This is a genomic window from Pseudoalteromonas sp. SWXJ133, from assembly GCF_015864365.1.
Taxonomy (GTDB): domain Bacteria; phylum Pseudomonadota; class Gammaproteobacteria; order Enterobacterales; family Alteromonadaceae; genus Pseudoalteromonas; species Pseudoalteromonas arctica.
Window position 1 is genome coordinate 1 of record NZ_JADYXJ010000023.1, and the last position, 57671, is coordinate 57671.

The following is a 57671-nucleotide window of genomic DNA, read 5'->3' on the forward strand; positions in this document are numbered from 1 at the left end:
ATTGGTGCTGCAATGAGAAAGCTGACACATATCTGTTTTGGTGTTGTGAAGAATCAAACTGAATATCAGCCCCAAGCTATTTAAAGAAAGCTTGAGGCTGGTTAGAAGAGATGGTATCTACTTAATTATTTTGTTGGTGGTAGTTGGTAGTTACTTACTTTTTAGGGAGTAGGGTGATTTTGCCAAATACGTCAGCATCTATAAAACCACGGTTTCTGTCGCCATTTACTGGTTGTACTTCGTGTGAGCCCATAAAGTGCTCGCGCACGTCACTGCCGTCGTTATCGCAATACGCTAGCATAAATCCGATTACCTGCTTTTCGCTAAGTGTAATTGGGGTATTTTTAGCACCTTCTTTATAATCATTCGGGTAGAGTTTTATCGCTACTTCCCAGGTGATGTTAAAGGGCGCGGTGGTGTTGCGCTTCCAGTTGCTGACTAGGTGGTCGGTATACAAATGGGCTTTTTTATCAGGTCCGTAATCGGCGGCTTGGTTATCAAGGCCAATATGGTACGCCAAAGCGGTGTGATTAAATTGATGATTACCACCGGATGCATCGCTATCAATAAATACTTCAAGCGCGTCGTCATCCCAATATTTATAGGTTGGATCGGCGTGTGTATCTATTAAAACGTCATCCACAATATCGGCTTGTAGGTATAAATAGTTTTGATCCCACAGTAAGCGATAACGCCCTTTAAAGTCGGCATCGCTTGATGGCAGTGTGCCATCCATTAAATAAGGCATATCGTGCCAAGCGGCTTTATCCCACGCACTTTCTGATACGCCATCAATAGTAATTGGAGTTGATGTATGTTCAACATCAATAGCCATTGCAGGCGTGCTTAATAAAAAGCTTAAGGCGAGTGCTAATTTTTTCATTAATTTCTCAATTTTATTGTGTGCTTGTCTTAATGTAATAACAATCTTAAAACAGCTAAGTAAATAGTTACAGTGAAATACTTTCGCCTTCGTTTAAAATATACAGCGGTGTTTTAGCATCCATTTTTTTAACCATGTGTAATAAACGTAGCAAAGCAGAGTGGCTAGTATGGTCGCCCATTTTCCAACTTGAGTTACCATACCCCCACGGTATCATTACTTTACAGTTAAGCTCTTGTGCTGCGTTGAGCGCATCCTCTGGTGTAGTGTGAACGTAGCGGTAAAATTTGCCACTTTCTTTACTGTAGTAAGATGCGATTGGTATTAAGCACACATCTATATCGCCATATTTTTGCTGTATATCTTTAAAGTGTTTTGAGTAGCCCGTATCGCCTGCAAAAAATAAGGTACTGCCGTTTTGTTCAAGTAGCCAGCCATTCCATAAGTCTTTATTGTTATCTTCGTAAATAAAGGGCACCAATACTCGAGCGCTAAAATGATGAGCTGGCACGGCATTAATAACTAAGTCGTCAATGTTGGTTGTTGAGTACCATGGCATTTCGCTAATATTAAAACCGCCGGTGGGGAAGTTGTCGGCCATACCGAGTGGTGTTAAATAACGAGGTTTATTGCCAATGCTTTGTATGTCGGCTTTATTAAAGTGATCGTAATGAATATGTGAATACATTACCGCATCAATATTTTCCAGTTCTTGTTCACTAGGCCAAGCGCCTGCTTTACGATAAATACCACCGCCGAGTTTAAAGCCAAGTGCTACTGGAGAATCAAACTGATTTTTTACCGGATCAAACAGCACACTTTGACCATTTGGGGTGTTAATTACAAAACTAGCGTGGCCAAGCCAGCGTACGGTATAGCCGGTGCTAAGTTGTGGCTTAGTTTGCAGACCTTGGTACTGGCAGTTTTCGCTGCCGGTTTTGCATAGTAAGTCTGGGTGGGCTGGGTAGCAGTTTTCAGTACAGGTAGTGGGATATGTTTTTTCACCTGTGTATAAATTTTTATAACGACCGTTCTTATCATTAATAACAACAACTGAGTCGGGACTGGTAATACGATTAATATTATTAGGTGCACCGCAGGCCGTTAATATACATAAGAGCGTTGTTGCGATTAAAAAGCGTTTCATTGTAAATCCCTTTTAGCATTCCCTTTAACATAAAAAAGCCTGCAATTAAGCAGGCTTGTTAAAGTAACAAATAATTAGCCAGCGCTATTCATTTGTTCAATAAATTTGTTTGAATCGGCAATCGATTTGTTCATGTCGTTCATCAACAATTGAATATCGCGCTTAAGGTTAGTGAATTCACCTTTAATAGCCGATACCGCTTGTGCATTTAAGTTATGCTTTAGGTATAAAACGTTATCATGAAGCGAGGTTAATACTGGCTCCATTTTACTCTCTGCGCTGCGCATTGAGCGTAATAGCTGATCAAATTGACGCTTAGTCGCAGTTAGCTTTTTGCTGCTTTCACGCTTAAGTGATGCACTTTTGTACTGCTCTAACTCATCGGCCCACTCATCAAATAGCGCTTCTGCCACGTCTTCTACTTTATTGATGTTAGTTGATACTTCGTTAGCGGCATTTAAGCTCGACTCGTAATCGTCGTTTAATTGATTGTAAGTGTCTTGTAGTTCGCCACCATTAAAATCGATTAGAGTAGTTAAGCGCTCTAGTGCCGATTTAAATTCTTCTTGTGACTCTTGTTGCGAGTCTTTGGTTTCTTCTACGCGGTCAATAAGAATATCGCGTTTGTGAACACCGACTTTTTCCATTGCAGAATAATAAGCTGATTGGCAGCCAGTTAAAGTAAGTGTTACTACAAGCATTGAAACACTGAGTAATGTTTGTTTTTTCATTTGAATTCCTGTTTACGAGCGTTAGTGCTGTAAATTATGGCGCTGATTGTTATTATAATCAAAACTATATAAGCACAAGTCAATTGTATGAATGATAAGCTCTCACATTACAAACAGCAAGTTAAGTCCTTTATACGCCAGCAGCCTGGTTGGTGGATGCAGTATTTTAATCGGTGTATAGACGATCAAATAACGGTTAATGCAGGTTACCTTGCTTACGTAACCCTTCTGTCGTTAGTGCCATTAATTGCGGTGGGTGTTGCTATATTTTCAGCTTTTCCGGGCTTTGAATCTACTCGCATGGAAATTGAGAGCTTTTTGTTTACCAACTTTGTCCCTACCTCTACCGATGTTATTAGAGAGCACATTAGCTCCTTTGCGGGCAATGCCAACCAAATGACGGCGGTAGGTATTGGCTTTTTAGCTGCAATAGCCTTGCTGTTAATACGTAATGTAGATGCCACATTGAACCGAATTTGGCGCATAAAGAAAAAGCGCCCAATGATGATCTCATTTGCTGTGTACTGGATGGTTTTGAGCTTAGGGCCTATGTTGCTCGGTGCCAGTATTGGTGTTACCTCTTATATTGTATCTTTGGTGTCGTTTGCTGATCAGGGAATTCCGGGGTTTAGCGGGTTTTTGTTAAAGTTATTGCCGTATGGGATTTCGATGGTGGGCTTTATTATGCTCTACACCTTAGTGCCTAATACGCGGGTGTCGTTCAGAGCGGCAATACCTGGCGCTTTTTTTGCGGCACTTTTATTTGAGCTGACTAAAAAAGGGTTTGCACTTTATATTAGCCATTTTCCGTCATACGAAGTTATTTACGGCGCAGTAGCAACCATTCCTATTTTGTTTGTATGGGTGTATTTGTCGTGGGTCGTTGTTTTGCTTGGTGCTGAATTTACTGCGTGCATTAGCCCAAATGATATTCCAGAAACACCAGAGCTTGAACTAGAAGATGATGAACCAGCAATAAAGGACACAGTTTAAATGCAAGGTTTAATACAACGTGTAAAGCATGCCAAAGTAGAAATTAACAACCAAGTGGTAGGCGAAATTAGCCAAGGTATACTGTTGTTGCTGGGCGTTGAAAAACACGACGACAAACAAACGGCCGATAAGCTTTTACACAAGGTAAGTAATTATCGTATTTTTACTGACGAAAACGACAAAATGAACTTAAGCCTTAAAGATATTAAAGGTGAGTTACTGGTGGTTTCGCAATTTACGCTAGCGGCTGATACTAGAAAGGGTATGCGCCCTAGTTTTTCATCTGCGGCAACGCCAAGCCAAGCTAACGAGCTTTACGAATACTTTGTAGCTCAAGCTAAAGAGTTGGGGCTTACAATAGCCACAGGTGAGTTTGGTGCCGATATGCAAGTAAGCTTGTGTAACGATGGGCCCGTTACGTTTAACTTATCTGTTTAAGTTTTTGGTTACCACGACAATATGATTTACATAGCCCGTAATTTTTTGCGGGCTAACATTACAACCAAATACATCGAGTAATAGCTGCTGAAGTTGCTTTAATTGCGACTCATGCTGCGATAAAAAGTTAATAAATAGCACGCCGTTGTTATTTAAAGCCGAGTAGATTTTTTTATAAAATGCCTCTTCAAATAAAAATCGAGGTGCATCTATCTGGCTAAACAAATCTAAAATAATCCAATCAATATTTTGCACACTTTCTAAAATCTGTTGCGCATCGGCGCACAGCAGTTGCTCATTCTTATTTGACGAAAAAAACTGGGTATAGCAATCAATAATATCGGCGTTTTTTTCAACCGATGTTATTTGTGCTTTAGGGTATTTGTGTTGTAAATAGTTACGAATTGCACCGCCGCCAAGGCCGAGTTCTAACACTTTTTGTGGCGCGCTAAGAGCTTGCCAGTGCTTATCTAGGTACAATAAGTGTGGAAAAAGTAATAAATCCGGGTTATTTAAATCAATAACAGATTGAAGAGTGTCGTTAATAAGTAACCAGCGTAACTGCTCGTGCTCACGTACTTGAATGTGATCGCCACTGCATTTATGCCAATAGATTAACTGACCAATGCTGTGGCTATTTTCAATAAATTGATCGCTCAGCAAACCCGTCAGTGAATTTATATAATTGATTTTTTCAGTCATATTCTCAGCATAAACTAGCAACGTTAAAGCGCAATGGCCTTTGTCATTATTTTTTTACGTTATTTTACAGCCATCACCAAAGTCGTATTTGCAGTTTTTTTAAGATGGAGTATGGTATTTGCCATAATAATGCCAATCAATTTAATTATTTTATTTTTTTAGCTTGGTAGATAACCAATACTATTAGTATAGCGCCGTAGCCTTTTTTTTGACTTTTATTTACGGCTTATATAACAACAGGAGTATGTATGTTTCAGGTAAGCACCCCACAAAGTAGCGAAGATTGGCAAGCGTATTACCAATTGCGTTGGCAGGTATTACGCGCGCCTTGGGGCGAGCCTCGTGGCTCTGAACAAGACGATATGGAACAAGACTCTGAGCACCGCTTTATAAAAAATAAAGAAGGCGAAGTGCTAGGTGTAGCACGTTTGCACTTTAACAGTCATGAGCAAGCACAAGTGCGCTACATGGCAGTTGCAGAGGGGAACCGTAATCAGCATATTGGTAGTCGTTTGCTTCATGAGCTTGAAAAAATAGCATGGACACAAAATGCCGATGAACTGGTTTTGTTTGCACGCGAACGAGCGCTTGAGTTTTATAAACGCCACGGTTACGAATTAAAAGAAAAAGCGCACTTAGCGTATGGCGATGTACAACACTTTAAAATGGTAAAGCAAAAACCGTGTGAGCCAGGCTGGTTCCGTCATCCAAATTGGACGCAAGTACTACAAAATACGTGGCGTGAGTCTATTCCAATTAGTGACGCGATGGGTATTAAGGTAGAAAGCTATACCGATTGGCAATTTACAACCAGCGCCGACCTAGACGCTAACTTAAACCTACATAACACCATGTTTGCAGGCTCTATTTATAGCTTGGCCACGCTAACAGGTTGGGGCGCTACGTACTTAGCACTTAAAGAAGCTGGGCTTGAAGGTAATATTGTATTAGCCGATGCTAACATTAAGTACTTAAAGCCGCTTACTACCGACCCACGTGGTTGTGTTGATATACAAACCTGTAAGGGCAAGTTAAGCGATTTAGAAACCGACGGTAAAGCAAGTTACGTAGTGCCTGTAACTATTTACGATGGTGATAACGTGGTTGCAGAATTTGAAGGGCAGTTTGTAGTAAAAAAATAACTGTTTAGCTGTTCAAAACACAAAAAAGCCAAGCGATGCTTGGCTTTTTTGTGCGTAAAACTTAGAGAAGTATCACAGCAGGTCGGTTAATAATATACCTACACCAATACGTTCTACATCCGCGTTGTAATCAATTAAGCTTTCGCCATAACCGTTAAAGTATTGTGCATAACCACGAACTCGGCCCCATAAAGGAAACGACCAGTCGAGTTGAATTGCACCACGATTATCTGAATTTAAATTGTTACGTGTCATAAAGCTAAATTCATGGTCATGAAAACGATACGCGCCGCTAAATTCAAAGTAACCCATGTATTTGTATATGTCTGGGTTGTCATCGCCCTTAGCTTCTAAAATATCTTCTTTTTCGTCCTCAGCTATTCGGTACCAAGGTTTAAAGCTAAAAACAAAGCCTCTGTTTTCCCAGATAAAATCTGCATAAATACGGTTCCACGAACGTGAGTTTGGTTGGCTTCGACCATTTGACTGATGCGAAATACCTAAAGCAATTGCCATTTCGTCGCCCCATAATACGTTTTCTGGGTCGAGGTAATTTATCCAAAATATCTCTGGTTCGTAGTTGGTCTCACGAAATGGAGAAGAAATTTCTGAGTTATAAAGCTGCCAATACGATTGCAGTGTAAAGCCAAAAAATATAGCTTGGTCTTTATCCGAAAAATCATCGTAAAGAGGCACTTTTATCGATAGCTGGTATTTTGCTTCTAAGTTGTCGAGCGGTTCACCGTCGTTATCGTCTGTTAGTGCATCAAAGCCATCAAATGGGCGATCGTTTGGGTGTGATACGTACGAAAGCGGTAAAATATAGTTACGCTTATGTGGCGTAATTACATTTCTATTTTTTTTACCTACTTCTTCACGAGCTTGGCGTTTATCAAGCGCGGTAAGTTGTTTGTTTTCTTCAAGAGCTGAACACTTTTTACGAAGATCGTCTAATGTTTGTTTACCATCTCCGCCAATTACCTCATTTAAAATACACTGCTTTACAAGTTCGATGTCGTTGTCTTGCTCATTTGTAGCAACTTCTTCTTGTGCGAAGGTAGCTGTACTTATTAAGGCAGAAAGTGTGATCCAGTGGCGCCAGCTCATTGTAATTCCTTGTGGGTTCGGGTTGTGTTGTATGCGTTAATTTAATTATAACGTCTTTTTACATATGTAACGGTGAACTTTTACTGAATTTGTATTTATAACAAAGTCTATACGTATACAAAGTAAATATAGATCAAAAAAAAAGCGGCCTAAGCCGCTTTTCTAATGCAAATTAACAACATAGTTAATTTACTCTCACGCAATGAGAAGGGTGAGCTAAAGCTCAAATACGTTAGTAAAAAATTTATAAAGTTCAGTGCCTTGGTTAACACTTGCAGATGCAAAGTGCAGAATAGCTATTGCATCACAATCTAGGGTGAGCGTTTGCAGTGGTTGCTCGCTTAAGTAGCGTTCCATTCGCAAAATATTAGCAATAGGCTCACCGGCTTTAATGTGTCCGCCAAGTGGTGCTATGTATTCAACCATACCGCCAATGGGGGCGTAATAAGCAAAGTAGTCATCTAAATTACACGCATAGCGGGTTATATCAGCTGGAGTGTGCGTTGCATTTTGTAAAACACCTTTGTGATTTAAGTAACTTAAAATGCTGTTAGCATCGTTTAGTGCTTCTTTTAAATCTATTTTTTCTTGGCTGCCGAGCTCTACCGTAAATGCTTCTACAGGTATTGATAATTCACGGCCTTGCTCGCTAAGTGCATCACTTAAATACCACCATGGGCAAAAGTTAGCTTCGTCCATAGCGCCGTCAAAATCACTAGGGATAAGCAATACATGTTCAATATTAAAATAACGCGCGCTGTCGGTTGCATAGGTTGGGCAGTACAAATGCTTGCTTGAAATAGGACCTGTGTGTAAATCGAGTACTATATCAGCCTGATGAGCGAGCTTTTGTAAGTTAAGCGCAATGCGTTTACCCGTATTAAGTAAATAAGCAGGACCGTTGAGCTTGCTGTCTACTTCGTCAATAAGCGCCTGTTTGAAGTTACTTTTTAATGTAGCGTCGTCATACTGAGTATGATTTTGTGCAAACTGTGTCACTAAATTTTTATTGTAGTGATACATGCGATTCCAATTAGTACCCGTAATCGGATCGAACCTGCCAAGGGTAAACTCGCCAGATTTTTGATTACAACCAATTGGGTTAGCATAAGGTACTAATGTAATATCGCCATTAAGGTTTAAGTTTTTTAGCTGCTCAAGTAGCTGAAAAATAACCGCGTTACCTTGCACTTCAGCGCCATGCATATTGGCCTGAACATAAACACTAGGTCCTGTGCCATCACCTTTTAAACGATAGACCGGAATTGTAAGCGGTAAGCCGTTTGCAACTTCCCCTACTACAATGTTCTCTTGGCTGATGTGTGTTGTATTACTCATGCTTATTACCTTAAGTAGTGGCTGGCATTTTCGGCTTGGCGAACGCAGGTAAGTTTACCGTTTTGTAATGTGTACTCGGCGGCTAGCTCATGGCATAAAAAATACGGCATACTTTCGGTAAAGCCGTAAGCACCGCATTGGCTAAACACTAGCCAGTCGTGCTCATTTAAATCGCTTGGTAGGTTATGTTCACCTAAGCAATCAAGCGCTGTACAAAGCGGGCCGTATAAAGTGACCGCTTGAGTTTTTGCACTGGATTCACGCAGTAACGCAGCTGGAAAGTCTTGGCTGGTAACAGCAGGGCGTAATAAGTGATTTATACCGCCGCTTAAAATTACTTGCTGTTGATTATAGTTTTGTTTGCGCTCTATTACTGGGTTTGCGTAATGACCACATTCGCCCACGGCATAACGACCAAGTTCCATCCATAACTCATCTACACCCGCATCATTTTTAATTTTAGCGAGCGCAGCTATTAAGTCATCCCAATCAAGTGTTGTTTCGCTTTGTGTGTAGGGAATACCTAAACCACCACCTAAATCGAGAATTTTAAGGCTGATATTTAAATCGCCGGCAAGTTGGCTAAGTGGTGCAATCATTTGTGACCACAATTCGCTTAGCTTTTGCGTGCTAAGCATGTTGCCCCACTGAAAAATATGTAAGCCGTCAAACTTAAGTGCAGGGTAGTCGGTTACATTGAGCGCTTGCCACTCATCACAACCCAAACCAAATGGTGTGAGGCTGTCGCCGCCCAGTGGGTTTTTTTCACCTTCAGGCCAGCGTAATTGCACTCGCAGTAATACTTGTAACTGCGTATTTTGTAATTGTGCTTGTTGGTTTAACCAATGTACTTGATTGAGGCTTTCGGCTACGAATATACGCACGCCGCGCTCAATAAAGTGTTTAATTTGTTTAGGGCTTTTTGCAGGCCCTGTGTTGAGCACGCGCTGTGAGCTAATACCTTGTGCTAGTACTTGCTCAAGCTCACCTTTACTTGCTACGTCAAAATTAAAACCAGCGTTGTCTAAGCTTTGAATAATTTTAGACAATGGATTTGCTTTAACGGCGTACCATAGTTTTACGTCGGTTTGCGCAACTAAACGCGCAAGATGCGTGTTTAGTTTATCTAAGTCGTAAACAAAAAAAGGTGTATCAAGTTGTTGTGTAATTGTATTTACAGCGGCTTTGATAGGCGTGCTCAAAAAACTCATTATCGTAAAACCTCTTCAAGCAATAACGATGCATCGCTTTTCTCGTCGCGGTATTTAACAATTAACGCACACGACATACTTAAGCCTTGCTCGCGCGCCCATTCGTTTGAAGCAGGGCGAGAGCCTGGTATTACAATAGCGTACTCAGGGATTGGCTCGCCTTTATCAAGTTGGCGCTCGTTTACGCAGTCGTATACCGGAATAGTCGCTGATAAACGCACGCCAGGGGCAAGTACTGCGCCTTTTTTAATGACTACGCCTTCAACAATAATACAGCCTGCACCAATAAAAGCATCGTCTTCTACAACGACTGGGCTTGCACCAATTGGCTCAAGTACACCACCAAGCTGCACTGCAGCACTTAAATGTACGTTTTTACCTACTTGCGCACACGAACCAACTAATGCATGGCTATCAACCATTGTGCCTTCGTCGATGTATGCACCAATGTTTACATACGCTGGTGGCATAATAATGGTGCCTTTAGCAACATAAGCACCACGGCGAACACTAGAGCCACCTGGCACCATACGTACGCCATCTTCAGTACTAAATTCTTGCGGAGCTAGGTTATGCTTATCAACAAAGCCACCTGCAAACTCAGTATTAGTGCCATTTTTAAAGGCTTCTAAAATGCCTTGTTTTACTTCTACGTTAGCTTGCCATTGGCCGCTTTCGTTTTGTGATGCTGCGCGTACTGCGCCCGATTCTAAATTATTTAATAGTTCTAACCAGCTCATTATAAAAACCTGTGTTTAATGCCAAGATAAAATGGTGTTGTTTGCAGTTGTGATGCAATCGGTTTGAGTTAACTCAAGGTGTGTTAAAGGTGGACGCAATTGCGGGCTTGTTAATCGCCCTTGCAAATGCATTAATACCTTTACGGGAATAGGGTTTGCGACAGCAAATAGGCTATTAATAGCGCTTGACCACTGAGCAAATAAATTAGGGTATTGACCGCTTAAACTACGCTTTACAAATTCATGCGTTTGCACCGGCCATGCGTTTGCAGCTACTGACACTAAACCTTTTGCACCAGCTTGAGCAAAATAAGGCATTAGCGCATCGTCGCCACTAAAAATAGCTAAATTAGGCGCTGCTTGTCGATAAGCCTCAAACTGAGCAATGCTGCCGCTCGCTTCTTTTAACGCCCATAAATTTTTATTGTTTTGTAGGTTTTGAATTGTTGCCGTTGGAATGCTAATAGCACTTCGACCCGGTACGTTATAAAGCATACACGGGTGAGCGCTTGCATTAAGTAGGCTTTCAAACCAATGGGTTTGACCTATAGCACCGGGTTTTGCATAAAGCGGCGAGCCAAGTAAAAAGCTATGAATAGGTAGTTTATTACAGTAGTTAACCCACTCAATTTGTTGCTTTAGATTACTACCGCCAACAGCAACCATTAATGGTACCGCTGGTTTTAGTTGGCACACGTGTTCAACAATGGCTTGTTGCTCTTTTAGCGTTAGTGCTAAACCTTCGCCTGTACTGCCAAGTAGTAAAATACCGTTATGTGCCGCTTCTTGATCGCTAACCAGCTTGGTTAACGTGTTGTAGTCAACATCGCCGTGTTGATCAAATGGCGTAACGAGCGCGGTCCACAATGAGTAGTCGTTTAAATTGAAGTTGTTGATCATCTCTCACGAACTTATAATTTGTACCAATTTTATTAAAAACGTGATCATTTTAGCGATAACTAATTTAATGCAATTGGTATTATTCGAAGAGTTAAAAAAGCTTTATGGAAGGAGCCGCATTAACGTCGTTCGAACTAATAATTCGAAGAGCGAATGGGCTTAAAATAATAGGGCGCACGGCCTTAATATTTAAGACCAGAAGCTCTCCACCAAACTAATAAGCTGCTTTTTATAAGCAGCTATTGGTGACAGTCGCTAGGGTTCAACCTAGTCGCCCGAAATAAACACCTCGCAAAAGTGATTACTTCTCGGCGTTAATTCCCCTCACGTATGTTCACTGGAGTTTGCGCTCCTAACATACACTACCTGAATAACGCACCTCTTCTAGCCCTTTGCACCTGTTTGTAGAGTAAAAACTTACAAGCCTGTGCAATTTAAATAGGGTAATTGCAGCGATTAAAGCATTTTAGCCATCTGGATGTCAAGCTACTAAATACAGATTAATTCATCGAAAAGAGGGGTGGTTACGTATTGGGTGCTTTTCTCGTACACTAGCCCCATAGTAGAAGTAAGGCATTAATCAGATGGAAAAATTTAGCGATATTTATAAGCGAGCGGTAGAGCGAAAAGGCTCTGAAAAAATGCTTAAGTTATTACTTGCAAAACCGCTATCTAAAAAACAACTAAGCACGTTAAGTGACGACGATTGGCTTGAAGAATTTACTCGAAAAGTATTTCAAAGCGGCTTTTATTGGTCAGTAATTAATAATAAGTGGCCGGGCTTTAGAGAGGTTTTTTGGGATTTTAGCGTTGATAAATTATTAATGATGCCACCCGATATGCTAGAACAAAAAGCAACGGATGAGCGTATTGTTCGTAACTACAAAAAAGTAAAAACAATTACCGAAAATGCTTACATGATCCACGAAATAGCACAAGAGCATGGCAGTTTTAGCCAGTTTGTCGCTAATTGGCCAACAGACGATATTATTGGTTTATGGGCGTATTTAAAAAAGCATGGTTCGCGTTTAGGCGGAAATACAGGACCTTATGCGCTGCGAGCACTTGGTAAAGATACCTTTTTATTATCACGCGATGTAGAGAATTACTTACGTGCTCATAAAATTATAGACGGTGGCTTACAAACTAAAAAGTCACTGAGTGCAGCCCAAGCTTTTTTTAATGAAATGCAAAAGCAAAGTGGTTTAAGCATGCAAGAACTAAGCTTAATTGTGGCCTATGGTGTAGGCGATAACCGTGTTGGTATAAGCCAGCAATAATAGGAACTATCATGAAATTAGTGCCAAGATACACAGACATTACGGAAAACTTTGCCATTGAAGATTTTCCTGCAAGTGTTGCCTCTCCTCAGTTATTGCTGTGGAACGATGGTTTAGCAAAACAATTTAATATTAATGTTGCTGACGACTTACGTGCCAATATTTTTAGTGGTAACGAAAAACAGGCTATTCCTGCAGTAGCACTTGGTTACTCTGGGCACCAATTTGGGCATTTTTCACCACGTTTAGGTGATGGACGAGCGCATTTACTGGGCGCTATTAATGATGATAAAAACCAGTTGTGGGATATTCAATTAAAAGGCTCTGGTGCTACTCCTTACTCAAGAGGGGGAGATGGACGTTGCGCACTTGGTCCTGCTATTCGTGAATACGTAATGAGCGAGGCAATGCATGCACTAGGCATTAAAACCACACGTTGCTTAGCGGTCGTTGGTAGTGGTGAAACGGTTTATCGTAATCCACCACAAGCAGGCGCAATAGTTACTCGTTTAGCAACCAGTCATATTCGTGTTGGCTCGTTTCAATATTTAGCGACGCAAGGCGATGTTGAAGGGCTTAAAAATTTAGCCGATTTAGCTATAGAGCGACACTACCCAGAAATAACCGATACAGGATCGCAGCGTTATTTAGCATTTTTAGGGGCTGTCATTAAAAACCAAGTTAAATTAGTTATCAGTTGGATGCGTGTTGGTTTTATTCATGGAGTAATGAATACCGATAATACGCTAGTGAGCGGGGAAACCATTGATTACGGTCCGTGTGCGATGATGAACAGCTTTGACTTTGATACTGTATTTAGCTCTATTGATAAACAAGGGCGTTATGCATTTGGTAATCAGCCTAATATGGCAAATTGGAACTGTGCTCGCTTAGCTGAAAGTTTAATACCTCTTATTAGTGATGATGACGAGCAAGCTGTTTCGCTAATGACGCCATTTATTAATAGTTTTGCTGAGCAATTTAATACTGAGTTTACGGCTATGTGGGCACAAAAACTGGGTTTAAATGAATCTTGTAATAGTAGCGGCGAGTTAATCGCAGAGTTGTTAACACTATTAAAAGATAACCAGCTCGACTACACCAATACTTTCGATGCGCTTACTGAATCCTTAAAAGAAGAAGTAGTAATACCAGAGTCGCTAATTGAATGGAGAGCTAAGTGGGTAAGCTTAACCGACGATAATAGTTATGAAGTAATGAGAGCGGCAAATCCTCGTGTAATACCGCGTAATCATGTGATCGAAAAAATAATTGCAGAGTATAATGCTGCAGGGTCTAGTGAGTTACTACAACGTTTTATAAAAATAGCGGGTAATCCGTATTCTGACAGTGAGCAACTACCGGAATTTCAAGCTACACCGATAAATGATAATGACTACCAGACTTTTTGTGGTACTTAATTATTATATTGTGATGTAACCATATGATTAAAAAGAGTCATTTTTAATCATATGTGAGCACACATGTTGGGGAATATAAACACTGGTGTTATTATGCGCCGAATTAAGATCCAACAATCTTCTATGATTTATGAGTATTTTTAATTTAATTGCTCTACATCTCTTACTGAGTACTAATTTACAATAGCTACTATACTTATTTTTATATCAAGACTTTAATTTCGTCTATAGTAAGTGATCATGTGTTGTTACTACGTATTGAAGAAAGTTATAAACTTTATTTTTCGTTAAGTATCGATTAACAAAAGCTCAGGTAATCTGTACAAAACTGGTTGAGCTAGAGTTCATTAGCTACAATTTATTAGTTGTTAAAAATGGGAAGAAAACAATGAAATTAAAATCACTTACAATCGCAATCGCGTTGGCTGCAACTAGCGCATCTACATTTGCTGCAGATAAAGAAGAAGGTTTCTACATTGGTGTGTTTGGTGATTACTACGACGCATCTTGGAAAAATTTAAACATGTACCAAGACCTAGAAGTTAATGAGTCTGCAAGTTGGGGTGCTGAAGTTGGTTACCGTTTCAGTGATTACTGGAGCGCACGCCTTGAGTATGCTGATATGGATTTTAACGCATTTTTAGCAGCTCCGATCCCAAATGGTAATCGTGACGATGTTGATGGTGAACGTTACGGTATTGATGCTCTTTACCACTTTGGCGGTGGCCCTTTCTACGGTTTATTCGGTGTTAAGGAAATGCAAGTAGCTACAGATAATACGTTCTTAAATGCAGGTATTGGTTACCAACATTTCATTACAGATGGCTTATTTGTTAACGCTGAAACATCTGTATACCAAGGTCTTGACCGTGGTTACACTGACGTAGGTGCTAAATTAGGTATTAACTACTTATTTGGTCAGAACTCTTCGCCAGCAGAGCCAGTTCAGGCTGCTCCAGAACCTGTTGCTGCAGCTCCGTTAGACAGTGATAACGATGGTGTTATTGACGCTAACGACGAGTGTGCTAACACACCAATGGTAGATGCTGTTGATGCTAAAGGTTGTACTGTATACGAAGATAAAGAAGTAACTGTAAAGTTATTAGTAACTTTCCCTCATGACGCTGCTAATGTACCAAATGAATTTTTTGGTGATATTAAGCAAGTTGCTGATTTCATGAAAGAGAACAGTGAAGTAACTGTAGTATTAGAAGGCCATGCTTCTGCTCCTGGTGATGCAACTTATAATCAATCGCTTTCTGAAAAGCGTGCTAAAGATGTAGCTTCTGAATTAACGAAAGACGGTATTGAGAAATCACGTATTTCTACTGTGGGTTACGGCGAAACACGCCTTAAAAACTCAGCCAACACACGCGCTGCAAACGCAGAAAATCGTCGTGTTGAAGCGCAATTAACTACAGTAGAGAAAGTAAAAGTTAAGCGTTAATAGTTATTTATATGTAAAAACCCAGCTTAGGCTGGGTTTTTTTATGCGTGTATTAAAGTGGTTATGCTTATAAATAGTAATGATTCTTACTTAACAAGTATTCATGAAAATAGTTTTTACTACAACCACTATTCATAGTATTTATAATCGGTATAATCAGTTGCGTAACTGGATGGATTTTCATCTATCCATAAAAGCTTTATAATTACGCGTTAGAATACTATGAGTATTGGGTAACTTATTTGCGCTTGAAGCGCTACCGGATACTTTCACGTCACCAAGAGGGCAATATTGTGCTACAAGAATATCGTAAACACGTAGAAGAACGTGCCGCGTTAGGTATCGTACCAGCGCCATTAGATGCTCAGCAAACTGCTGATCTTATTGAATTAATCAAAACTCCACCTGCAGGTGAAGAAGAATTCATTTTAGATTTGTTCATTCAGCGTATACCAGCAGGTGTTGATGATGCTGCTTATATTAAAGCGGGCTTCTTAGCAGCTGTAGCTAAAGGTGAAACTAATTCTCCACTTGTTTCTAAAGAAAAAGCGGCAGAATTATTAGGTACAATGTTGGGCGGTTACAATATCGCACCAATGATTGACCTACTTGATGACGAAACACTTGCACCAATCGTAGTTAAAGGCCTTTCAAATACATTACTTATGTTTGATGCGTTCTACGATGTAGAAGAAAAAGCAAAAGCAGGTAATACATTCGCTAAGCAAATTATTGAGTCTTGGGCAAATGCAGAATGGTTTACTAATAAGCCAGCTGTTGCTGAAAAGATCTCAGTTACTGTATTCAAAGTAACTGGCGAAACAAATACTGATGACTTGTCTCCTGCACCAGATGCATGGTCTCGTCCAGATATCCCACTTCATGCTTTAGCAATGCTAAAAATTGAACGCGATGGTATTACACCTGATAAAGCGGGCGAAGTTGGTCCAATTACTCAGATTGAAGAATTAAAAACTAAAGGTTTACCACTTGCTTACGTAGGTGATGTTGTTGGTACGGGTTCTTCTCGTAAGTCTGCAACTAACTCTGTACTTTGGTTTATGGGCGATGATATCCCGTTTGTACCAAACAAGCGTGTTGGCGGTGTATGTTTAGGTAATAAAATTGCTCCAATCTTCTTCAATACAATGGAAGATTCAGGCGCATTACCAATCGAATTAAATGTTGATGAACTCAACATGGGCGAGCAAATCGACATTTATCCGTACGAAGGTGTTGTTAAGCAACATGGTACTGATAAAGTGATTTCTACTTTTGAGCTTAAATCTGATGTGATTTTAGATGAAGTTCGTGCTGGTGGTCGTATTCCACTAATTATCGGTCGTGGTTTAACTGATAAAGCGCGTACATCTCTTGGCTTAGGTGCAACTGATACATTTAAAGTACCAACAGCAACAGAAGTTTCTGATAAAGGCTTCACACTAGCGCAAAAAATGGTTGGTAAAGCATGTAACGTTGCAGGTATTCGCCCAGGTCAGTACTGTGAGCCTAAAATGACAACTGTTGGTTCGCAAGATACAACAGGTCCTATGACACGTGATGAACTTAAAGATCTAGCATGTTTAGGTTTCTCTGCAGATTTAACAATGCAGTCATTCTGTCATACATCAGCTTATCCTAAGCCTATCGATGTAAGCACTCACCATACGCTTCCTGATTTCATCATGAACCGTGGCGGTGTTTCACTTCGTCCAGGTGATGGTATTATTCACTCGTGGTTAAACCGTATGTTATTACCAGATACCGTAGGTACTGGTGGTGATTCACATACACGTTTCCCATTAGGTATTTCATTCCCAGCAGGTTCGGGTGCAGTAGCATTCGCAGCAGCAACTGGTGTTATGCCGCTTGATATGCCTGAATCTATTTTGGTTCGTTTTAAAGGCGAAATGCAACCAGGTATCACTCTACGTGACCTTGTTCATGCAATCCCTTACTACGGTATCAAACAAGGTTTATTAACAGTTGAGAAAAAAGGTAAAATTAACGAATTCTCTGGTCGCGTACTAGAAATTGAAGGCGTTGAACACCTAACTGTTGAGCAAGCGTTTGAATTATCAGATGCATCTGCAGAGCGTTCGGCAGCAGGTTGTACTGTTAAGTTATCTAAAGAGTCTATCTCTGAATACCTAGAATCAAACATTGTTATGCTTAAGTGGATGATTTCTGAAGGTTACGGTGATGTACGTACGATTGAACGTCGTATTACTGCAATGCAAGATTGGTTAGCTAACCCAGAACTAATGGAAGCTGACGCTGATGCAGAGTACAAGCATATCGTTGAAATTGATTTAGCTGAGATTAAAGAACCTGTTCTTTGTGCTCCAAATGACCCTGATGATGCGCGTCTTCTTTCTGATGTTGCTGGCGAGAAAATTGATGAAGTATTCATCGGTTCTTGTATGACTAACATTGGTCACTTCCGTGCTGCTGGTAAGTTGCTTGATGGCTTTAAAGGTCAACTTCCGACTCAGCTTTGGGTTGCTCCACCTACTAAGATGGACAAAGACCAACTTACAGAAGAAGGTTACTATGGTATTTTTGGTCGTGTTGGCGCACGTATCGAAACTCCAGGTTGTTCACTATGTATGGGTAACCAAGCACGTGTTGCAGATAAAGCAACGGTTGTGTCTACCTCTACACGTAACTTCCCTAACCGTTTAGGTAATGGCGCAAACGTATTCTTAGCATCATCTGAGCTTGCTGCAATTGCTGCAATCATTGGTAAATTACCAACAGTCGCTGAGTACCAAGAATATGCTGCGAAGATCAATGCAACGGCGTCAGATACATACCGTTACTTGAACTTCCACCGCATGCCTGCTTACACTAAAAAAGCAGACAACGTGATTATTCAACAAGCTGTATAATTTTTAGAGTTTGTTTAAAAACCCGCTTAGGCGGGTTTTTTATTGGCTAAAATAAATATTAGATAGTTCATGCTTCTTTTTTTATATTATTGTATTAAATCTAGTCTTAAGTTGCTTTTAAAGTAAGTAATCGCGCAAAAAATCCTATCAAAATGCATTAAAATCCTCATCAATATTCTCATTATTTTAGGCGAGATTTTATGACAGCATTAAACAACCAGAATTTACTGCAACTACGTTTTGTTAACCAAGCAAATATTGATTTGGTTAAGCCTTCTTTTGATAACCTGCCTGCAAATCCTTATGCAGATGGCGCCTTTCGTAAACGTCGTTACTCAGTAGTTAAAATGCAAGATGGTGAAATAAAGCTACAGCAAGCCAAAGCATTTGTTCAAGACGATTCAATTAATACTTTTCAAGGTAATGTAGAGCGTACTTACGAAAACTTAGAGCAAAGTTTACTTGAGTCAGAAGGCATGAAAAGCATTGTAAATGAGTTTCGCCAACTTACCGGTATTGATGAGCAGCGTGATATTGAAATACATCAGTTCCGTATGCTTGCAATTAACAGCGATACGCCGGCAGCGCCAGAAGGCGTGCATCAAGATGGTTTTGACCATGTATGTATATGCGGCGTTTCTCACGAGAACTTAGAAGGCGGCGAGCTACTTGTATACGAAAACAAGCAAGCTGAGCCTTGTTTTAAAATGGAAATAAAAGACGGCATGTTTGCATTAATAAACGACCGTCAAGTGTGGCACAACGCAACACCTATGAACAAAATTGATGCTAGCAAACCAGGTTACCTGGATTGTTTTGTATTAACGTCTTAAGGAATAAGCATGAACATAACGCAATTACGTGAGCAGTTTCCTGCATTAATGCAAAACGTTGATGGTAAATCGCCAATATTCTTAGATGGACCGGGTGGCTCGCAGGTACCAACATCGGTGCTTAATGCGATGACAGCTTATTTAGGTCGTTATAATTCGAACCTAGGTGGCGCGTTTTTTTCTAGTGATAAAACGGTTGAGTTGATGGCTAATGCGCGCCAAGCCGCCGCTGACTTACTTAATGCACCTAGCTCACAACAAATTGTGTTTGGTCCAAACATGACCAGCCTAACATTTAGCTTTAGCCGTGCAATTTCACGTGACTGGCAGGCTGGCGATGAAATAATTGTAACCAATGCCGATCATTTCTCAAATGTATCGTCGTGGCAACAAGCCGCAGAAGATAAAGGCGTAAAGGTAAATACAGCGCTTATTAACGAAGCAGATTGCAGCTTAGATATGGCGCAGTTTGAAAGCTTATTAAACAGCAACACTAAGCTTGTAGCGGTAACTTACGCTTCAAATACCACAGGTTCAATTAATAATATTAAACGTATTGTAGAGCTTGCTCACGCTGTAGGCGCACTTGTTTATGTTGATGCCGTACATTACGCACCGCACGAACTTGTAGACGTGCAAGCGCTTGATTGCGACTTTTTAGCCTGCTCTGCATATAAGTTTTTTGGCCCGCATTTAGGTATGGTTTACGGTAAAAAAGAACATTTAGACGGGTTTACACCTTATAAAGTTGAGCCAGCTAAAGACGTAGCACCAGGCCGCTGGGAAACCGGCACACAAAGCTTTGAAGCCATGGCGGGTTTTATCGCAGCTGTTGATTACATTGCAGCAATTAGCGAACTTGACGATAGCCATTCACGCCGCGAAAAGCTAAGCATAGCTTTTGCTAAAACTAAACAACACGAAATGGCGCTTAGTGAGCACTTTTTAACGCGCTTGGTAAACTACCCACGCATTAAGTTGTTTGGTATTGATGACTTTGATCGCTTAAATGAGCGTACACCTACTTTTGCTTTAATTTTTGAAGGGCTTGAGCCACGCGCCGTTTCAGAATTTTTAGGTAAGCAGCATATTTGTGTGTGGGATGGTAATTTTTACGCGCAAGGTTTGTGCAAGCAATTAGATGTGCTTGATAAAGGCGGTGTAGTGCGCATTGGTTGTATGCACTACAACACCATTGAAGAACTAGATCAGTTGTTTAATTTATTTGATGAACTGCTAGGTTAATCATATCGTTTTGGTGCGCTAACTCTTTGGCGCACCATATATTTGTTCTGCACGATTAAACAACACCCACGATGTTAAAATATACTTATCGTTTGATACTGGCTTATTGCCTCTATGAGTATGCGTAAAGTAGCCAGGCGCTATTACCATAGTGCCTTTTTTAGGGCTGATTTTACGGTTTTGATAATAAAACTCCGTTTCACCGCCTTCATCAACATCGTTTAAGTAAAACATAAATAACAACACGCGATGCAAAGCTTCGTTGTGCTGTAGCTGCGGATAAACTTCACTGTGCCAGTAAGGGTAGCCACCTTTGTTTACTTCGTATTTTTGCGCTTGAATGTTACCGAGTCTAAAAATTTGCTGAACTAAAACGGGTAATTGCGGTTTACCCACTTCTTCGAAATTCTCTTGGGTTAAATCGACTACTTCACCTGTTTTTGGATGATAAACCTTTAAGCTAAATGCCCCAATCATCATAAAAATATGCTCTTCAACATACTTAAAAACATGCTGTGCAGTCGTTTGTTGTATATGTTTTAATTGTTGTGCATATTCAGGGTGACTATTTAAGTGTAGGTCGTGGCTGTCTTTTTTCTTTAAGTCGACACCGCCCGATGTTACCCCTTGTTTTACATGCGGGCTTTGCGCGAATGTGGTAATAAATTCATCGCAAAACTCATCGCTTAATGCGTTATCAACAACGCGTATAAAGTCCGTCATGGTTTACCTTTATATAATTATTATTGGATTTTTATGTTTATTGAAAAAGTGATGCCGCGCTTTAGCGAAACAGATGCACTCGGACACATTAACAATACCGTACTCCCTGTATGGTTTGAAGTCGCACGTGGACCTATTTTTAAGTTTTTTACACCGGACTTAAACCCGCATGATTGGAAATTGATTATTGCCAAAGTTGAAGTGTCGTTTGTAGGCGAATTATTTTATGGCCACGAAGTGACAGTTAAAACCTCTGTAGAGCATATAGGCACTAGCTCTTTCACACTTCGACAAGAAGCATGGCAACATGATAAATGCTGTGCGATAGGTAAGGCCGTTATGGTGAGGTATGATTTTATTGCTAAATCAAAACAAGCGCTTAGCATTGACGAAAAAGCAGCGCTTAACGAGCACATTACTGCTGAGTCATAACTTAGCTAATAAATGACCTTTTAGTGACAAACGCTTGGTTTGTCATATTCTTAGCATAATTGAATGCTAGATTAATCCTCTTAAATACAACAACTAATACAGTTGTTTTTACTTTTTAATTAAGAGGTTGTTAAAGCCATTTTATGATTGTCGAATCATTTTTTGAAAAATTATATACCGAGCACAACAGTGAACTAAACCGTAGAGTCCGTGATTTTTTTGGGGCAAGCCTTAGCGACCATGAGGATTTAGTGCAGGAGGCATTTAGTAATATGTTGTCGCACCAGCATATTGATAAAATAGAGTTTCCGAAAGCTTATCTGCTTCGTTCAGCTATTAACATTGGTTTAAATTATCGTTCTCGTTTTAAAAATACCCAATATTTGTCAGACGACACCCTCGATAATATTGATGAACTACTATGTACACAAGGTAGCCCTGAGGATCTATGTAGCATGAATTTACGAATTGAATATATTTCCGATGCGATGAATACGCTTACAGATAAGCAGCGAGACCTTATAGTACGTAGTCGTATTCATGGTGAAACATATCAACAAATTAAAGTGGCAACAGGGTTTAGCCTAGGTGATATAAGCCGCCAAATGCAAAGTGCTATTGAGCAATTGCATAGCTACATAAGTGCCAAAAATGCGTGACTAAGTTCCCTAGTCACGCTAATCCTCTCCTTGTACGCGTTATTATATAGAGCCATAGGTTATCTTAGTTTTATTGCGGTTATTTAATGGGAAGAACCATTGAAGGCTGCCTCCCTTGACCATTAATTTTAAGTTGGGTTGGCGAAAATTCAAGAGTGCTAAATGCAGTTGTATCGGTATCAAGCATCGCATGAAAAGTTACAAAGTGAATGCCGTCTTTTTTTGCGTAATTACCTACATGGTTATGACCATTAAACCATGCTTTTACGGTTGAATACTGGCTAATAAGGGTTAGCACTTCTTGCGCGTTCCATAGGTTATGGTTGTTCTCAGGAAAAATAGGGAAGTGACTCAGTAGTACAACAGGTTGTTCTTTTACTTGCGCTACTTTTAGCTTTTCTTCTAACCACTTAAGCTGTTTTATACCAATTGCGCCATTCCAATCTTCGTGCCCTTTATATTGAGAGTTAAACAAGGTCATATTTTGTTGATGTTTTTCACTATTTTTAGGCCATGCGTAAGTGCTCACATCGTTGCCATCTAATGCGATAAAGAGCCAGTTGTTTATTTCAAAACTGTAGTAGCGCGATGGCATATTTAAAGTGTTAGTTATGCGCATTTTAAACTTATCATCTACCGAGAATTCATGGTTTCCTAATACATGATAAAGGGGAGCGTTAAGCGATGACGATATTGTATTTAACGGAGTAAAACTTTTAAATTCACGGTCGATAAAGTCGCCTAAATGTAATACACCCGATAAAGGCAGTTGATTAAATTGCTCAACGGCAGTGCTGAACTTTTGAGGGCAAGATGTGTAGTGTCGAGTACCTTTATTGGCTTGTTCTGCATATTGGCAATCGGCAATAACACCTAAAGTAAATGTGTCATTTGCAGCAATTGATGGGCAGCAAACTAAAAGCAATAATAAATTAATGAGGAATGAAACAGTGTATTTTTGCATAACTTTTATCTTTTTATTTAAGTGGCTAGGCAACTAAAGATAGTGACCTAGCTGTTAATTTATTTACTTGAGCGACATTCACGCAAAGCAGATTTCCAATTAAAAAGAGACGAATAAGCATATTGCGCACCTAGATATGCAATTAACTGCCCGCCCTCATTTACTCTAAATCCGCTCGCACCATCAGCGCCAGGATCTGTTGGACCATTGGCACGGCCTAATATGGTTTTCACAGCAGGAGCTGACGTAGATACGCTGAAAGCTGTGTTGTTATTAAAACTTACCGGATAAGCATTCACATGATTATCGCCAATGTTAGCGCCGCAAACAGTACCACCGGTATAAGAATGAACGACAAACCAATTATTGTTACTGTCTTGGACTAGCTGTGCATTTTGACCAACACTGTTACAGTAAGTATTTTTTGCTGTGTTATAGGTGTTTACTCGCTCAAAAGCAGTTATATCTATAATGCCCTCTTGTGGCGTGTTGTATTGAAATAAGCGCTCAGAATCAGCTTTATAAGCGACCCCTTTAGCTTCTCCCATATGATGGAGTATTAACCATGTTGTGTTATCTATTTGAGCAAGCCATACATCGGTAATTTTATTTAACTCTGTTTGTTGTAATTCAGCGGCTTGCCCTAAATCAGTTGTCGCATTAAATTTTCTGACACGTACTTTTATTTCGTTTTCAGAGGCAATAAATAAATAGCCCTCATCTTCATTGTTTGGAGCGGGAAGCCAGGCTATACCAGATGGATGTTGCTCAGAAATACGTATTTTATCGCGTAGAGCTAATGTGCTATTGCTACTAATCTCATCATTGCTGTTGAATGCATTACTGCTTGCATTAAATGTTAATATTTGACCTAAATCACCACTACTTGTTTCTGAATGTGCAATAAAAGCAGTATGGGAGCCATTACTCCATTTATGAGATAGTTCGAATGCTTGGTGATGATCACTAATTTCAAATACGTGATCACTTTGTGTATCTACTTTAAAATCTTGGCAATTACTACCCAAAGAATTAAGCACTTGTGAAATGGGGTTATTTAGCTTCGGTTGCGTATGAAAATCATTGGCTACACAGTATTTTGCAGTTGTTAAGCTGCATATTATTGACACCGCTATAATTGTTTTATTCATCGTTATACCTTTCCTTATGGAATTACTGGCTGCAAAAGCAGCCAGTTTAGAGGTGAGAGCTAAAATTTATACGACATACCTAACGCAAAATTACGGCCACTTTGTGAGTAGGATTGGGTTCTGTGATCGAGGAATTGTCGAATCGCTTCGTCGGTTAAGTTCGTTGCTTCAAAGGTTATTTTTACTTGTTCTGTAATATTCATGAACGATTTAAAATCAACAAACGTTGTTTCATCGTATCCTGCAACAATGTTTTGCTCTGAGCCTTCGCCTGTAATGTACTCATCACGATAAGAGCTCGATACACGCATGCCCCAACGCGGTGTTTCATAATAAAGGGTAAAATTGTGAGACAATTCAGATAAGCCAGGAGGAGTAACGCTGATGCGCTCACCTTCGTTAAATAAAATAGTTTCGCCATCAGCAATGGTTACATTACCGAGCATTCCTAAGTAATTAAATGGTTCTGGTAAAAAATAAAAGTCCATTTGAAACGCAATTTCTAAACCAGTGACATCTGTAGAATCACCATTTATAGGTTGTGAAACGGTAAACTCAGATTGCGCATTTACGCGCGGGTCAAAATCTAAAAACTCTAGAGGGTAACCCGTTTGCTCATAAGGTAGGGTCACTGATTGCTGGACAATAAATGACTCCATATCTTTATGGAATAATGCAATAGCCAAGCTTGACGAATCACCATAAAACTCAAATGATGTTTCGAATGAATCAGCGACAAAACGCTCTAAATTAGGGTTACCAGCACTGATAAATTGATCTGCAACACCCACTTGTCCTGCGGCTTTTAGTTGATCTAAGTTTGGTCGAGAAATATTGCGATTTGCACCAAAGCGTACTAACCAATTATCAGAAATATCAGTAACAACATTTAAGCTTGGTAGTAAATCGGAATAGGTTTTACTAAATTCAATTTGCTCAAAACCTACTCCAGTATTAACTTCCCCGCTCGATGTTTGTTCGGTTTCGTACCAACGTAAGCCTAAGTTACCTCTAATTGGGAAGTTACTTATTTCGGTGTTCCATAAATACTGTGCATAAACCCCAATAGTATCTTCTTCAATTTGATATACAGTACCAGGGCGATTATGAGAGGCATCTAACTCGCGAGAAATTAAACCTGTTGCAACAACACGCTCAAAAGTTGCTTGGTTATTTGCAATAACATAGTCATGTAAAATTGGGATATTTGTTATTTGAAAAACAGCTTCAGGTGAATTTGGGTCATTTTCCCAATCAACACGGTCTCTGCGTTCAAAGCCATCTGATTGATAGTTTTTAGACTGAAGACCAAACTTAAATGAATGAACATCACTAAGTTCGTAATTAAAATCAACTTGATACGTGTTGTATTCATTGCTTATTTCATCTTCACGGACATCAGTTCGCATTAATGCCCACTGGTCAATGTCGGTAATATCGAAGTCGTAAGTATTTTGACCATATTTAGCATTGCGCCAATCAACAGAAAACGCATGGTCGACAGATTCACTAAAAACTTTATCGTTTATAGGTTGCTCAAAAGTAGATTTTGATAAACCAAACATGGTTGTCATGTATAGTTTATCGGTTAGTTCAAAATTACCACTGAGTGATATTTGGTGAAAATCAGTTTCGCCAAAACTTACTTTTGACTCGGTACGTAAATCAAGACCTTCAAATGAGGCGTATACTAAATCGTCACCTTCAATAGCTGCATCAACGAGTAACTGATTTGCCGTCACATCGCCAGTAAATGCGTGTGTGCCCGCTGTTGATAATTGGTTTTCAATGCGATCGTTAGATAGCTTTCCGTATAAAATATCTAAATCAAAAGACATTGCATCAGAAGGTTGCCACTGAAATGCAGCGGTAATACCGGTACGTTTACGTGTATTAGCCCAAGATGCAATGTTATTAGCGCGAGATACAAACACACGGTCATTACCCGTGGCATTGACCAAACGGTTTTTGATATCGGCATCAACTGAATCTGCAACATTATCATCACCAAAGCTCGCTTGTTTCCAAGACCACACATGATAGCCTTCTTCAATTGTATCTACTTCAGAATAAGCAACCGATACGAGCGCACCAAAATTCCCCCAAGTATTTGATAACAAACCAGCAAAGCGAGGGTCTGAATGCTCTGTTCTATCATTATAAATACCTTTTACACTTACAGCACCTTGTAGCCCTTCTTCAGAATTATCAAAAGGTTTTGCAGTATGTAAATCAACAGTACCGGCAATACCCCCTTCATCTAGTGACGCATCATACGATTTATAAACATCTACGCGATTAAATAGTTCTGAGGCAAAAATACTGAAATCAAAATCTCGAGAGCGAGATGCACCACCACGTTGGTCAATACCTGAATCGCTTGTAAAAAGTGCTTCCATGCCATTTAAGCGTGTGCGTGTAAAATTAGGGCCTAAGCCACGTAGCGATATTTGACGACCTTCACCTGAGTCACGCGAAATAGATACACCCGGTACACGCTGTAATGACTCTGCTAAGTTGGCATCAGGGAATTCGCCAATGTCTTCAGCTAATATGCTGTCTTGCGAGCCAATTGCATTTTTTTTGAGTTCCTTACTACGGGCTAGGTTAGAACGGTAGCCTGTTACCGTGATCGCTTCCATTTCCTGCTGAACTTTATCACTTTGAGCTGCATGTATAGGGCTGCTTGCTAATATGAATGTGCCAGATACAGCGCCAACTAATATACTCAGTTTATTAAGTCTAAATGGGATCATAATTCCTTTCTTCTCTCAGTTAATGTTTATAAATACTAAAAACAAAGTGCACACGCAGCGATTAAGCTGGATTAAATGGTGCAGACATCAACTAAACAAAGTAAGGCTGAAAATTTTCCAAATAAAAGAGTGGTTTAATAAAACTTTAACATATGTCGATTGGTTGGATTTTCTTAAGATTATGATTGTATTTATCTTTTTATTTATTTTGATGTGTTAGTTAATTAGGTGTGATTTTTTGGGGGGGGTAAAAACAATAAGTATTTAATTTACTCGCCTTATGTAAATAATAATGGCAGCTGTAAATTTTTGTCGTGATTTTTTAACGCATTTAGATTGAGTTACAAGCGCTAGTTATATACTATTTATATTATATATTGTTGCGCCGTTATAACAGGAAATGTTAATTCGGTAATTTGATTGGAGAATGCGTGTGACATCTATTGCCAATAACCAACCTTTACAAGTTATTCAGCTCAGTGATGGTCAAAATTTAACAGCTGAAATTTTGCCATTTGGCGCGATAATAAAAAGCATTAAATTTAAAGAACAAGAAATGACGCTTAGCGTCGATGATCCTCAATACTATCTTGAAAACCCATTTTATCTTGGCGCTACAGTAGGTCGATACGCTAATCGCATTGCAAAGGGGCGTTTTAACTTATCTGGTACGCAGTATCAACTAGAAGCAAATAACGGCCCTAATAGCCTGCACGGCGGCGTTAAAGGCTTTAATAAAGTACTTTGGCAAGTAACCAAACAAACTGAAAGTGAAGTTGAACTTTATTATTGCTCGCCCGACGGCGAACAAGGTTTCCCCGGTGAGTTGCAGGTTTGGCAAACGATTAGCGCTAAAAACGGCGAGCTTACTCTGCACTTTAAAGCGCTAACTAATAAAGAAACGCTCGTTAACTTTACTAACCATTGCTATTTTAATCTTGATGGTAGCGAATCAATTAATGAACACCTTGTTCAAGTTAATGCCAATTACTATCTTCCTATTGATACAACTAGTATTCCACTTAATGAATCTGCATCAGTCACCGGTACCTGCTTTGACTTTACTAAGCCAGCTCAAGTTGGTGAGGCCTTAAGCGCCGTTCATCCTCAACTAGAAGCTGGAAATGGCTTTGATCACTGCTATATTTTTAATGATGACAGCAGTTTAAAGACGATGGCTACATTAACTTCGCCACACACGAACGTTAGTTTAACCCTTAAAAGTACGCAGCCAGGCATGCAGCTTTATACCGCAAACTTTGTTGGTTCGCCTTTTAAAGCACGGCAAGCTTTGTGTTTTGAAGCGCAAAATTGGCCAGATGCGCCAAATCGTGAAAATTTTCCAAAAGCTAATTTATTACCGGAAGAGGATTATGAACAGGTTATTATTTACTCTTTTTCTGAGTGAATACAGCATTGAAATGTTAATTTAAAGAAAATTAAAAGCAAAAATACGGTGATTAAATGCTATCCATAATTCAGGAAAAGGTTGCACTTTTTGCTGGTTTAAAGTATTTATAATATAAATAGTATTTGAAACTATATGCACTACCACAACGACACAACGACTACACACAATCAGGAGTTTTTAAAAAATGATAATTAACAATAAGTTATCGTTCAACAAGAAAACCGCGATCAGTATTGCTATTACTGGCATATTGGCAAGCGGAAACGTTGCAGCTCAAGGCGCTGAAGGCAATACGCCTACAGTAGTAAATGAAGATGTTGAAGTTATCGCAGTAACGGGTATCCGCAGCAGCTTACGTTCATCAATGTTAGATAAAAAAGCATCTAATGTTGTTACAGACGGGATTAAAGCAGAAGATCTTGGTAAATTTCCTGATTTAAACGTAGCAGAATCTCTGCAACGTATTACAGGTGTAGCAATTGACCGTAGTGGTGGTGAAGGCCAAGCGGTAACTATTCGTGGTTTTGGTCCACAATTTAATACTGTACTTGTTAATGGTCGTCAAATTGCGACAGACAGTGCAGGGCGTGAATTCAACTTTGATGTATTAGCTGCAGATCAAATCACCGGTGCTGATATTTATAAAAGTAATACAGCAACGCTTCAAGAAGGCGGCATTGGTGGTACGGTTAACGTAACTACAGCACGTCCTTTTGATTTTGGCGGTTTACATATTTTAGGTTCAGTTAAAGGTATGTACGAAAGCCTTTCTGAAGAAGTATCTCCATCAACATCATTCTTAATAAGTAATACGTTTAACGATGACAAGCTAGGTGTGCTTTTTGCCATCACTAATCAACAACGTAAACTTCAGAATAACCAAATTTTAACGGCTGGTTGGCGCGGTGGCCAAACAATCTCTAATCCAACGGATGGTGTATTGTTTGAAAATGCCTACATTCCACGTAACTGGGATCAAGTTGTTGATGAGCAAGACCGTGAGCGAACAAACGCAAGTTTAGTACTACAATATGCACCGTCTGACGATGTTACGATTACTGTTGATGGCATGATTTCAAAATTTGAAGTTGATTCAACAGTACGCGATTTAGCATCGTGGTTTGAACCAGACCGCGTAGGTAGCGCAACAATTGATCCTGAAACAGGCACGCTTTTAACTTTCTCCCAAGAAGTGGGTTTGGGCGCACCAAGTGGCGATCCGGCAAGTGACTTTGTATCTCACACACGTAACTCACGTGATGTAACTAATAAAGCATTTGGTATTAACGTTGACTGGCAAGTCAACGAGTCATTAAAAGCAAAATTTGACGTATCTCGCTCAACAGCCGAAAACGACCGTGCGGGTAGAGATCGCTTTAACGTTGTAGGTGTTATCAATAGCTATACTTTTGACGGTACAGGCAGCATTCCTACTGTACAGCATGATGGTTTTGAAAATGGTTCGTTGCCAGCTCCAAGCCTAGCGCGACTTCATTACAACGAAATTGGTAATCAATTTACAGATGAAGATGAAATTACTGAAGTAAAAGCCGATTTTGAATATGTGCCAGATAAAGGCCCCGTTGATCGCATTAACTTTGGTGCTTATCGCCAAGAACGTGAAAAATCAAGCTTTCAAATCTTTGGTAGTCAATGTCAGTTCTGTGGTTATGGTACACAAGCACCACTTGATGCAATTGATTTTGAAGCTTATACAGCGAGTAACTACTTCCCTGGTTTAATCGATACATTTTATAGCTACGATGGCGATAAAATGCTTGATTACTTAGCCGATCAAGGTTTCCCAGTAGAGCCAACACTACAAAATAACCGTTACACAATTAACGAAGACATCACTAGCTTATACATGGACTTTACGCTTGGTTTTGACCTTTCAGATATGCCTGTAACAGTTAACTTTGGCGCGCGTTACTCAGAAACTGATATTGAAGTTGCTGCAATACAAAGCTTTATTAGCGATGTAATACCAACATCTGACGCAACATTGTTTCAGAATGTTTTTGGGCCTGCAACGAACATCGAGCAAGGCACTAGCTACTCAAACTTATTACCGTCTTTCAATGTTAAGTTAGAGCTGCAAGACAACATGATTTTACGCTTTGCAGCGTACGACAGTATCACTCGCCCAACTATGTCTCAGCTATCTCCTGCGACAAACTTTAACGAGCCACGTCGTCAAAATTTAACGGCAAGTGGTGGTAACCCAGCACTTAAACCATTCCAGTCTGAAAACTGGGATATTTCTTACGAGTGGTACTACAACGATGCTAACTTATTTAGCTTTGCAGTATTTAGTAAAGAAGTAGATGACTTTATTGTTACCCTAACAGGTGCAGAAACATACGAAATGTCTGACCGTTCAGGTCCTGATTTTGCGTGTACTACATGTACAGACCAAACAGATGACGAACTTATTGGTAGCTCAGAAGTTTACACTGCAAGTCGTCCTCAAAATGGTGAGTCTGCAACTGTAACCGGTTTTGAAGTCGGTGTTACTCACATGTTTGAAAATGGCTTTGGTTTTATTGCCAATGCAACTGTTGTGAATAGCGACATTAGTGTGGGTGACGATACTACACAAACATTTGCACTTGAAGGTTTAGGGGATTCACAAAACTTAATATTTTTCTATGAGCAAGAAAACTGGCAAGCACGTGTTGCATTTAACAACCGTGAAGGCTTTTTACGCTTAGTTGATAACGGCTTTAACGGTGAACCAGTTAACGTAGAAACTTACGGTCAGTGGGATATTAGTGCAAGTTACGATATTAACGAAAACTTCACTATTTTTGCGGAAGGCATCAATATTACTGAAGAAGAGCTAGTACAAACAGGTCGTTTTGCTAACCAAATCTATTCAGTAGAAGATAATGGCTCACGTTACGCGTTTGGTATTCGCGGATCGTTTTAATTAATGATGGAGGCGTATTTTTCGCCTATTAGTTTTCATTACAGCACCAAGGTGCTAATACCAATTAGGTTAATTTAGCAGTAATGTATATTAGTTAACCTAATTGGCTAAAATGAATACACATTAAATCAAAATGCCCTAACGGGCATTTGTTGTATAAAACGTTATCAAAAATACTCAAAGAGTAGTCCATTATGAATAAAGCAATAAAAACAGTAGCGGTAGTTGGCGGTGGTACAGCAGGATGGCTGAGCGCTGCAATTATAGCTTCGTATCACCAAGGTCAAAATGGTGACGGCTTAAAAGTGATGTTGGTTGAATCGTCAGACATTCCAACTATTGGCGTAGGTGAAGGTACCTGGCCCACGATGAAAAACACACTTCAGCAAATAGGCTTGCGTGAAGTCGATGTGTTTAAAGCCTGTAATGCTACCTTCAAACAAGGCGGGAAGTTTGTAAATTGGACTCATGGCAATAATGACTTTTACTACCATCCATTTACTGTACCGCTAGGCTACGGCCGTATAGATTTAGCCCCATATTTAGATAATGTTGCAGACTTTGCACAGCAAACTAATTTTCAACATGATATTTGCGAAGCAAGCTTAGCCCCAAGAGGTATAGCGCAAGGTGAATATCAAGGTAATTGTAATTACGCTTATCACTTAGATGCCGGCGCTTTTGCAGAAATGCTTAAACAGCATTGTAAAAGTAAGCTTGGCGTAGAGCATATTATTGGTACTGTTGATCAAGTAAAGCTTGATGACGAGGGTGCAATAAATGAGCTTACTCTAAAAGATCAAACCCGCACTATAAACGCCGACTTATTTATAGACTGTACTGGTTTTTCATCATTGTTATTAGGCCAAGCGCTCAACGTACCGTTTAAAAAAATGGACCACGTGCTATTTAACGACAGCGCATTGGCTATGCAAGTCCCTTACAATGAAAACGAGCAGCTTCTTGCCAGCCATACCATAGCAACAGCGCAAAACGCTGGATGGATTTGGGATATAGGTTTAACGCACCGCCGAGGTGTAGGGCATGTTTATTCAAGCAAATTTTTATCAGACGATGAAGCAGAGCAAAACCTAAGAGACTATTTAGGCGATGCAGCAAACGGTTTAACTGCCCGTAAAATTAGTTTTGAATCAGGATACCGTGAGAAGTTTTGGCATAAAAATTGTGTTGCCATTGGTATGTCGGCAGGGTTTGTAGAGCCGCTTGAAGCAACCGCTATTATGCTTGTTGAAATTTCAGCACGCTTTGTAGCAGAGCACATGCCAGCAGACACACAAGTAATGCCTATTGTAGCTAAACGCTTTAACGAGCAGATGGATTACCGCTGGCAGCGTATTATCGACTTTTTAAAGCTGCATTACATGCTAACCAAGCGCCCAGAACCTTACTGGCAAGCACATGTACAGCCCGATACTATCCCACAAACCCTGCAAGAAGATTTACTTCTTTGGGGAAGCCGTGGCCCGCTTATTCAAGATTTTCATGGCGCATTAGAGTTATTCCCTGCCGCCAGTTATCAGTATGTTTTGTACGGTATGGGCTTTAAGCCTGACTTTACTAAACAAGCATATTTGTATTCACAGCATGTGCAAGCCAAACAAATAATTGAACGTAACAGCCAGCTTACACAGCAGATGTTGCAAACTTTGCCGCCTCACCGTGCTTTTATAGAGCAGTGGTTAGCAGCTAACCCAGTTTAAGGATGTGTAACTATGGCTATTAGTGGACTAGTAAACACCAAACACCAAACATTAAAAATTAACCCCAATGCAGCCGTTGAATATGCAAAAACGCAGCATTTAGTTAATTTAAGAGCAAATGAAATAGCAAAAGCAGCCTGCGACTTACCTATTTTTTTAGCACGTAATACACAAAATGGTAGTTATACCGTATCAGCGTTAACCAGCTTTAGTGCAGGTCAAAGTTTATTGGTTAATAACAACCAATGGCAGGCACTTTACACGCCGGTATGTATGCAAACCCAGCCTCTTTATTTAATGACCCGAGAAGCAAATAGTAGCGATTATTTTATCGCGATTGATGATCAAAGCTCAGCCGTAAACACGCAGCAAGGTGAGGCACTATTTGATGCTAAAGGTAACCCGAGTTTATTTTTAAGTGCACAGCAAAAACTGTTAGAAAGCGACTTAAAAAATGACTATCAAACGTATCAATTTACCCAAGAAATTACTCGGTTAGGGCTCATTAAAAACATAGATATTGTATTGCAGTTTGAACAAGGCGAAACCCAAACTATTCAAGGTTTGAGCACCGTTGATGAAGACAAACTGCAAACATTAAATAGCAATACCGTTGCAGAACTACAAAAGCAGGGTTACTTGAGTGTGCTTAACAGCATGCTTATTTCACTGTTTCAGTTAAATGCATTGGTAAAGCTGCATAACCAACGTCCCGAACTTATGCCTTTAAAGCAGATTAAGTTAGAACTAAGTCGAGATGCGCACGCGCTGTAGCGTGCATTTTTTATTACACAGACATTGCGCATAACGCGCAGGAGACACACACATGTCAGATAACATTTTACAGCTGGTGGTTTTTGTTTTTGTCACCGCTTTAATTGGTGGCCTTACTTATTGGAAATGCCGAGGCCAAAATCGCAATAACGGACAAAGCCAAACCAAAGAGTATTTTTTAGCAGGCGGTGGTCTTACTTGGATGTTTGTTGCAGGTTCAATAACACTTACTAATTTAAGTACTGATCAGCTTGTAGGCATGAATGGTAACCAAATGGCTTTACTGGTTTGGTGGGAGCTTGCAGCAATTATAGGTTTGATTATTTTAGCCAAAGTGTTCATTCCTGTTTATTACAAATACAACTGTACAACGACCACAGAGCTTTTAGAAAAACGCTATAACAACAAACATATTCGCGCTGTTATTGGTGGTTTATTCTTTTTAGGTAATGCACTTATTTATATGCCAGCGGTTATTTATTCTGGCGCGCTATTTATGCAAACCATGTTTAAGGTTGATATTCCGCTAATGTATATCGCCACCGCATTTGCTATTATTGGTGCTGTTTATGCGTTTTTTGGCGGTCTGCGAGCAGTTGCTGTATCGGATACCTACAATGGCATACTTGTACTAGGCATGGCTGTTTTAGTCGTATTTTTAGCACTTAATGCTATTGATTATGACTTTACGGGTATTCCTGAGGAGCGCTTAACACTCATAGGCGATGCTGACTCACCTATTCCGTGGCCGACACTTTTAACCGGTATGATCTTTATTCAAATGTATTACTGGGGTACTAACCAAACAATCACACAGCGAGCAATGGCAGCACCTAATGTTAAAGAAGCGCAAAAAGGTATATTTGCAGCTGCGGGTATTCGTTTTTTAATCGTCCCTGCAATTGTGGTATTACCGGGTATTATTTCGTTTAAACTTTATGGCGATATTGGCGACGCGGCTTATGGTCGAATTGTGGGTGATGTAATGCCAGCATGGTTAACCGGTGTGTTCGCAGCGGCAATGGCAGCAGCTGTACTCTCAACTTACAACAGCTTATTAAATTCAGCTACAGCACTATATGTGTGTGACATTCACGAAGCGTACTTTAATAAAGAGCCAAGTGTTGTAAAGCTAAGTGGTTACGTAACATTGCTACTAACAAGCTTAACACTGGTACTTGTACCAATTTACCAGCAAGCAGACAGTATTATTAACTTACTACAGCAATTAAATGGCTTATTAAGTATGCCTATATTCTCAATTTTTGTAGTGGGCTTATTATTTAAAAATGTTGATGCACGAGCGGGTATTGCAGCAGTAATTTTAGGTGTTGTAATGTACGGCATGCTTACATTTGCAAACTCACCACTGCATACTGACATTCATTACATTCACTTAATGCCAATTACACTGATTGTATGTGTCGCTTTTGCATTGATAGTAAATAAAGTGGTATTTGGTTTAAATGCACAGTGGGCAGGTAAAACACCAGCACTTGATGACGCAGGCCAAGCACAAGTACAAAAATAACGTATAAATAGTTTAAGCTGACAAAATCGGTCATGGGGGAACTCTGGCCGATTTTTTATATGTATTAAAAGCAACATGAGAACTTCAAAGCGAAGGTTAGTTTAATACTTTTTATTACAGTGGTACTTCCAGTGAGTTTATCTGACTATTTGCGATGTAAAGACTATCAAAACCTAATTTATATGATATATACTATTATTATTGAATGTCACTGTCTGATAGATTGTGGCTCAAGCAAAGAGATACATTTAGTACATAGTGTAGCTTACTAATTTTCGTTATATTTATAACTCACACAATGAACAAGAGGATAGGAAAATCATGGCCGACACTAAATCATTTTATCGATTAGACAGTGTAAACAGCACCGTTATTTTCGACTGCCAGAGCAAAACACCGGCGTTACTGTACTTTGGTAAACGCCTATCTGAGCAAACAACAGAAACAATGCTAACTCAGCTTGCTACGCGTCAAGAAGTAAAATGTGCCGTGGTTGAAGAAGCGCCTATTTCTCTATCTCCGTTATTAGGCGAAGGCTTTACTGGTGCGCCAGGGCTTGAGCTAGTAAATGATTCAATCGCATGGTCAGTAGGGCCACAACTTCAAGAAGTTCGTCAGCCTTCAGCCGCAACACTTGAATTTGTAAGCGTAGATAAGCTTCGTGGTATTGAAGTCGTGCACAGCATTACACTTGATAAAAGCACTGACGTACTTAGTGCACATACTGTATTAACTAATTTAGGCGGCTCACCACTGGGCGTTAATTTTTGCGCCGCGCCAACATTTCAATTGCCAGATAGCGTAAGCAAAATAGTGAGCTTTGAAGGTCGTTGGTCAAACGAATTCCAGCGTCAATCGGTTGATTTAGTCTTAGGCAGTTTTGTTCGTGAAAACCGTAAAGGCAAAACATCACACGATGTATTTCCTGGTTTATTAGTGCATAACGAAAATGCAGGCGAGCAGCACGGCGAATGTTACGGCTTTCATTTAGGTTGGAGCGGCAACAATAAACTACGCGCAGAGCTTCTAGCTGAAGGTCGTCGTTACGTGCAAATGGGTGAGCTATTACTTCCTGGTGAGCTTACGCTTGCTAAAGGTCAAACGTATCAAAGCCCGAGCATTTATGGCTCGTTTTCGAGTGAAGGCTTTAGTGCGCTTTCTCGTAATTTTCATCGTTTTGTTAAAGCTAATTTACTTAGCCAAGCACAGCGTGAAAAAACGCGTCCTGTGCATTACAACACATGGGAAGGCATTTACTTTGATCACGACGTAGACACGCTTAAGCAGCTAGCCGACAAAGTAGCGCCGTTAGGTATTGAACGTTTTGTACTTGATGATGGTTGGTTTAAAGGCCGCCGTGGCGATAACGCTGGTTTAGGTGATTGGACAGTAGATTACAAAATTTACCCCGATGGTTTATCACCAGTTATTGATCATGTGAATAGCTTAGGTATGGAGTTTGGTATTTGGTTTGAACCAGAAATGGTCAACCCTGATAGCGATTTATACCGTGCGCATCCTGATTGGGTTTTAGGATCTGAAAACAACGAACAGTTAAGCTTTAGAAATCAGCTAGTACTTGATTTAACCCGCTCTGAGGTTGTTGAGTACCTATACAAAGCGATTGACGATATTTTAGTTGAATACCCAACTATTAAGTACATTAAATGGGATATGAACCGCGATATTAACCATGCGGGTAATTTTGATGGTAAGCCTGCTGTGCACCAGCAAACATTGGCACTTTATCGTTTAATTGATCGTATTAAAGCGGCGCATCCAGGGCTTGAAATAGAAAGCTGTTCGTCAGGTGGTGCACGTGTAGATTACGGCGTACTTGCACACACAGACCGTGTATGGACGTCAGATTCAAACGATGCGCTTGATCGCCTTGAAATACAGCGTGGATGTTCGTTCTTTTTCCCATCGTCGGTTATGGGGGCACACGTAGGCCCACGTGATTGTCATATCACAGGGCGTAATGTAAGTATTGAAATGCGTGCTGCGGTATCAATGTTTGGCCACATGGGAATCGAAATGGACCCACGTGAACTGAACGATCACGAATACAATGCACTTAAAGCGGCAATAGCACTACACAAAGAGCATCGTGAGTTTATTCATAGCGCCGATTTATACCGCCTAGATAGCGACGATTTATCAATTAACTTTGGTTTAATCGATGAGCAAAAAACAAAAGCGTTATTTGCCTATAACAGCGTTCGCGAAACACCGCGTACAGCGCCTAATAAGCTTCGTTTTGTTGGCCTAGATGCCGATGCGCAGTACACACTTAATTTAGTGTGGCCGGTAAAATTTGACGAGTATCGCCCATCTTCTATTGCTGCGGTAAATGGTCAAACATTTACAGGTGAAGCGCTAATGCAGTTTGGTTTACAAATGCCAATATCATTCCCGCAAACATCGCTTATTTTTGAGCTTAACAAAGCTTAAATTTAACTAAGAGCAGTAAAAGGCGCTAATCGCTTTTATGCTGCTTAGCTTAGATATCAGTAGTCAGCTCTATATTGTTTAGGGCTAGCTTTTTTATATCCTTTGTAAGCTAATTTAGTAAATTAACTTAGTAAACTCAAAAGTATCGAAAATAGAGTGGTTACGCTTGCGCGTAATTTTGCTTGTTACCCAACCAGCGTTGAATTAGTGGGTCAACAACCTCTGGGTGTTGCTTAAGCATTTGCTGTGCAATCGGTCTTACTTGATTAAGTATGTGCTTATCACGGGTAAGATCGGCAATTTTAAACTCGGCTAACCCTGTTTGTTTTGTACCGAGCACTTCACCAGGGCCACGAATTTCTAAATCGCGCTCTGCTATTACAAAACCATCGTTACTATCGCGTAGTACGCCTAATCGCTTTTGAGCGGTATGAGACAGCGGCGCATGGTATAAAAGCACGCAATGCGATGCAGTAGCGCCACGGCCAACTCGCCCACGTAACTGATGCAGCTGTGCTAAGCCTAAGCGCTCAGGGTTTTCTATAATGATTAAGCTCGCATTAGGGACATCTACACCAACTTCAATAACCGTAGTGGCAACCAAAACATGTATATTACCTGCTTTAAACTCGCTCATAATGGCTTGTTTTTCAGCTGATTTCATTCGCCCATGTACTAAACCTACGTTTAGCTCTGGTAGCGCTTCTTTTAACTGTAGTGCACTGTCTTCGGCGGCTTGGCATTGCAGTACTTCAGATTCATCAATAAGTGTACACACCCAATAAACTTGGCGGCCTTGCTCGTTACACGCTAATTTAACGCGAGCAATAATATCGTCCCTGCGAGTATCAGGAAGTGCCACTGTTGTAATTGGCGTACGCCCAGGAGGTAGCTCGTCAATCACAGAGGTTTCTAAGTCGGCATAGGCGGTCATAGCGAGCGTACGTGGGATAGGTGTTGCGGTCATAACTAGTTGATGAGGGTAACAATCACCAAACTTACCCTTTTCGCGCAGTGATAAACGCTGGTGGACACCAAAGCGGTGTTGTTCATCAATAACGATAAGCACTAAGTTATTAAACTTAACTTCATCTTGAAATAAAGCGTGAGTACCTACAATCATTTGCGCCTCACCGGAGGCTATTTTTTCAAGTGTTGCTACGCGCTCTTTGCCTTTTGTTTTACCGCCAAGCCAAGCAACGGTTATACCTAGTTGATTAAACCACGTTGTAAAATTAACGCCATGTTGCTCTGATAAAATTTCAGTAGGAGCCATTAAAGCTACTTGAAAGCCCTGCGCAATGGCTGTTAGTGCACTAAGTGCTGCTACTAGGGTTTTACCTGAGCCTACATCGCCTTGTACTAAACGCATCATTGGATACGCGTGTTGCATGTCACCTTTAATTTCAGCAACTACGCGGCTTTGCGCATTTGTGGGTGCAAAAGGAAGTTGCTCTAAAAATTGGCTTTCTAATGTGTTTACCGGATTTAATGCGACGGCCTTAACTTGTTGCCCTTGCTCTCGTACTTTTAATAAGCTGAGGTTTTGAGCAAGTAACTCCTCAAATACAAGGCGCTGTTGGGCAGGGTGAGTACCTTGCTCTAATGCAGTCACATCAACATCATTTGGTGGGCGGTGCAGTAATAATAAGGCGTCACTTAGCGGTATATTTGATGGCTGCCACTGTGAAGGCAGTAGTTCTTCTACTGAGTATTTATGTAGTAAATCAATAGCCTGCTCGCTTAAAGCCCTAATCGATAGTTGCTTTAAACCTTCGGTTGTTGAATAAACGGGCGTTAATGTGGTCGCTACTGGTTGCTCGTTAGAGGTATCGCTGATGCTGTATTCAGGATGGTTCATTTCAAAGCCAACACGGCCACGGCGCACTTCACCAAAACAACGTATTATTTTACCTGCACTAAATGCGTTTTTTTGTGCGGCGGTAAAATTAAAAAATCGTAGTGTTAGCCTGCCAGTACCGTCATTGATTTGGCAAACAAGCATGCGCCTTTTACCAAACGTAATTTGGCTTGTTTCAATTGTTGCTTCAACACTTACGTGGCTGTGAAGTGACAACTCGCTAATCGCGTATAAGCGAGTGCGATCTTCATAGCGAAGTGGCAAATGAAAAAGCATATCTTGCACAGTTAAAATACCTAGCTTTAACAAACGCTCAGCCATTTTTGGGCCGACCCCTTTGAGCTCTGTAATTGGGTATTGATTTAAGCTAGGTTTAGACAAAGTGTATCAATCTTATTATTTGTGAGTAGGCTAAGTGTACTTACAGAACTTTAGCCCATCAAGTATGTTTTAAAGCTTGCCAAAATTGCTCGTCAGCGACTATTTCGCCGTTTGCATCAAGTGCGGGGTAGGGTAATTTTTTTTGTTTACACTGCCTCGCGATAATAGGATGGCAGCCTTCAAAGTAAAGTGGGTGCTTAACTTCGGCGCTCAGCATATCTCTATTATATAAACCAGCCAGCTCGCGTTGGCGCTGTGCTTCAAACAATATTAGCGCAGCAGCAACCGAAACATTTAGTGATTGCACCATGCCTTGCATTGGAATAATAATATTTTGATCGGCATATTCTAGGGCTTTTTCTGATATCCCCGTTTTTTCTTGTCCAACAATAATAGCCGTTGGCTTGGTGTAATCTACTTCTCTAAAATCAACGGCATCTTCTGATAGATGAGTCGCGAGTATTTGTATTTCTGGATTGCGTTCACGCATTGCAGTAACGGCATCATCAATATTTCTATGTAAGTGCGTCTCTAGCCAGTTTTTACTGCCACCTGAGGTATTATTTGTTAGCCATTTTTGCTTTTCAGGCCATACAGCATGTACGTGATGGCAACCAACCGCATCAGCACTTCGTACTATTGCAGATAAGTTATGGTGTTTGTGCACGTCTTCTAAACACACGGTTAGGTCTGTTTGACGGCGCGAAAGTACGTCTTCGATTCTTTGATAGCGAGTTTGCTGCATGGTTATCCTCTTTTTTCGGCAATTATACGAGATTTTTGTAGTTAAGGCATTACCGTACGGCTAATTGGGTTTTGTAGAGAAATGAGTGTCTCTGTTGACTGAATGGCTTCTATTGCCTGTATTTTATTAATCAGCACATCTTGTAAGTGATCAATGGACTTTGTCATTACCTTTATAAATATACTGTAGTTACCTGTTGTGTAATAAGCCTCTACCACTTCCTCCAATGCTTCTAGCTTTATAAGCGTTTGCGGGTAATCACGTGCGTTATTTAAATTAATACCTATAAAGCAGCATACATCGTAGCCTAGCTGTTTAGTATTAATCGTTAATTGGGTGCCTGTAATGATCCCTGCTTGCTTCATTTTTTCAATTCTTACGTGAATTGTCCCTGCGCTTACATTAAATCTTTTTGCTAATTCGGCGTACGCAGTACGGGCATTTGCCATTAACGCATGAAGTATCTGTTTATCGAGATTATCGATTAAATAATTTTCCATTATATTTTTCTCATGAAATTATCGAATATATGCTTTTTATACCATTTAATTGATGGTTTTTATATATTAAAGCTATTTTTGTTATGGGATGTTGAATTAATCCTTTAAATCGTTACATTAACTTCATTAAGGGCGTTAATTAGATCGCTTTTTATCAATTAAGCAAGTAGCAATAACTGGGAATGAGGCCAATTATTATGAGTTCACACTATGTGCAGCAACAGCAGCAAATAAGTAAAGTTAAGCAATTTTTTTCACAACAACTAGAAACCCAACTTGGGCTGGTTGAGGTTCAAGCCCCAATTTTGGCTAAGGTTGGCGACGGTACGCAAGATAACTTAAGCGGCCATGAAAACGCAGTTGCTGTAAATGTGAAAGCGATTACAGATAGCCGCTACGAAGTGGTGCATTCACTGGCTAAGTGGAAACGTAAAACATTGGCAACTTATGGCTTTAGTGTTGGTGAGGGTATTTACACTCAAATGAAGGCTTTGCGCCCAGATGAAGATTCATTAAGTCCTATTCATTCTGTATATGTTGATCAGTGGGATTGGGAAAAAGTAATTAACGAAACGACAGAACGTTCGCTGGCAACACTAAAGCAAACTGTTCAATCTATTTATAAAGGAATAAAAGAGACGGAAGCTTTTGTAAGCGAGTCTTATGGTTTAACGCCATTTTTACCGGACGATATTAAGTTTGTGCACAGTGAAGAGCTACGTATAATGTATCCTGATTTTAGTGCTAAGCAACGCGAAAAAGCCATTGCACAAGAATATGGTGCTGTATTTTTAATTGGTATTGGTGGCGCACTCGGAGATGGCAAAATTCACGATGTAAGAGCCCCAGATTACGATGATTGGTCTACGCCAACATGCGATCAATACATGGGCTTAAATGGCGATATTTTGGTATGGAACCCAGTGCTTGAAAATGCATTTGAAATATCATCAATGGGTATACGTGTAAGTCCGGAGGTTTTAAAAGCGCAGTTAAGTACTACTGGAGATGAAGACCGCTTAGAGTTTGATTGGCATAAAGCGCTACTACAAAGTAAATTTCCGCAAACAATTGGCGGTGGAATAGGGCAGTCGCGACTAGCGATGCTATTGCTGCAAAAGCAGCATATTGGCCAAGTGCAAGTGGGTGTATGGCCGCAGCATACACATGCTGAGGTAAGTGACTTACTATAGTAATAAAACCAAAGTGCTTCTAGCACTTTGGTTATGACGTTTTAAATTCAATTGCTATTTTATTATTTTCTAATTTAACGGTACATGGTGGATAATTACGGGTTGTTTTAAAAACTTTGTTAAATATGTGAATTTCTACGCCAGAATGTAGAATATAGTTCGCAGTAAAACGTGCGTCGTTAAGTAGGTTATGTAAGTCATGCTCTAAATTAGAAAGTTGTTTTTCTAATTGCTCGGATTGTTGGCAATAATGCTGCTGGGTTGCGCCAATTTTATTAATCAGTAAATTCTTTTTTTCTATGTCGGCGACTAAACTTGTTTTTTCTAGTGCGGCTTGAAGCGTATCTAATTGCTCATCTGTTTTAGCTAAATCTTTAAAACAACTATCGGTCTTTGCCGTTATTTCAGTAGCTGATACTGCCAAGTTAATTATCATTTTGGCCCCAGATTCATTACCTATTTCACCAGCAATGAGCATAGTTGCATCAAGTATTTCACCACCGAAAATCTTCCCCTTGGGCAGCTCAGATTGACCAACTTGCAATAAACGCTTGGCTTTCATTACACAGTGGCTTGTTTGGCGCTCAATAAATATATTATTCGCCTCTAGGTAGCTATATTGTGAATGAGAGACATGAATATCACCTTGTGCAACTAGTTTACAAGAAAGTGATTGTTCATCAGCTTTTTGATGGCCAATAATACCCTGCTTAACTGTTATATCTCCACTCGCGGTAAGCTCGCCTGATTCTACGGTACCAAATATAGTAATATCGCCTTTGGCGTTTACTTTCATACCTGGTTCTATATTGCGAGTGACGATAACACTGCCCTCAAAATCAATATGGCCGCTTTTTACGTTCACGTCTGAAATGGTAAAAATATCATCTACACGCATACCATTATTTATTTCAACGGGGACACCTGCAATAGTTGAGACTAACTCAAGCGGATTCATTTTTGATATTTCAGTGCCTTCGCCTGCTACTAATTGTTTATTTTCTCCAGGCTTTGCGGGCAGTATGTCACCTATTACGGTAAAGCCTTCTTTGCCGGGAGTTGCTGGTTGTTGACGAATAAGCACAGAGCCAGGCTCTACGCTTGCAAGTTTACCAAAGTCACGCATATCCACACTGCCATCTTCTTGGAGCTTGGGTGTTTTTAAACGATCTTTTAAAGTTTTTACTGTTGCAATTAATTTGCTAGCTAAACCGTCACTTGGGAGCCTACCCTTAGCTAATACGCCTTTAACTACAGTACCTGCAGAATGCTCAAATTGCTTTTGCAGTAATTGTTCTAAAAATGCCTGTTTATAGCCACGAACAATCCCGGCTTTAACAAGCTGTTTTTTTGCATCCTCTAAATTTAATAACTTTCCACCTTGGGCAAGCGTTAGTTCACCAATAGCCAGCATTTTATCGTCGCTGATGGTTACATTTAATGCAGCATCATGTTTACTTGCCACAACAAGTATTTGTTCAGAGGTTTCATTTTTAAAAAAATCGTTTATGGATTCATGATCGATTTTACACTCACAAAAACTAGACTTTTCAAGAGCCCCTAAAATAAATGCAGCGCTGGGAGGAGTATGCTCTTTTACATTAAGTACAACATTTCCATTATGGGAAAGCTTAAACACGAGTTAATCCTTTTTCACTACTTTAGTTGAGTTTATTTATAAAAATACAACTATAGATTGCTAGAAATTTACTTTTGAGTCAAGAAGTCAGAAAAAGCGAAGTACAAAGAAAAAATAAAGGCTATAGAGAAGCTCTATAGCCTGCAATACTTAATTGGTAGAAGGTAATTCCATTATCCCGTCTATTTCAACTTGTGCACCTTTTGGTAGTGCACGAACACCTAATGCAGCTCTCGCTGGGTAAGGTTGTTTAAAGTATTGGCTCATCACTTCATTTACAGTGGCGAAGTTAGATAGATCAGTTAGGTAAATATTGATTTTAACTAAATCGTGAATTTTTCCGCCTGCTTCTTCACATACCGCAGCAATATTTTTAAATACCTGATGCGTTTGCTCGCTAAAATCTTCTGAAATCATTTCCATCGTTTCTGGAACTAGTGGAATTTGACCAGATAAATAAACAGCGGTACCTACTTTAACTGCTTGGCTATAAGTGCCAATAGCTGCGGGTGCTTTGTCGGTAGAGATAAATGCTTTATTCATGTGCTTCCTATTTTATTTTTTACGATAGACTTTTTGTACATCAGGCATAACGCGAATGCGGCGCATAATGTTAGCAACGTGGATACGGTTTTTAACGGTAACCCCTAAATCTATCACGTATAAATTACTTTCTTTTTCATCGGTGGTAATTTCGACAATATTGGCTTGGGTTGTAGTAACAACATTGGTTAATTTAGCCAGAGCTCCTTGATGATTAATAATTTCAACTCTCAGAGCTGCAATATATTCTTTCTCTGGGTTATCGTCCCATTTTACAACTAAGTATTTAGAGCGCTCATTTTCCCAGCCACGGATGTTTTTACATTCTTGGCGGTGAACGGTCAGACCTTTACCTTGGCTTATATGAGCCGTAATAGCATCGCCTGGTACAGGTCGGCAACACTTAGAGTAATTCACTAACATGCCTTCAGTACCAATAATGGTCGCTTTAGCTTGGCTTGTTATATCAGTTAAATCGTCATTGTCATTTTGCAATAAGCGCTTGGCAATTAACATACTCATTAAGTTACCAGAGCCAATTTCTACAAGTAATTCAAGAAGCGTAGTTAGTTCGTGCTCTTCAAGTACTCTCGCTATATTTTCATCAGCAATGCTATCTAATTTGTTTTCGCCTAATGCTGAATCAAGTAAACGACGTCCTAAAAGCATAGCCTCTTCATGATGCTGGCTTCTAAGGTAATTACGAACACCTAAGCGTGCTTTACCAGTAACAATAAAGTTTAGCCATGTTGCATTAGGGTGGGCACCTGAGCTTGTTATTATCTCTATGGTTTGCCCTGTATCTAATGGCCTACTTAAAGGATGTGGCTTGCGATTAACGCGAGCGCCTACACAAGTGTTGCCTACATCAGTATGAACAGCATACGCAAAATCGACTGCGGTAGCGCCCATTGGTAGCTCAACAATACGACCATCAGGTGTAAATACGTAAATTTCTTCTGGGAATAGCTCGGTTTTTACGTTTTCAATAAATTCAAACGATGAACCCGCACTTTGCTGAAGCTCTAATAAGCTTTGCATCCATTGGCGAGCACGTTGCTGCGAAGTATTACCTGCACCATCACCTGATTTTTTATACATCCAGTGCGCCGCTACACCTTTGTCGGCCATCTGATCCATATCGTGAGTACGAATCTGAATCTCAACAGGTATTCCGTGTGGGCCAACTAATGAAGTATGAAGCGATTGGTAACCATTAGTTTTTGGTACAGCAATATAATCTTTAAAGCGTGTTTCTATAGGCTTATAAAGACTATGAGCCACACCTAATACGCGATAACACGTATCCATAGAATCAACTGCAATTCTAAACGCGTAAATATCCATAACTTCGTTAAATAGCAGTTCTTTATTAAGCATTTTTTTATAAATACTATATAAATGTTTCTCACGGCCTGACACAGTCGCTTTAATGCCTGACTCTTCAAGACGTGCTTCTATTTCATGTTGGATATTAGTGATAACTTCTTTGCGATTACCACGTGCTTTAGCTACTTCAGATTTAAGTGCGCGATGACGCATTGGATATAAAGCTTGAAAACCTAAGTCTTCAAGCTCATTTTTAATATCGTGAATACCTAAGCGGTTTGCTATTGGCGCATAAATCTCAAGCGTTTCACGTGCTATTCTGCGGCGCTTATCTGGGCGCAGTGCCCCTAAAGTACGCATATTGTGCGTTCTATCAGCAAGCTTGATTAAAATAACTCGAATATCTTGAGTCATTGCCATAATCATTTTGCGGTAGTTTTCAGCTTGGAATTCTTTTTTATCTTTAAAGCTGAGCTTATCGAGCTTACTTACACCTTCAACGAGTTCTGCCACAGTTTCGCCAAAAATTTCGGCTAAATCTTGTTGGCTAAAATCAGTATCTTCAATTACATCATGCATTAGCGCGGCCATGAGCGTTTCGTGATCAAGATGCATGCCTGCAAGAATTTGAGTTACTTCGACTGGATGAGTTATGTAAGGTTCGCCACTTGAGCGAGTTTGTCCTTCATGGGCCTCTCGGGCTACCACGTAAGATTTTTGAACCAGCTCTACATCAGCAGCGGGCAAGTATTCTGAAATTTTCTTTTTAAGACCTTCAAAAAGATACATTCACACTCCAATGTTCTAGGGCCTGTTGACCTTTCAGGATTAAAATTTGTTCAATCTAGGGGCGATTTAATCGCGGCGCGAGGCTTTTAGCCTAGCGGGCTAAGTAAAAATCGAGCAACAAAGAGTAAATTGCCCCTAGGCAGAACCCTTTGGGCAGCACATGTTTGGCATTTATGCTGCGTTATCGCCTATTTATGGGAAATAACCACACTACATAGGCTCTGCCTTGCCTAAATACCAAGCATACTGCTGCAAATTTAACCTCGAAAGGTCAACAGGCCCTAGTGAAGCAAATTAGGTAAGCTACGAATATACGATGAAATGAAAGGATTGCCAACGGCTATAGTAGAAATACTGCGCCGTTGGCTAAATCAGACCGGGAGGTCGATTATTGGTTGCCACCAACAATGGCAGCAACAGCAGCTAATTCTGCTGCTTCTTGGTGTTGTTGTTCTTCACGGTCAATTAAGTCCATTGAAGCGCTATCAACTAAACCTAATTCAATTTCACGTAAAGCAACTACCGTTGGCTTATCGTTTTCAGGGTCTACTAGTGGAGTTTTACCACCAACAGCAATTTGGCGGGCACGACGAGCCGCAACTAAAATTAAGTCAAAACGATTACCAACTGCATCTACTGCATCTTCAACTGTTACGCGGGCCATCACAGCACTCCAAAAATAATTTAAAAGCAAAGACGTAGTTTACTCCAAGGAGCCACTTTCGCCAATAGCCAGTGTTCAATTTTTATCAGTTTTACTTGCCTAAGTCTAATTTAAGTAAGCTTAAATTATTTAAGCAGACTATTTAGTAAAACTTGATGACGATCTTCTTGCGCTTTTAGTGTTAAGCGCTGAGCCATTACAATCATTTCTATGTCGGCAAGTGCGTCCTCAAAGTCATCATTAACAATTACAAAGTCGTATTCATTATAATGTGATGTTTCAGATTGTGCTTTTGCCATACGAGAGGCAATAACCTCAGCCGAATCTTGGCCACGGTTATTTAAGCGTTGTTCTAATTCTTCTTTTGAAGGAGGTAGAATAAAAATAGTTTGTACGCTTGGCATAATTTTGCGCACTTGCTGAGCGCCTTGCCAATCAATATCTAAAAACACATCAATACCGGCATCAAGTTGCGACTCAATAGCCTGCTTTGATGTGCCGTAGTAATTATCGAATACTTGAGCCCATTCAAAAAAGTCATCTTTGGCAATAAGCGCTTTAAATTCGTCTGTAGATACAAAGTGATAATGCACGCCATTTTCTTCACCTGGGCGAGGGGCGCGAGTTGTATGTGATACAGATACTTTCATGTCAGCGTGTTTTTTTAATAACGCATTGATTAAGCTTGATTTACCAGCACCAGAAGGGGCTGACAAAATAAATAAGTTACCGCGAGTTTGTGCCATGTTTTTCTCTACCTAAAAATAAACAGGCTTGGGTTACAAGTAAGCCAAGCCTTTAATTAACTGCATTGTACTTTAATTAGCTCACCTTGCTCAAGTTAGTCGTGCTCATGTTGGTCATGCCCAAATTGGCTTGGGAGTATTTTGCTAAGTTAGAGTTTAAATAAAATTGCAGTTTAAAATTGTCAACGGAACTAGCCGCTAGATATAAGTATTTGATAAGGTGAAGTATCACCTAGTAAAGGAGCCTTTATGCTTAATAAAACCTTATTTACCGCACAACAAGTAAGAGACAACGAAGCTTTAGCTGCTAAAAATAGTCATTGTGATTTATTTACCCTAATGCAGCGTGCAGGCGAGGCTGTATATAAGCAATGGCAGTTATTTGATGCACAGCATACATTAGTCATTGTTGGCCATGGTAACAACGCTGGAGACGGTTACGTTGTAGCTAGGCTTATTATGCAATCAGGTAAAAAGGTAACAGTATGCGCAGCTGAGCCTAATAAAGTATTAACTGGTGATGCAGCAAAAGCGCAGCAGCTATGGATAGAAGCGGGTGGGGTGGTTTCTCATTTTACAAAAGACACTCTTAATAAGTGCGATATAGTTATTGATGCGCTCCTTGGTACTGGGCTTAATAGCGCCGTACGCGATAATTTTGCGAATATAATTAACGCTGTAAATAACAGTGGTAAGCCCGTAATAAGCATTGATATTCCATCAGGCATTGAAGCAAATACAGGACAGCCTTTAGGGTGCGCAGTACAAGCTACTTCAACCGTTACTTTTGTAGGTATAAAGCAAGGGCTCACAACGACGGCAGGTAAACAATATAGCGGTAAGTTAGTATTTGATGATTTAGCAATTGGTGATGCGTTTACTTGTATCGCTCAATCATCAGGAACCTTGATAAATATTAATAGCTTTAAAGGAATAGCCACGCGGGCAATCAATAGTCACAAAGGCAGCCATGGCAAGCTTTTATGTGTTGGAGGCAATCAAGGTACTGCAGGTGCAATTAGGTTAAGTAGTGAAGCAGCTCTTAGAACGGGTGCTGGCATGGTAAGAGTGTATACACACGAAAGCTCAATAACGCCTATTAGCATTGGCAGACCAGAACTTATGGTAAGCAGTAATAATTTACATCAAGCGCTAGAGTGGGCAAGCTGCGTTGTTATTGGTCCAGGGCTTGGGCAAGACGAATGGGCACAACAAACATTCGATGAAGTAATGCAATATTGCCAAAACAATAAAATGCCATTGGTTATAGATGCAGATGCCCTTAATTTACTGGCTAAGCAAGCTTCATCATACACATTAGAGCAATGCGTACTTACTCCACATCCCGGCGAAGCCTCTCGACTCCTGAGTGTTAGCACCAGCGAAATCGAATCTGATCGTTTTAATTATGCTCGCCTTTGCGCCAAGCGCTATACCGCGGCTTGTGTATTAAAAGGCGCAGGAACATTAATAGATAATGCCCAGCACACGTGGGTGTGTGAGGATGGCAACCCAGGACTGGCCGTTGGCGGCAGTGGCGATGTACTCTCTGGTATTATTGGGGCATTACTTGCTCAAGGTTTAACTATTGATGAAGCAGCGCGTTATGGTGTAACACTGCACGCTAAAGCCGGTGATATCGCAAGTGAGCGAGACGGGCAAAGAGGAATGCTACCCAGTGATCTATTCCCAATCGTAAGAGAGTTAGTTAATAAAGTGACGTGAGTTTAAGCGTCACTTTATCTTGCTAATTATTAAGCTGTAGTAGATCCCATTTTGTACCATATAAATCTTCAAAAACCACTACGGTGCCATAGGGTTCTACTCTAGGTTCTTCGTTAAATGTAACGCCTTTAGAAAGCATTAAATTATAATCTCGCCAAAAGTCATTGGTATGCAAAAATAAAAACACACGACCACCTGTTTGGTTACCAATAGCACTGATTTGTTCGGGTGTTGTGGCTTTAGCAAGCAGTAGATTAGTCCTGCTCGAACAAGCCCCGTTTGAATTTGGAGGTGAAATTAACACCCAGCGTTTACCATCTTCTAAATCAGTATCTTCGACTAACTCAAAGTTAAGCTTTTGAGTATAAAACTCAATGGCATCGTCGTAGTCCTTAACAACTAATGCAATGCTGCCGATATGCTGTTGAACGTTAGTCATGTTTAGCTCACTCCGTACTATTAAATAAATGTGCTTTTTATCATATTTAACCTGAACTCTGGTTAAGAGATTTACCAATGTATTGAATTATAGTGATATTTAAATTTATTTTCTCTAGCCAGAAATTTTCAGTGAAAACAAGGCGAACTTACGCGTCAATAGCTGGCCTATTGCAAGTAAACTCAACGCAGTGAGCGCTGAAAATAGCTGCTTGAGATAGATTTATTATCCAGAGTTCAGGTTGTTTAGTAAACGATTACGCAGGGTATATGCCCCCAATATGTAACTTAGTTATAGGTATAAATTAAACAGTATCAATCTGCTTTATAATAAAAAGCAAAACCCAGCCGAAGCTAGGTCTACTTTAAATCGATTTTTAGTGCTAAGTGCATAAAGTGTTTACCTGTGTAATTCACCAGCACGTTCCGGTTGATAGGTTACTTCTTTTATTTTTACCTTTATTAAGCCGCCATTAGGTTTAGGCCACTCAATTTCGTCACCTTGTGACAGTCCAAGTAATGCGCTACCAACGGGTGATAATATCGATATTTTATCGCCGCTAGAGTCACTGTTCTTTGGGTACACCAAGGTTAACGTAAATTCTTCTTTAGAAGACTCAACAATAAAGTTTACAGTTGAGTTCATCGTTACAACTGACGATGGCATATCTTTAGGCTCGACTATTGTTGCTCGTGCCAATTCAGCTTCCAATTCTTCTTTATTAGCAAAGCTACCTGCAGGCAATGATTCCATTAAATCATACAATCTATCTGCATCGAGTGATGAAATGATTAGTTCAGGTTTTTTATTCATCTTAATATCCTTAATAATTTTTAATAAATAAAATTAACTCTGAGTATGGCTTGGCATGCATTTAAGAAGCAAAGGGATACGCGAAGTCATTTTATTAATTAGCCACACCTGTGGCTTTTACTTTATTTGTGCCCAATAGCTAAAAACCCAGCCGAAGCTGGGTTTTTATTTGAGCTAGGTGTTTAGGGGATGATTACATCATCCCGCCCATACCACCCATTCCGCCCATGCCACCCATATCAGCGCCACCAGCTTCATCTTTTGGGATTTCAGCTACCATTGCTTCAGTAGTGATCATTAGACCCGCAATAGACCCTGCAAACTGTAATGCAGAGCGTGTTACTTTAGTTGGATCTAGGATACCCATTTCAATCATGTCGTTGTATTCACCAGTTGCTGCGTTGTAACCAAAGTTACCGTCGCCGCCTTTAACTGCGTTAATTACAACTGATGCTTCTTCGCCAGCGTTAGTTACGATTTGACGAAGTGGCGCTTCCATCGCACGAAGTGCAACTTTAATACCGTGGTTTTGATCTTCGTTGTCGCCAACTAAATCTACCAGCTTGCTAGCTGCACGTACAAGTGCAACGCCGCCGCCAGGTACTACGCCTTCTTCAACCGCTGCACGAGTTGCATTTAATGCATCTTCAACGCGGTCTTTTTTCTCTTTCATTTCCATTTCAGTAGCAGCACCTACTTTGATTACTGCAACACCGCCAGCTAGTTTAGCCATGCGCTCTTGTAGTTTCTCTTTATCGTAGTCTGATGTTGCTTCTTCGATTTGTGCTTTAATTTGTGAAACACGACCGCTAATACCCGCTTCTTCACCAGCACCATCAATGATTGTTGTATCATCTTTAGTGATAATTACGCGCTTAGCTGTACCTAGGTCTTCAACTGTTGCTTTTTCAAGCTCTAAGCCGATTTCTTCAGAAATTACAGTACCGCCAGTTAATACAGCGATATCTTGTAGCATTGCTTTACGACGGTCGCCAAAACCAGGTGCTTTAACTGCTGATACTTTAACAATACCGCGCATGTTATTAACTACTAATGTAGCTAGTGCTTCGCCTTCAAGGTCTTCTGCGATGATTAGTAGTGGTTTGCTTGCTTTAGCAACCGCTTCTAATGTTGGTAATAATTCGCGGATGTTAGATATTTTTTTATCTACAAGTAGAATAAATGGGTTATCTAGTTCAACAGTACCTTTTTCTGGGCTGTTGATAAAGTAAGGAGATAAGTAACCACGGTCAAACTGCATGCCTTCAACAACATCTAGTTCGTTTTCAAGTGATTGACCTTCTTCTACAGTAATAACACCACTGTTACGGCCTACTTTTTCCATTGCTTGTGCAATGATGTCGCCAATCTCTTTATCAGAGTTAGCTGAAATAGTACCTACTTGTGCAATTGCTTTAGTATCAGAACAAGGAACAGATAACGCTTTAAGCTCTGCAACAGCAGCAATAACTGCTTTATCGATGCCGCGCTTAAGATCCATTGGGTTCATGCCCGCTGCAACAGCTTTAAGGCCTTCATTAACAATAGACTGTGCAAGTACTGTAGCGGTAGTTGTACCATCGCCGGCTGCATCGTTTGCTTTAGATGCAACTTCTTTAACCATTTGTGCGCCCATGTTCTCAAACTTGTCTTCAAGTTCGATTTCTTTTGCTACAGATACACCATCTTTAGTGATAACTGGTGAGCCAAATGATTTATCTAGTACAACGTTACGGCCTTTAGGACCTAATGTAACTTTTACTGCGTTTGCCAGGATGTTTACGCCAGTTAGCATTTTAGCGCGTGCGTCACCTGCAAAAAGTACTTCTTTTGCTGCCATGTTTTAAATTCCTCTAAATTCTTAAATGTTTATAAACGAAAAGTAGGTTTAGCCTACAATGCCTAAAATATTATCTTCACGCATGATCAGGTACTCTTGACCTTCGATCTTTTCAACTTTTTCAACATATGAGCCAAATAACACAGTGTCACCGGCTTTAACTTCTAACGCTCTCACGTCACCGTTTTCTAAAACGCGACCATTACCTACGGCTACAACTTCTCCGCGAGTTGATTTTTCAGCTGCAGAGCCAGTTAATACAATACCGCCAGCAGATTTTGTTTCTTCTTCTAGACGTTTAACGATTACGCGATCTTGTAAAGGACGAATGTTCATGTTTTTTAGTTCTCCTAACAGTTTCTGAACAGTACAGAAAAAAGCTTTTCTAATTTGCATTCATTAATGGGGGTAGAGTGAAAAATTCCAAGAGAAAAAACGATAAATTTTTAATCTTTTCTCTCATATTCACCATCAATAGTAGTTGGTCGTTCCATTTGCCCTTGCTCTCGTTCAGCATGTTGCTGCCCAGCAAACGGCGATGGCCCTTGTTGCATGCCTGCGCTCATTCTAACAGTTGCTTGGCTAGCAAGGCCTGCAGCCAATTTGTTACGAATTGCAGGGGTTAATAATAGTAGCCCAAATACGTCAGTCATAATGCCAGGAGTAAGGAGTAATACACCTGCAATTACAACGCATATTCCGGTAAATAATTCTTTGGCTGGCATTTGCCCTTGCGCCATTTGCGCTTGTACGTTTTGCAGCGCCCCCATACCTTGTGTTTTAACCATTTTGGCACCTAAAATCGCCGTAATAACAACAAGTGCAATTGTTGCAAATCCACCAATCACGTCGCTTACTTGAATCAGCAAAGCGATTTCGATAATAGGGATGATAATAAACAACACAAATAAAAATCTAAACATAGCGCTCTCTAAATAATGACACTCAAAAGAGTTGATGAAATATAAATGAGGGTGACGAGGTCTCTTTTCAAGGTTAGGGCATAGGTATCGTCATTTTACTGATATTTTAGCGTCTACACATTGTATCGGCTATCAGATACTATGATGATAGACACTGTCCAATAAGTATAGGTTCATAATGACTACGCATTTTAAAATGATTTTTACGACCTGCAAAGACGAAGCAGAAGCACGCATACTTGCAAGGGCGTTGGTAGAAAAAAAACTAGCTGCTTGTGTAAATATTTTACCTAACATGGGCTCTATTTATATGTGGGAAGGCGAAGTTGCAGAAGCAACTGAGGCTAAGCTACTTATAAAAACGAAATCAGATAAAATGAACGATGTGTTTCTAACAATAAAAGAGTTACATAGCTACGAAGTGCCAGAGATTCAGGTTTTAGAAGTTTCTACGGGAAATTTGGCGTATTTTAATTGGATGGACGAGGTACTGAATTAATGCGTTTTTTCTTTTTATTGTTGGTTACATTATTAACCGTACCTGTAAAGGCTGCGACTAATAATGTGCTTGGTGATCTACTTGGGCCTCCTCAACACACTTTTTTACCTGTAGACCAAGCGTTTGTATTTGACTTTGATCAGCAAGGCAGCACCTTGTTTGTAGGTTGGGATATAGCGCCAGACTATTATTTATATAAAAAGAAAATAGAAATCATTGCCAAGGGCGCAAACATTCAAGTAGGTGACTCGGGTAGTGGCGAAATTATTGAAGATGAATTTTTTGGTAAAACAGAAGTCTTTTTTAATACCGCGAGCGTTGTTAGTAAGTTAAGTAATATCACTGAGGGAGCGGTTGTTAAAGTTCGCTATCAGGGCTGTGCAAAAGCAGGGCTTTGTTATCCACCAGAAGTGATTAGCATTCCACTTAGTGTAATTAGTGGCGCACAAATTAAAAATGTAGATCAAAATAGCGCTACCGATGAAGCGGCAACAGCGCAAAGTACGTTTGCAGCACTTAATGAGCCAACTACTGAACCTACAACAAATTCGGATGATACCGAAAAAGAACTGACTTTTACTGAGCAATTAGCAAGTCAGAGCTTAATAACTAATTTACTCATATTTTTTGCTGTTGGTGTAGGCCTTGCTTTTACGCCGTGCGTATTTCCTATGTTTCCAATTTTGTCTAGCTTAATTGCGGGTCAGCAAAACCTTTCAACTAAAAAAGCGTTTGCGTTGTCGTTTGTATATATACAAGGTATGGCAGTTACCTATGCAGCGCTTGGCTTAGTTGTTGCTGCGCTTGGTGGGCAAGTGCAGGGGTATTTACAGCATCCATTTGTGTTAATCAGCTTTAGTTTATTATTTGTATTGCTCGCTATGTCGATGTTTGGTTGGTACGAAATTAAACTGCCAAGCAGTATGATGAGCAAGCTAACCCAAGTAAGTAACAACCAAAAAGGCGGCAACTACGTTGGCGTATTTTTAATGGGTGTACTTTCGGGCTTAATAGCATCACCTTGTACTACTGCGCCACTGTCGGCGGCGCTCTTATTTGTAGCGCAAAGTGGTGATTACTTAGTAGGTGGTTTAACTCTGTACGTGCTCAGTTTGGGTATGGGATTGCCATTGTTATTACTTGGTACATCTGGCGGTAAATTGCTGCCTAAAGCGGGTGGTTGGATGGAGCAAGTTAAAACCTTGTTTGGTTTTGTGATGCTCGTTGTGCCGCTTATATTACTTGAGCGACTAGTAAGCGCCGACATTATATTATTAATGGCAGGTGTGCTTGCATTAGCAACAGCACTGTACTTACATCATTGGCAAAGTAGCCAAACACAAAGCAAGTTAAAAACTGCATTATGGTTTGCTGCAACTCTATTAGTTATTACAGGCTTTACGTTAACTAAAAACTACTTTTGGCCAGTTCAAGTACAAACAGTACAGGTAAGCTCACAAAATAATGAGTTTAAACAGGTTGCTGATTTAGCAGAACTAAAAGAAGCAGTTGCACAAGCAAACGACGAAGGTCGAATGGTTATGGTCGATTTATATGCTGACTGGTGTGTGGCGTGTAAAGAGTTTGAACATTACACCTTTCCTGATGCCAAAGTGCAAAGTGAGTTTAGCCACTATCAGCTTATTCAAATTGATTTAACTGAGAGTGATAATAAAACAATTGAGCTGATGGAAGAGTACACGGTGTTTGGTTTACCGAGTATTTTGTTTTTTAATACTCAAGGTCAAGAGCTTAGCACGCAACGAGTGACAGGCTTTTTAAACGCTGATGATTTTGCTAAACACCTAGCTATAGTGCGCACCAGCGCACAATAATAGTGCAATAGTGTCACTTAATTTAGAGAGTGGCACCTTCTTAACTCTTCTTTTATTTGTACCTCCAACACTGATAAGACCAGTATTTTGCTGCTATTTACGTCGAAATCACTATAATAGTTGGTTAACGTGAGAAATTGTTGCTACATTGCTTTTTCTGCTTACTTAAAAGTGAAAAATTAGTTAGTAACTGCTTAACTCATTACTTATAGGATATATCGCGTATTATGGCTGCAAAATTTAACCTTTTATTTATAAATGGTCCAAATTTAAACATGCTGGGCAAACGTGAACCGGATAAATACGGTTTTCAGACGCTCAGTGAGATTATGGAAGAGCTAACCAGTGCCGCTAATAGTCTAGATGTTGAGTTAACGCATTTTCAAAGTAATAGTGAGCAAGCACTCATTGAACGAATTCATGATGCTTGGCAAGCGGTTGATTACATAATTATCAATCCTGCTGCATTTACGCATACGAGCGTCGCATTACGTGATGCACTGCTGAGTGTTGATATTCCGTTTTTTGAGGTGCACTTAAGTAATGTGCACGCGCGTGAAGCGTTTCGCCATCATTCGTATTTTTCTGATGTGGCACAAGGCGTGATATGTGGATTAGGCGCAATGGGCTATCACGCAGCATTAAATGCCGCTGTAAGCCGGTTGCAAAACGCAATTTAATTTTAAATTAACACACAAACAAATAGGCGGGTCGTGTAATGGATATTCGCAAGATAAAGAAGCTTATCGAATTAGTAGAAGAATCAGGTATTGCTGAGCTAGAAATCACTGAAGGTGAAGAATCAGTACGTATTAACCGTAACAACATGAGCGCAGGCCCTGGTTACCCGCAATTTGCTCCACAGCAATATGCACCAGCGCCAGCAGCACCAGTTGCAGCGGCTCCTGTAGCTGTTGAAGCAGCAGCACCAGCTGAGCCTACGGGTCATCAAGTTAAATCACCAATGGTTGGGTCTTTTTACTCTGCTGCGTCTCCTGAAGCTCCAGCATATGTAGAAGTTGGTCAGCAGGTTAAAGTTGGCGATACACTTTGTATTATCGAAGCTATGAAAATGATGAACCAAATTGAATCAGATAAAGCCGGTACAGTAAGAGCTATCTTAGCTGAAAATGGCGAGCCAATAGAATTTGATCAACCTCTATTCATCATTGAATAATAGCGTAACCTAAAAGGCCAACTCTAATGTTAGATAAAGTAGTCATTGCAAACCGAGGTGAAATTGCACTTCG

Annotated in this window: 50 protein-coding genes and 1 riboswitch (1 of these 51 running past the window's edge); of the genes, 24 read left to right on the plus strand and 26 right to left on the minus strand. The window is 40.1% G+C overall.

The window, feature by feature from the left end; translation table 11 throughout:
- Positions 1–154 precede the first annotated feature (154 nt).
- The 3 genes from I6F40_RS15210 to I6F40_RS15220 all read right to left on the minus strand — a co-directional run bounded on the left by I6F40_RS15210 (position 155) and on the right by I6F40_RS15220 (position 2761).
- Positions 155–883: a CBM9 family sugar-binding protein gene (locus I6F40_RS15210; RefSeq protein ID WP_024593452.1), complete on the minus strand. Its 729-nt coding sequence runs from the start codon at positions 881–883 to the stop codon at positions 155–157.
- 67 nt (positions 884–950) lie between these two features.
- Positions 951–2030, minus strand: coding sequence for an MBL fold metallo-hydrolase (locus tag I6F40_RS15215; RefSeq protein WP_166378265.1), 1080 nt, complete (start codon positions 2028–2030; stop codon positions 951–953).
- Positions 2031–2104: 74 nt separating this feature from the next.
- Positions 2105–2761, minus strand: coding sequence for a DUF2959 domain-containing protein (locus I6F40_RS15220; protein WP_007582161.1), 657 nt, complete (start codon positions 2759–2761; stop codon positions 2105–2107).
- Between the two features lie 87 nt (positions 2762–2848).
- Between I6F40_RS15220 and I6F40_RS15225 the strand changes: the two genes are divergently transcribed.
- Both I6F40_RS15225 and dtd read left to right on the plus strand, forming a co-directional pair.
- The gene (locus tag I6F40_RS15225) at positions 2849–3754 is read left to right on the plus strand and encodes a virulence factor BrkB family protein (RefSeq protein WP_024600023.1); all 906 of its coding nucleotides are present in this window, start codon (positions 2849–2851) and stop codon (positions 3752–3754) included.
- The gene (dtd, locus tag I6F40_RS15230) at positions 3755–4192 is read left to right on the plus strand and encodes a D-aminoacyl-tRNA deacylase (RefSeq protein ID WP_166378267.1); all 438 of its coding nucleotides are present in this window, start codon (positions 3755–3757) and stop codon (positions 4190–4192) included.
- Here the strand turns inward: dtd and I6F40_RS15235 are convergent.
- Entirely contained in the window at positions 4181–4894 is a 714-nt protein-coding gene (locus I6F40_RS15235) for a spermidine synthase (protein ID WP_007376217.1), read from the minus strand. The genes dtd and I6F40_RS15235 overlap by 12 nt on opposite strands.
- A 248-nt stretch (positions 4895–5142) precedes the next feature.
- On the opposite strand from I6F40_RS15235, the gene I6F40_RS15240 reads away from it, so the two are divergent.
- A complete protein-coding gene (locus I6F40_RS15240; RefSeq protein ID WP_024589539.1) occupies positions 5143–6036 on the plus strand; it encodes a bifunctional GNAT family N-acetyltransferase/hotdog fold thioesterase in 894 nt (297 codons plus the stop codon).
- A 72-nt stretch (positions 6037–6108) separates the two neighbouring features.
- Here I6F40_RS15240 and I6F40_RS15245 read toward each other — a convergent pair whose 3' ends face one another.
- The 5 genes from I6F40_RS15245 to dapA form a co-directional block, all read right to left on the minus strand.
- On the minus strand, positions 6109–7143 hold the full coding sequence (locus I6F40_RS15245; RefSeq protein WP_166378269.1) for a phospholipase A: 1035 nt from the start codon (positions 7141–7143) through the stop codon (positions 6109–6111).
- Positions 7144–7359: 216 nt separating this feature from the next.
- Positions 7360–8481: a succinylglutamate desuccinylase/aspartoacylase family protein gene (locus I6F40_RS15250; protein ID WP_197193178.1), complete on the minus strand. Its 1122-nt coding sequence runs from the start codon at positions 8479–8481 to the stop codon at positions 7360–7362.
- Between the two features lie 5 nt (positions 8482–8486).
- Positions 8487–9692, minus strand: coding sequence for a PLP-dependent decarboxylase (locus tag I6F40_RS15255; RefSeq protein WP_166109374.1), 1206 nt, complete (start codon positions 9690–9692; stop codon positions 8487–8489).
- The gene (locus I6F40_RS15260; protein WP_024610397.1) at positions 9692–10432 is read right to left on the minus strand and encodes a 2,3,4,5-tetrahydropyridine-2,6-dicarboxylate N-succinyltransferase; all 741 of its coding nucleotides are present in this window, start codon (positions 10430–10432) and stop codon (positions 9692–9694) included. Before I6F40_RS15260 ends, I6F40_RS15255 begins: the two co-directional genes overlap by 1 nt.
- Positions 10433–10447: 15 nt before the next feature.
- Entirely contained in the window at positions 10448–11332 is an 885-nt protein-coding gene (dapA, locus tag I6F40_RS15265; RefSeq protein WP_166109373.1) for a 4-hydroxy-tetrahydrodipicolinate synthase, read from the minus strand.
- 191 nt (positions 11333–11523) lie between these two features.
- Positions 11524–11724: riboswitch (Lysine riboswitch) on the minus strand.
- Positions 11725–11916: 192 nt separating this feature from the next.
- Here dapA and I6F40_RS15270 point away from each other — a divergent pair.
- The 6 genes from I6F40_RS15270 to I6F40_RS15295 all read left to right on the plus strand — a co-directional run bounded on the left by I6F40_RS15270 (position 11917) and on the right by I6F40_RS15295 (position 20449).
- Positions 11917–12612, plus strand: a complete 696-nt coding sequence (locus I6F40_RS15270) for a DNA-3-methyladenine glycosylase I (protein WP_024600032.1) — start codon at positions 11917–11919, stop codon at positions 12610–12612.
- 11 nt (positions 12613–12623) lie between these two features.
- Positions 12624–14033, plus strand: a complete 1410-nt coding sequence (locus I6F40_RS15275) for a protein adenylyltransferase SelO (protein WP_197193179.1) — start codon at positions 12624–12626, stop codon at positions 14031–14033.
- 388 nt (positions 14034–14421) lie between these two features.
- Positions 14422–15480, plus strand: coding sequence for an OmpA family protein (locus tag I6F40_RS15280; RefSeq protein ID WP_166378279.1), 1059 nt, complete (start codon positions 14422–14424; stop codon positions 15478–15480).
- 293 nt (positions 15481–15773) lie between these two features.
- Entirely contained in the window at positions 15774–18371 is a 2598-nt protein-coding gene (acnB, locus tag I6F40_RS15285; RefSeq protein ID WP_007579986.1) for a bifunctional aconitate hydratase 2/2-methylisocitrate dehydratase, read from the plus strand.
- A 200-nt stretch (positions 18372–18571) separates the two neighbouring features.
- Positions 18572–19204, plus strand: coding sequence for a 2OG-Fe dioxygenase family protein (locus I6F40_RS15290; RefSeq protein WP_008167256.1), 633 nt, complete (start codon positions 18572–18574; stop codon positions 19202–19204).
- Positions 19205–19213: 9 nt separating this feature from the next.
- The gene (locus tag I6F40_RS15295; protein WP_166378281.1) at positions 19214–20449 is read left to right on the plus strand and encodes a cysteine desulfurase-like protein; all 1236 of its coding nucleotides are present in this window, start codon (positions 19214–19216) and stop codon (positions 20447–20449) included.
- A gap of 18 nt (positions 20450–20467) precedes the next feature.
- Here the strand turns inward: I6F40_RS15295 and I6F40_RS15300 are convergent, their stop codons facing one another.
- Complete coding sequence (locus tag I6F40_RS15300; protein ID WP_197193180.1) at positions 20468–21172, minus strand: 2OG-Fe(II) oxygenase; 705 nt, start codon at positions 21170–21172, stop codon at positions 20468–20470.
- Between the two features lie 33 nt (positions 21173–21205).
- Here I6F40_RS15300 and I6F40_RS15305 point away from each other — a divergent pair, with 33 nt between their 5' ends.
- Together I6F40_RS15305 and I6F40_RS15310 are read left to right on the plus strand one after the other, a co-directional pair.
- Entirely contained in the window at positions 21206–21604 is a 399-nt protein-coding gene (locus I6F40_RS15305) for an acyl-CoA thioesterase (RefSeq protein WP_024593444.1), read from the plus strand.
- A 143-nt stretch (positions 21605–21747) separates the two neighbouring features.
- Complete coding sequence (locus I6F40_RS15310) at positions 21748–22263, plus strand: RNA polymerase sigma factor (protein ID WP_166378287.1); 516 nt, start codon at positions 21748–21750, stop codon at positions 22261–22263.
- Between the two features lie 79 nt (positions 22264–22342).
- Here I6F40_RS15310 and I6F40_RS15315 read toward each other — a convergent pair whose 3' ends face one another.
- The 3 genes from I6F40_RS15315 to I6F40_RS15325 are packed head-to-tail and all read right to left on the minus strand — an operon-like array spanning position 22343 to position 27134.
- On the minus strand, positions 22343–23227 hold the full coding sequence (locus I6F40_RS15315; RefSeq protein WP_166378289.1) for a metallophosphoesterase: 885 nt from the start codon (positions 23225–23227) through the stop codon (positions 22343–22345).
- Positions 23228–23286: 59 nt separating this feature from the next.
- The gene (locus I6F40_RS15320; RefSeq protein WP_166378291.1) at positions 23287–24378 is read right to left on the minus strand and encodes a hypothetical protein; all 1092 of its coding nucleotides are present in this window, start codon (positions 24376–24378) and stop codon (positions 23287–23289) included.
- A 59-nt stretch (positions 24379–24437) separates the two neighbouring features.
- The gene (locus tag I6F40_RS15325; protein WP_166378293.1) at positions 24438–27134 is read right to left on the minus strand and encodes a TonB-dependent receptor; all 2697 of its coding nucleotides are present in this window, start codon (positions 27132–27134) and stop codon (positions 24438–24440) included.
- Positions 27135–27567: 433 nt separating this feature from the next.
- Between I6F40_RS15325 and I6F40_RS15330 the strand changes: the two genes are divergently transcribed.
- From I6F40_RS15330 to I6F40_RS15355, 6 genes are all read left to right on the plus strand, one after another.
- Positions 27568–28542 carry an aldose epimerase family protein gene (locus tag I6F40_RS15330; RefSeq protein WP_166378295.1) on the plus strand — a complete coding sequence of 325 codons (975 nt, stop codon included), beginning with the start codon at positions 27568–27570 and terminating at the stop codon, positions 28540–28542.
- 187 nt (positions 28543–28729) lie between these two features.
- On the plus strand, positions 28730–31477 hold the full coding sequence (locus I6F40_RS15335; RefSeq protein WP_166378297.1) for a TonB-dependent receptor: 2748 nt from the start codon (positions 28730–28732) through the stop codon (positions 31475–31477).
- A 194-nt stretch (positions 31478–31671) separates the two neighbouring features.
- Complete coding sequence (locus tag I6F40_RS15340; protein WP_166378299.1) at positions 31672–33198, plus strand: tryptophan halogenase family protein; 1527 nt, start codon at positions 31672–31674, stop codon at positions 33196–33198.
- A gap of 12 nt (positions 33199–33210) precedes the next feature.
- Complete coding sequence (locus I6F40_RS15345; RefSeq protein ID WP_166378301.1) at positions 33211–33972, plus strand: SapC family protein; 762 nt, start codon at positions 33211–33213, stop codon at positions 33970–33972.
- 52 nt (positions 33973–34024) lie between these two features.
- The gene (locus I6F40_RS15350) at positions 34025–35503 is read left to right on the plus strand and encodes an SLC5 family protein (protein WP_007580003.1); all 1479 of its coding nucleotides are present in this window, start codon (positions 34025–34027) and stop codon (positions 35501–35503) included.
- A gap of 321 nt (positions 35504–35824) precedes the next feature.
- Positions 35825–37957, plus strand: a complete 2133-nt coding sequence (locus tag I6F40_RS15355) for an alpha-galactosidase (protein WP_166378303.1) — start codon at positions 35825–35827, stop codon at positions 37955–37957.
- Positions 37958–38117: 160 nt separating this feature from the next.
- Here I6F40_RS15355 and recG read toward each other — a convergent pair whose 3' ends face one another.
- Genes recG through asnC form a run of 3 tightly spaced genes read right to left on the minus strand, consistent with a single transcriptional unit; the run spans position 38118 to position 41444 of the window.
- Positions 38118–40199, minus strand: coding sequence for an ATP-dependent DNA helicase RecG (gene recG / locus I6F40_RS15360; RefSeq protein ID WP_166378305.1), 2082 nt, complete (start codon positions 40197–40199; stop codon positions 38118–38120).
- A 58-nt stretch (positions 40200–40257) separates the two neighbouring features.
- The gene (gene trmH, locus I6F40_RS15365; protein ID WP_166378307.1) at positions 40258–40944 is read right to left on the minus strand and encodes a tRNA (guanosine(18)-2'-O)-methyltransferase TrmH; all 687 of its coding nucleotides are present in this window, start codon (positions 40942–40944) and stop codon (positions 40258–40260) included.
- 41 nt (positions 40945–40985) lie between these two features.
- The gene (asnC, locus tag I6F40_RS15370) at positions 40986–41444 is read right to left on the minus strand and encodes a transcriptional regulator AsnC (protein WP_002958822.1); all 459 of its coding nucleotides are present in this window, start codon (positions 41442–41444) and stop codon (positions 40986–40988) included.
- A 197-nt stretch (positions 41445–41641) separates the two neighbouring features.
- Here asnC and asnA point away from each other — a divergent pair, with 197 nt between their 5' ends.
- The gene (gene asnA / locus I6F40_RS15375; protein ID WP_166378309.1) at positions 41642–42637 is read left to right on the plus strand and encodes an aspartate--ammonia ligase; all 996 of its coding nucleotides are present in this window, start codon (positions 41642–41644) and stop codon (positions 42635–42637) included.
- A 31-nt stretch (positions 42638–42668) separates the two neighbouring features.
- Here the strand turns inward: asnA and I6F40_RS15380 are convergent, their stop codons facing one another.
- The 5 genes from I6F40_RS15380 to gmk form a co-directional block, all read right to left on the minus strand.
- Positions 42669–44276 (minus strand): DUF342 domain-containing protein, encoded by a 1608-nt coding sequence (locus I6F40_RS15380; RefSeq protein ID WP_166378311.1) that lies wholly within the window; start codon positions 44274–44276, stop codon positions 42669–42671.
- 150 nt (positions 44277–44426) lie between these two features.
- Positions 44427–44819: a RidA family protein gene (locus tag I6F40_RS15385; RefSeq protein WP_007580015.1), complete on the minus strand. Its 393-nt coding sequence runs from the start codon at positions 44817–44819 to the stop codon at positions 44427–44429.
- Between the two features lie 12 nt (positions 44820–44831).
- Positions 44832–46937 carry a bifunctional GTP diphosphokinase/guanosine-3',5'-bis pyrophosphate 3'-pyrophosphohydrolase gene (gene spoT / locus I6F40_RS15390; protein ID WP_166378313.1) on the minus strand — a complete coding sequence of 702 codons (2106 nt, stop codon included), beginning with the start codon at positions 46935–46937 and terminating at the stop codon, positions 44832–44834.
- Between the two features lie 388 nt (positions 46938–47325).
- Positions 47326–47601: a DNA-directed RNA polymerase subunit omega gene (rpoZ, locus tag I6F40_RS15395; RefSeq protein WP_007378835.1), complete on the minus strand. Its 276-nt coding sequence runs from the start codon at positions 47599–47601 to the stop codon at positions 47326–47328.
- Between the two features lie 125 nt (positions 47602–47726).
- Complete coding sequence (gene gmk, locus I6F40_RS15400) at positions 47727–48347, minus strand: guanylate kinase (RefSeq protein ID WP_024593430.1); 621 nt, start codon at positions 48345–48347, stop codon at positions 47727–47729.
- A gap of 249 nt (positions 48348–48596) precedes the next feature.
- Between gmk and I6F40_RS15405 the strand changes: the two genes are divergently transcribed.
- Positions 48597–50072, plus strand: coding sequence for an NAD(P)H-hydrate dehydratase (locus tag I6F40_RS15405; RefSeq protein WP_166378315.1), 1476 nt, complete (start codon positions 48597–48599; stop codon positions 50070–50072).
- 22 nt (positions 50073–50094) lie between these two features.
- On the opposite strand, the gene I6F40_RS15410 is transcribed toward I6F40_RS15405, so the two are convergent.
- From I6F40_RS15410 to I6F40_RS15430, 5 genes are all read right to left on the minus strand, one after another.
- Positions 50095–50511 carry a VOC family protein gene (locus I6F40_RS15410; protein WP_166378317.1) on the minus strand — a complete coding sequence of 139 codons (417 nt, stop codon included), beginning with the start codon at positions 50509–50511 and terminating at the stop codon, positions 50095–50097.
- A 399-nt stretch (positions 50512–50910) separates the two neighbouring features.
- Positions 50911–51324, minus strand: coding sequence for a nucleoside diphosphate kinase regulator (gene rnk / locus I6F40_RS15415; RefSeq protein WP_024610813.1), 414 nt, complete (start codon positions 51322–51324; stop codon positions 50911–50913).
- A 193-nt stretch (positions 51325–51517) separates the two neighbouring features.
- Positions 51518–53164 carry a chaperonin GroEL gene (gene groL, locus I6F40_RS15420; RefSeq protein ID WP_007580030.1) on the minus strand — a complete coding sequence of 549 codons (1647 nt, stop codon included), beginning with the start codon at positions 53162–53164 and terminating at the stop codon, positions 51518–51520.
- A gap of 48 nt (positions 53165–53212) precedes the next feature.
- Positions 53213–53500, minus strand: coding sequence for a co-chaperone GroES (locus I6F40_RS15425; protein ID WP_007580032.1), 288 nt, complete (start codon positions 53498–53500; stop codon positions 53213–53215).
- Between the two features lie 110 nt (positions 53501–53610).
- Positions 53611–54087 (minus strand): FxsA family protein, encoded by a 477-nt coding sequence (locus tag I6F40_RS15430; protein ID WP_007580034.1) that lies wholly within the window; start codon positions 54085–54087, stop codon positions 53611–53613.
- Positions 54088–54265: 178 nt separating this feature from the next.
- Between I6F40_RS15430 and cutA the strand changes: the two genes are divergently transcribed.
- From cutA to accC, 5 genes are all read left to right on the plus strand, one after another.
- Positions 54266–54586: a divalent-cation tolerance protein CutA gene (gene cutA, locus I6F40_RS15435; protein ID WP_166378319.1), complete on the plus strand. Its 321-nt coding sequence runs from the start codon at positions 54266–54268 to the stop codon at positions 54584–54586.
- The gene (locus tag I6F40_RS15440) at positions 54586–56421 is read left to right on the plus strand and encodes a protein-disulfide reductase DsbD (RefSeq protein WP_197193181.1); all 1836 of its coding nucleotides are present in this window, start codon (positions 54586–54588) and stop codon (positions 56419–56421) included. Before cutA ends, I6F40_RS15440 begins: the two co-directional genes overlap by 1 nt.
- 227 nt (positions 56422–56648) lie before the next feature.
- Positions 56649–57101: a type II 3-dehydroquinate dehydratase gene (aroQ, locus tag I6F40_RS15445; protein ID WP_197193182.1), complete on the plus strand. Its 453-nt coding sequence runs from the start codon at positions 56649–56651 to the stop codon at positions 57099–57101.
- A 38-nt stretch (positions 57102–57139) separates the two neighbouring features.
- Positions 57140–57598 (plus strand): acetyl-CoA carboxylase biotin carboxyl carrier protein, encoded by a 459-nt coding sequence (gene accB, locus I6F40_RS15450; RefSeq protein WP_007580042.1) that lies wholly within the window; start codon positions 57140–57142, stop codon positions 57596–57598.
- 26 nt (positions 57599–57624) lie between these two features.
- Positions 57625–57671, plus strand: partial view of an acetyl-CoA carboxylase biotin carboxylase subunit gene (accC, locus tag I6F40_RS15455; protein WP_166378327.1) — the start only. Its footprint extends 1294 nt past the window's final position; the window shows 47 of its 1341 coding nt (coding positions 1–47); it begins with the start codon at positions 57625–57627; its stop codon lies beyond the right edge, outside the window.

Coding starts and splice junctions, on each gene's coding strand:
- I6F40_RS15255 (WP_166109374.1), bottom strand. CDS start 9,692: ATGAGTTTTTTGAGCACGCCTATCAAAGCCGCTGTAAATACAATTACA.
- asnA (WP_166378309.1), top strand. CDS start 41,642: ATGAGTTCACACTATGTGCAGCAACAGCAGCAAATAAGTAAAGTTAAG.
- I6F40_RS15270 (WP_024600032.1), top strand. CDS start 11,917: ATGGAAAAATTTAGCGATATTTATAAGCGAGCGGTAGAGCGAAAAGGC.
- I6F40_RS15260 (WP_024610397.1), bottom strand. CDS start 10,432: ATGAGCTGGTTAGAACTATTAAATAATTTAGAATCGGGCGCAGTACGC.
- I6F40_RS15325 (WP_166378293.1), bottom strand. CDS start 27,134: ATGATCCCATTTAGACTTAATAAACTGAGTATATTAGTTGGCGCTGTA.
- spoT (WP_166378313.1), bottom strand. CDS start 46,937: ATGTATCTTTTTGAAGGTCTTAAAAAGAAAATTTCAGAATACTTGCCC.
- I6F40_RS15345 (WP_166378301.1), top strand. CDS start 33,211: ATGGCTATTAGTGGACTAGTAAACACCAAACACCAAACATTAAAAATT.
- groL (WP_007580030.1), bottom strand. CDS start 53,164: ATGGCAGCAAAAGAAGTACTTTTTGCAGGTGACGCACGCGCTAAAATG.
- I6F40_RS15335 (WP_166378297.1), top strand. CDS start 28,730: ATGATAATTAACAATAAGTTATCGTTCAACAAGAAAACCGCGATCAGT.
- gmk (WP_024593430.1), bottom strand. CDS start 48,347: ATGGCACAAACTCGCGGTAACTTATTTATTTTGTCAGCCCCTTCTGGT.
- I6F40_RS15425 (WP_007580032.1), bottom strand. CDS start 53,500: ATGAACATTCGTCCTTTACAAGATCGCGTAATCGTTAAACGTCTAGAA.
- I6F40_RS15280 (WP_166378279.1), top strand. CDS start 14,422: ATGAAATTAAAATCACTTACAATCGCAATCGCGTTGGCTGCAACTAGC.
- aroQ (WP_197193182.1), top strand. CDS start 56,649: ATGGCTGCAAAATTTAACCTTTTATTTATAAATGGTCCAAATTTAAAC.
- I6F40_RS15215 (WP_166378265.1), bottom strand. CDS start 2,030: ATGAAACGCTTTTTAATCGCAACAACGCTCTTATGTATATTAACGGCC.
- dtd (WP_166378267.1), top strand. CDS start 3,755: ATGCAAGGTTTAATACAACGTGTAAAGCATGCCAAAGTAGAAATTAAC.
- I6F40_RS15235 (WP_007376217.1), bottom strand. CDS start 4,894: ATGACTGAAAAAATCAATTATATAAATTCACTGACGGGTTTGCTGAGC.
- I6F40_RS15240 (WP_024589539.1), top strand. CDS start 5,143: ATGTTTCAGGTAAGCACCCCACAAAGTAGCGAAGATTGGCAAGCGTAT.
- trmH (WP_166378307.1), bottom strand. CDS start 40,944: ATGCAGCAAACTCGCTATCAAAGAATCGAAGACGTACTTTCGCGCCGT.
- I6F40_RS15410 (WP_166378317.1), bottom strand. CDS start 50,511: ATGACTAACGTTCAACAGCATATCGGCAGCATTGCATTAGTTGTTAAG.
- I6F40_RS15350 (WP_007580003.1), top strand. CDS start 34,025: ATGTCAGATAACATTTTACAGCTGGTGGTTTTTGTTTTTGTCACCGCT.
- I6F40_RS15275 (WP_197193179.1), top strand. CDS start 12,624: ATGAAATTAGTGCCAAGATACACAGACATTACGGAAAACTTTGCCATT.
- I6F40_RS15340 (WP_166378299.1), top strand. CDS start 31,672: ATGAATAAAGCAATAAAAACAGTAGCGGTAGTTGGCGGTGGTACAGCA.
- I6F40_RS15245 (WP_166378269.1), bottom strand. CDS start 7,143: ATGAGCTGGCGCCACTGGATCACACTTTCTGCCTTAATAAGTACAGCT.
- asnC (WP_002958822.1), bottom strand. CDS start 41,444: ATGGAAAATTATTTAATCGATAATCTCGATAAACAGATACTTCATGCG.
- I6F40_RS15225 (WP_024600023.1), top strand. CDS start 2,849: ATGAATGATAAGCTCTCACATTACAAACAGCAAGTTAAGTCCTTTATA.
- I6F40_RS15310 (WP_166378287.1), top strand. CDS start 21,748: ATGATTGTCGAATCATTTTTTGAAAAATTATATACCGAGCACAACAGT.
- I6F40_RS15385 (WP_007580015.1), bottom strand. CDS start 44,819: ATGAATAAAGCATTTATCTCTACCGACAAAGCACCCGCAGCTATTGGC.
- rpoZ (WP_007378835.1), bottom strand. CDS start 47,601: ATGGCCCGCGTAACAGTTGAAGATGCAGTAGATGCAGTTGGTAATCGT.
- I6F40_RS15430 (WP_007580034.1), bottom strand. CDS start 54,087: ATGTTTAGATTTTTATTTGTGTTGTTTATTATCATCCCTATTATCGAA.
- I6F40_RS15320 (WP_166378291.1), bottom strand. CDS start 24,378: ATGAATAAAACAATTATAGCGGTGTCAATAATATGCAGCTTAACAACT.
- I6F40_RS15305 (WP_024593444.1), top strand. CDS start 21,206: ATGTTTATTGAAAAAGTGATGCCGCGCTTTAGCGAAACAGATGCACTC.
- I6F40_RS15210 (WP_024593452.1), bottom strand. CDS start 883: ATGAAAAAATTAGCACTCGCCTTAAGCTTTTTATTAAGCACGCCTGCA.
- I6F40_RS15355 (WP_166378303.1), top strand. CDS start 35,825: ATGGCCGACACTAAATCATTTTATCGATTAGACAGTGTAAACAGCACC.
- I6F40_RS15290 (WP_008167256.1), top strand. CDS start 18,572: ATGACAGCATTAAACAACCAGAATTTACTGCAACTACGTTTTGTTAAC.
- I6F40_RS15315 (WP_166378289.1), bottom strand. CDS start 23,227: ATGCAAAAATACACTGTTTCATTCCTCATTAATTTATTATTGCTTTTA.
- dapA (WP_166109373.1), bottom strand. CDS start 11,332: ATGATCAACAACTTCAATTTAAACGACTACTCATTGTGGACCGCGCTC.
- rnk (WP_024610813.1), bottom strand. CDS start 51,324: ATGAATAAAAAACCTGAACTAATCATTTCATCACTCGATGCAGATAGA.
- I6F40_RS15405 (WP_166378315.1), top strand. CDS start 48,597: ATGCTTAATAAAACCTTATTTACCGCACAACAAGTAAGAGACAACGAA.
- I6F40_RS15295 (WP_166378281.1), top strand. CDS start 19,214: ATGAACATAACGCAATTACGTGAGCAGTTTCCTGCATTAATGCAAAAC.
- accB (WP_007580042.1), top strand. CDS start 57,140: ATGGATATTCGCAAGATAAAGAAGCTTATCGAATTAGTAGAAGAATCA.
- I6F40_RS15440 (WP_197193181.1), top strand. CDS start 54,586: ATGCGTTTTTTCTTTTTATTGTTGGTTACATTATTAACCGTACCTGTA.
- I6F40_RS15300 (WP_197193180.1), bottom strand. CDS start 21,172: ATGACGGACTTTATACGCGTTGTTGATAACGCATTAAGCGATGAGTTT.
- I6F40_RS15220 (WP_007582161.1), bottom strand. CDS start 2,761: ATGAAAAAACAAACATTACTCAGTGTTTCAATGCTTGTAGTAACACTT.
- I6F40_RS15250 (WP_197193178.1), bottom strand. CDS start 8,481: ATGAGTAATACAACACACATCAGCCAAGAGAACATTGTAGTAGGGGAA.
- cutA (WP_166378319.1), top strand. CDS start 54,266: ATGACTACGCATTTTAAAATGATTTTTACGACCTGCAAAGACGAAGCA.